This window comes from Mycolicibacterium arabiense, assembly GCF_010731815.2.
Lineage (GTDB): Bacteria > Actinomycetota > Actinomycetes > Mycobacteriales > Mycobacteriaceae > Mycobacterium > Mycobacterium arabiense.
The window spans coordinates 2,184,626-2,241,965 of record NZ_AP022593.1 but is presented as its reverse complement, the minus strand read 5'-3'; the positions used below and the strand labels follow the sequence as shown (position 1 = coordinate 2,241,965).

Sequence of the window (57,340 nt, the reverse complement as noted above, 5' to 3'; positions counted from 1 at the left end):
CACCGGCGCAAGCCTGCCTGGACGGCGGTCGTGACGGCCCTGTTCGGCTGCAGCGCCGTGGTTCTCGCGGCGCTGGCGACGTTGCTGCTGACCGTCGACGTCGTAGGTGCCTCGCCCGCGGGCGTCGGGATCGCCGCCGGCATCGCGGCGCTCATGGGCATGCAGGCCGCGACCGCCCGCGCACTCGCCGTCACCGACATGACGACGGTGGTGGTCACGTCGACCATCACGGCCTACGCCGGGGAGACGCTGTTCGCCGGGGGCACGGCGTGGCTGACGCACCGGCGGCTGTGGGCGATCGTCGCGATCTTCGCCGGTGCGCTGGCCGGGGCCTTGCTGATGCGGACCCACGTCTGCATCCCGGTGTACCTGGCCGCTGCCGTCACCGCGGTGGTCGCCGTGCTCGGGCACCGGGCGTGGGGCAGCGTCGACTAGCTGCGATTCGACGCGTGCCCGTCACACCGTCGTGGATGGGGCCTCGATTAGCAGCGTGTGGAAGTAACCGGCCCCGATCGCCGTGTAGTGATTGCCGTTGGCGGGCACGGGGATGTTCAGTTGGCCTTCCCTGTTCCTCCCGACGCCGATGGCCGTGCCGTCCGACCGCAGCAGGACGACGTGCCCCTGTGCCGCCGCCACGGCGGTGTAAACGACCCCGTCGGGCAACGCGGGCATCATGTCGATGCCGTCGAGGTCCGACAGGACCGCCTGACCGTCCGATCTGAGGAAGACCGTCCCATCCGCACCCGAGGCGACTTGGGTGTAGCGCACCCCGTCCGGCAGGACGGGCACCTTGATCAACGGGTCGGTGGAGACGGCCTGGCCATCGGAGCGCAGGAACACCGAGTGGTAGTCGCCGGCGGAGACGCCGGTGTAGACGACTCCGGCCGGTGGGGCGGGGATCGTCAACTGGCCGTCGAGGTTCGTCCCCGCCCCGACCACGGTTCCATCGGCCCGCAACGCCAGGACGTGTCCGCCGCCCGCCGAGATCTGCGTGTACGTGCCGGGCGGGATGTTCAATTGGCCGTACTCATTGTCGCCGGTGGCGAAGACCTGACCGTCCGACCGGAGGAGGACGACGGTGTCGTATCCGGCGGCCACCGCCGTGTAGGTCATCCCCGTGGGGAGCGGCGGGATCGTGAACGGTGTCTGCCGGACACCCGCGACGAGTACCGATCCGTCGGACCGCAGCAGCACGCTGTACCCGTCGCCTCCGGCAACCGCCGTGTACTGCATGCCCACCGGCAGCGCGGGGATGACGAGTTGCTTGGAGAAGTTCAGGCCCACCCCCCGGACGTTGCCGACGGCCCCGACCTCGATCAGTTGGACGAGCGGCGCGTTGACGCCGTCGTCGACGGTCAGCGTCACGGTCACGGTCTCGCCGATGTGTCGACTGGCCCACGCCGCGTCGGTGACCCTGACCCGATATCCGAAGATCAGGTCGCCGATCCTGTCTGGTGTGATTTCCAGGTGAGCGCCGCCCGTCACGGTGGCCGTCACGGGCTTGCCTTCGGGGTCGAAATACAAGGGCTGAATCACCCAGTCAGTCGAGGACAGGTCCTTGACTTCGAGGAACACCGGCGCCGCGTCAACGGTGACGGTGACGGTGCCGACCGACGTCGTGGTGCCGTTGCTGACGGTGTAGGTGAAGGTGTCCGTGCCGTAGAAACCGGCACGTGGTGCGTAGGTCACGCCGCTCGCGGTGAACGTGGCCGTGCCGTTCGTGGGTTGGCTGACACCGGTCACGGCGAGCGTCACCCCGCCGGCGTGACTGTCGTTGGCGAGAACGTCAATCGTCGTGGGCGTGCCCTGAGCCACGATGGCGCTGTCGGTCGACGCGACGGGAGGCGGCACGGCGACGCCGCGCAGCGACACGGTGGCCGGGGCGATCGCGGTCGTGGTGCCGTCGCCAACGGTGTAGGTGAAGGTATCGGCGCCGGTGTAGTTGGCGTCCGGCGTGTAGACGACCGTGGCGGTGGTGGCGTCGACTCGGACGACGGGGCCCAGCGTGCCGTGGCCGGGCGGGGTGATGATCGTGAAGGTCAGCGTATCGCCGTCGGCGTCCGTCCCGGTGAGCGTGATCGTCGTGGCGGTGCCCTCGCGGACCGTGACGGTCTGAGCGCCGCCCGCCACCGGCGCGTCGTTGACGCCGGCGATGCCTACGGTCACGGTGGCGGTGTTGCTGGTGGCTCCGGCGCGGTCGGCGACGGTGTAGGTGAAGGTGTCGGGAGTGGCTTCGTCGCCGTCGTTGACGTAGGTGATCCTGCCGGTGACGCGGTCGACGGTGACGGTGCCGTGCGCCGGTCCCGCCACGACGGTCACCGAGCTGGGGTCGAGGGTGTCGTCGACGTCGGTGTCGTTGGCCAGTACGTCGATGACGACGGTGCCGTTCTCGGCGACGGTGGTGGTGTCGTCGGTGGCGAGCGGCGGGTCGTTGACGCCGGTGACGGTGATGGTGAGCGTGCCCGATGTGGTGCGGCCGGTGCCGTCGGAGACGGTGTAGGTGAGGGTCTCGATGCCGGCGAAGTCACGGGCCGGGGCGTAGGTGACGAGGCCGCCGGGGCCGAAGGTCGCGACGCCGTGCGAGGGCGTCGTGACCCCGGTGAGGGTGAGGGCGTCGCCGTTCGGGTCGTCGTCGTTGGCGAGCACGTCGACGATCCCGGGCGTCTCCTCGGCGACGGTGAGGGTGTCGGGACGGGTGACGGGTGCCTGTCCGACGCCGTTCACCGCGAGGGTCACGGTGGCGGTGCTCGACGTGGGGCTGAAGGACAGCGGGATGCCGAACAGGGTGCGCCGAGCGGCGGCGTCGCTGACGGTGTAGGTGAACGTGTCTGTGCCGCCGGTCAGGGCGAAGGCGTCGTCGGGGTCGTACCGGAAGGTGCCGGTCGCCTGGTCGACGGTCACGGTGCCGTGGGCCGGTCCGCCGAGGGTGCCGCGGGCGGGCACGGTGTACGTGAGCCGGTCGCCGTCGGCGTCCGTGCCGGACAACGGAATCGGGACGCTCACCGATCCGGTCGAGGGCAGGGTGAGGGTGACGGATTGATTGGTTGCGATGGGCGTGGAGTTGAAGAACGTGCGCTGGATCTCGCGGCGGACGAAGGCCAGCACGGCCCACAGCAGCGTGGGCTGAGCGGGTGCTGCGGGCGCACCGCCCAAGAAGGGGGTCAGGACGGCGTTGAGGACGGTGCCGACGAAGGCGGCGGGTGCGGCCAGCAGCGTTCCGATCGGGCCGAGGCTCGGTGCCGGTGCGAAGGCGGTCGTCGTCACCGTCGACGCGGCGCTTACCGGCGCGACGGTGACCCGGGGGGTAGCTGTGACGTCGGCGCGTGGGGTGGGCTGCGCGGTGTCGACGCGCACCGTTTGGGCGGTCTGAGTGACTGGAGCGGGCGCGGGCCGAATCGCCGTGGGCGCGGCGGCGGCGACCTCCGACCCAGTCGACGAGGCGTCGTCGAGTGACGTCGGTGAATCGGCGAGCGGCGCCGGTGTCGTCGGCGCGGTCTCCTGGGGCGAGACGGGTGTCGGGGATCCACTGGTAGCGGGCGATTCCTCGATGACGATGTCTTCGACGGCAGGGGGCTCGCCGGCGCCGGGCCCTGGGCCCTCATTGGTGGACCCGTCGTCATCCGCGCGGTTGGTGCCGGTGTTGGTTTGTGCGCTGACCGTCCCCGGCGCCGGGGTGCTGGTTCCCTCACCTCGGCCGGGCGCCGCGGACGGGTCATCCGACGGGGTGCGCGACGTGGTCGTCGACGTCGGCCCGGTGGTCGTGCCCTCGCCCGCGGACTGGGCATCGTCACCGGTCGGTGCGCCCGGTGCGTCGGGGGAGGATGGCCGGGCGGCTGGGCCGTCCGAGGATGCGGAGGCAGCGCCGTCGTCGGCCAGCGCGGTGGCTGGAAACGCAACCGCCGTGCCGATGCCAAGCGCTACGGCGAGTGCTCCGACCCGCCCGACGTGGTGACTGAACCCCATGATGACCATCCCCGGTCCGACGCATGCTTCATCACGCGGAAAGTTCGGGTTTGACTCTCGCGTCAGCGCCTAGAGCCGTCGTGAATAGGGCGCTAGGCAAAGAAATACCATCGATTATTGCCGCGAGCAAGCAGGACGCACATCGCACTATCCGTGCGCTGAGCGAACTCTCAGCCGCGTAGTGGCGTCGACCTTGTTTAGTGAGCCAATGCAATAGACGGCGGTGTTCCCAAATACGTGGTGCACCGGCGGCGGGTCCGGTCGCTAGACGATGCGGATCAGCTTCTTGTTGACGAATTCGTCGATGCCGAACCGGCCGAGTTCGCGCCCGAAGCCCGACCGCTTGACGCCGCCGAACGGCAGCTCGGCACCCTCGGCGCCCACGGCGTTGACGAACACCATGCCTGCGTCGATGCGATCGGCGACTCGGCGGGCCTGCTCGTCATCGGTGGTGAACACGTAGGAACCCAGTCCGAACGGGGTGTCGTTGGCGAGTTCGACGGCCTCGTCCTCGTTGGCGACCTTGTACACCGTGGCGACGGGCCCGAAAAGCTCCTCGCGGTAGGTCGGCGAGTCGGGTGAGACGCCCGTCAGCACGCCCGGCGGGAAGAACGCGCCCTTGCGCTGACCGTCGGTGATCAGGTTCGCACCGTCGTCGACGGCGCGCTTGACCTGATCGTCGAGCCGCTCGGCGGCGGCGACCGAGGACAGCGGGGCCAGACCGTCGGCCTTCTCGAGCACCTTCTTGGTGAACTTGTCGACGAACTCGTCGTACACGTTTTCGGCGACGATGATTCGCTTGGCCGCGTTGCATGCCTGGCCGGTGTTCTCGAAGCGACCGTCGATCGCCGCCTCGACGGTCGAATCCAGGTCGTCGGTGCTCAGCAAGATGAACGGGTCGGAGCCGCCGAGTTCCAGCACGACCTTCTTGAGGTTGCGGCCCGCGATCTCGGCGACCGCTGCCCCCGCGCGCTCGGAGCCGGTGAGCGAAACACCCTGCACCCGTGGGTCGGCGATCGCCTCGGCGATCTGATCGTTGGTGGCGTAGACGTTGACGTAGGCACCCTCGGGGTAGCCGGCGTCGAGGAAGATCTGCTGCAGCGCGGCAGCCGATTCCGGGCACTGCGGGGCATGCTTGAGCACGATCGTGTTGCCCAGCACCAGGTTCGGGCCTGCGAAGCGGGCGACCTGGTAGTACGGGTAGTTCCACGGCATGATGCCCAGCAGCACGCCGACCGAGCTGCGCCGGATCAGTGCCGAACCATCGCCCTCGAGCAGCTCGATGGGCTCGTCGGCAAGGAACTTCTCGGCGTTGTCGGCGTAGTAGGTGTAGATCGCCGCGCTGAACTCGACCTCGCCGACCGACTGGTCGAGCGGCTTGCCCATCTCTCGCTGGATGATCTTGGCGAGGTCGTCCTTGCGTTCCTCGTGCAGCTCGGCGACCCGGCGGATCAGCGCTGCGCGGTCGGCGACGCTGGAGGTCCGCGACCACTCGCGGTGGGCCTTCGCCGCGGCGGAGATTGCCTGCTCGATCTGCTCGTCGGTGGCAGTCGGGTATTCCTTGACCAGCTCGCCCGTCGATGGATCGACGACGGCGTACAGGGACGTGCTCATTCGATGGTGCTCCTTCTGGGAAGCGGCATGTTCTCTTCGATCCTTCACGAAATCAGTCGCGGTCCGCAACGTTCGCGACGAAATCAGTATGCGAGGCGGTGTCCCGCGGCGGACTCACTCGGCGCGGGGCACGACCACCACGGGCACGTCCACCCCGGCCAGGATGCGTGCGGCGGTGGAGCCGAGGAAGATGCGCCGCGGCGCGGCGAAGCGGCTCGAGCCCACGATCAGCAGTGCGCCGTCGGCCCAGTTCAGCTTCTTGAGGGCGGACTCCAGGGTCAGGCCCTCGGCCACCAGCGACTCGATCTCGGGGGAATCCGGCAGGGTGCGGGCCGCGACGGCGAGGTTCTCCTCGGCCGCCTCGATCTGCATCTGGCGGACCTCCTTGACGCTGGCGGCCTCGGCGAGGTTCTCCGCCGAGACCAGCGACAGCATGCGGATGGGCAGGGTGGCGGCACTGGCCAGCGTCAGCGCGAACGGCAGGGGATTGTCGTCCCCGGGCCGGGTCGGGATGGCCGCGGTGATCGCGAGGATGGCGTCGTCCGGGTCCTCGGCGTAGCCGCGGGGCGCCAGCGCCACCGGAATCGGCGACAGGTGCAGCAGTGCCTGGGTGACCGGCCCGATCGTGTGGCCGCCGAAGAATCCGTCGCGGGCGCCGCCGACGACGATCAGGTCGGACGACTTCCGTTGGGCGAACCCGACCAGCGATTCCGCGAACGACTCACCGACGAGCACCGTCGACGTCGCGTTGACGCCATCTTCGGTCAGCGCCGACAGCGCTTGGCCGACCCACTGCTCGCCCTTGTCCACCAACAGCTGCTGATACTCGGCGCGGCCGGGATGCCCGTCGGGGTACTCCTCGCGGACCACCAGTACGACGTCGACGGTCGCGTCGAACGTCCTGGCGAGCACGCTGGCCAGCGCGACGCCGTCGTCGCCCGTCGGAGTGGCCAGGTAGCCGACCGTCAAGTGCATGTTCTCTCCTTTGGGCGCTTGGCCGAGATCTCCCGGCGTATCAGAAGGTGTCCGGGACCTTGGCCTCTGTGGAGGCGTTGAGCGTCTCGCCGCGGAAGAAGCGCTTGGTCCCGAACGCCCAGCACGCCAACATCAATGGGACGCCCAGGGCCAGCATGCCGACGCCGAGCACGAAGACGCCGCCGATGGGGCCGAACGCGGTGTAGCCGTAGTCGGGCTGGATCATGTCGATGGCGCTCTTGACGAAGGCCAACGTGAGTGCGATCGCGCCCAACAGCGGGAAGAGACCCCGCATGAAGAAGTTGCGAGCGCTTTGGAACAGCGTCTTGCGGAAGTACCACACACACGCGTAGGCGGTGATGCCGTAGTAGAACGCGACCGCGAGGCCGAGCGAGGAGATCGAATCGGCCAGCGCGTTCTGGCTGACGAGTGACAGCACCAGGTAGAAGGTGAGCGCCGAGATGCCCATGACGATCGTGCCGAACGCTGGCGTCATGTACTTGGGGTGCACGTTCGAGAACCGCTTGGGGATGGCCTCGTAGACGGCCATGGACAGGCTGCCGCGGGCGGTCGGAAGGATCGTCGTCTGCGTCGAGGACAGTGCCGAGATGGACACCGTCAGCAGTAGCAGCGAGGCGACGATGCTCCCTGCCACCGGTTCGCCGAGGATGGTGAGGGTGTCGCTGACGTTGTCCTCGTTGGTCAATCCGATGCCGGTGTCTCCGAAGCCGGCGAACGACTGCACGGCATAGGCCACCAGCACGTAGGTGAACACCAGGATCAGCGTGGTGATGACGGCCGCTCGCCCCGGTGTCTTCTCCGGATCCTTCGTCTCCTCGCCGACGGCGAGGCAGGAGTCCCATCCCCAGTAGATGAAGATGCACAGGATGACGGCGGCGGCGATGGAGGACATGTCCAGTCCGCCCGGCCACAGCCAGCTCCACTGCGGATCGATCGCCTGCTCCCCGGCCGTGCCGCTGAAGACTCGAATGAGCGCGATGACACTCACGGAGATGAGGACGCCGAACTGCACGGCGATCATGACGTACTGGATGCGTTCGGACACCACGATGCCGCGCGCACTGACCAGCGTCATCGCGATGATGAAGAACGACCCCAGCAGGACCTTCGCGGTGAGCGACTCGGCCAACTCGTCCTGGCCGAGGAACCGGTAGAGGTAGATGGCGGCGACCTCGGCGACGTTCGCGAGGACGATGATCGCCGATACGGCCAGGCCCCAACCGCCGATCCAGCCGATCCACGGCCCGAATGCCTTTGTCCCCCAGGTGAACGTGGTCCCGCAGTCCGGCGTGTCCTGCGACAGTTCGCGATAGGCGAAGGCCGTCAGCAGCATGGGGATGAAGGCGAGCACGAACATCGCGGGAGCCTTCTCGCCGACCGCCAGCACCACGAAGCCCAGGGTGGCGGCGAGGCTGTAGGCGGGGGCGACCGACGCGAGTCCGATGGTGACGTTGCCCAGCAGGCCGAGTGCGCCGGCTTGCAGGCCCTTGTCCAGAACGGCGGGCGCGGCCCCCGGCTGTTCAGCGATTGCCATGGTGGCTGAATATACGGTTCCGCTGATTACGACGTGTCGATACCACGAATCGGTTCCGTTACGGATGCCGTTACGACTGATTCCGTCGGACTGCTGGGGTTGACGGCCTGTTCCGAACCGGGGCACGTCGATAGGCTCGTGGGGTGACCACACGGGTCGACGAGTTCGAGCGGCTGCGACCGCATCTGCTCGCCGTCGCCTACCGGTTGACCGGCACGTTCGCCGACGCCGAGGACGCGGTGCAGGACGCCTGGCTGCGGTGGAACGGCCTGGGTGCCAAGCGCGATGGCATCACCGACCCCAGGGCGTGGCTGACCACCGTGGTGAGCCGTATCGGCCTCGACCGGTTGCGGTCTGCGGCGCACCGCCGGGAGACCTACGTGGGGGAGTGGCTGCCCGAGCCGGTCGTCACGCCGTTGCAGGGCGCCGATCCGCTGGCCGCGGTCGTGGCGGGCGAGGACGCCCGGTTCGCCGCGATGGTCGTCCTCGAGCGGCTGACGCCCGACCAGCGCGTGGCGTTCGTGCTGCACGACGGCTTCGCCGTGCCGTTCGCGGAGATCGCCGACGTCCTGGGCGTCAGCGAGGCGTCGGCGCGTCAGTTGGCGTCGCGGGCCCGCCGCACGGTGGCAGGCGCGCCCCCGCCCCCGCGCGACCCGAACCACGACGAGGTGGTCGGCAAGCTGATGGCCGCGATGGCCAGCGGTGACCTGTCGGCCGTCGTCGCCCTGCTGCACCCGGAGGTCACGTTCACCGGCGACTCGAATCGCAAGGCGCCGACGGCCCCTCGCGTCATCCACGGCCCGGAGAAGGTGGCGCGGTTCTTCTTCGGTCTGGCAGCCAGGTACGGGCCGAACATGTTCTCCGGCGGCAGCTTTGCGCTCGTCAACGGCGAGTTGGGCTTCTACAGCGAGCGCACCCAAACCGACGGCGACTGGCCGGAGCTGGCGCCGCGCATCCAGGCGCTCACGGTGCGAGACGGCCTGGTGTACGCCATCTGGGACGTCGCCAACCCGGACAAGTTCACCGCGTCGCCGTTGGCCGGAGTCGAGTCGCCGAACTAGGTGGCCCAGGGCACCCGGCAGGCGTCGCCCGAGCTGAAGCCCTGCTCGGTGATGCCGAGGGCGGCGTTCATCCTGGCGCGCATGTTCTCGACGCCGATTTGGTAGGTCAGCTCCATGACGCCCTTGTCGCCGAACCGGTTTCGCAGATCGGCGACTTGTTCGTCGGTGACGGTGTGGGGGTCGATGGTGATCGCGTCGGCGTAGGCGATCGCGGCGCGTTCGTCGTCGGAGAAGTGTGGCGAGGTGGCGTAGGAGTCGATCTGCTGGAGCCGGTCGAGGTCGAGGCCGTCCATGCGCATCAGCATCGATCCGAAGTCGACGCACCAGGAGCAGCCGACGGTCCGCGCGGTCCAGTAGACGGCGAGCTGGCGAACGCTGGCGGGTAGGTCGCCCGACGCCCGCTCGAGCATGCCCTCGTGCACGGCGCCGGCGAGCATCAGCCCGGGATGGTGGGCGTACACGGCGAACGGTTCGGGCACCTTACCGAAGCGACGCCTGGTGTAGCGCCACATCAGCCGGGTCATCAGCGATGCCTTGGTGGGGGACAGGGGTTCGAGTCGCGTGGTCATACTCCTCAGACGACGCAGCCCCCCGATGTGTGACACGGGGTCGCCTTCTCCGGGGGCACCTTCTCGCGGGGGAACCTTCTCCGGCGAGCGTGCGTGTCTGCGGGCGACACGCCGCTAAAGAAGCGGAGTTCGCGCACGCTCGCGGGGAACGAGTAGTTCTACCGATCCCGTCTGGTCGGGGGAACGGCAAGGTCGGGGCATGGCTTCTCAAGAGATGCGCTCGCGCGGCGAGCTGGCGAATGTCTTGTCCGTGAGCGCGGCGGTGGCGATCGCCTTCGCCTACGCGTGCGCATTCACGATTCTGGGCGACAGCGCGTACGCCTCGAAGTTCGAGAATGGCGTGCTCCCCGACGGTGTCGACGTGGCCAACGGCCGGGTAGCGGCCGTGGGGAGTCTGGGGTGCGCGACGCTGGCGTGGTGCCTCATCGCATGCGCCCTCGCGAGTCGCGTGACGAAGACCGCCGGTGCCGTGGCCGTGCTCGGAGTGTTGGCCGCCGTGCCCTACGCGGCAATGGAACTCGTCGCCTGGCAGCTCGTGTTCTGACTACCGCGAGCGTGCATGAACTCGGGTCGAAACCCGGCGTGTCGCCCGCAGACACGCACGCTCGCGGGAAGAGGTAACCCCCACAAAAGGGTGACAGGGGGTCTAGCGCGCGAACATCAGTGCGCGCTTGACCTCCTGGATCGCCTTGGTGACCTCGATGCCGCGGGGGCAGGACTCCGTGCAGTTGAACGTGGTGCGGCAGCGCCACACGCCGTCCTTCTCGTTCAGGATGTCGAGACGCTCGGCGGCGGCCTCGTCACGGCTGTCGAAGATGAACCGGTGGGCGTTGACGATCGCGGCCGGGCCGAAGTACGAGCCCTCGGTCCAGTAGACCGGGCAGCTGGTGGTGCAGCAGGCGCAGAGGATGCACTTGGTGGTGTCGTCGTAGCGAGCCCGGTCGGTCTGGCTCTGGATGCGTTCGCGCGTCGGCTCGTTGCCGCTGGTGATCAGGAACGGCTTCACGGCGCGGTAGGCGTCGAAGAAGGGCTCCATGTCGACGATGAGGTCCTTCTCGACCGGCAGGCCGCGAATCGGCTCGATGGTGATGGTGAGCTGCTTGTCGGGGTTCTTCGGCAGCAGGTCGCGCATCAGCACCTTGCACGCCAGCCGGTTGACGCCGTTGATCCGCATCGCGTCCGACCCGCACACGCCGTGCGCGCAGGACCGGCGGAAGCTCAGCGTGCCGTCGAGGTACCACTTCGCGTAGTGCAGCAGGTTGAGCAGCCGGTCGGTGGGCAGGCACGGCACGCGGAAGCTCTGGAAGCCTGCGCCGTCGGGATCGTCTGGGTTGAAACGCGCGATCTTCAACGTGACCATCACCGCGCCCTCGGGCACGGGCGGCTCCTGCTGGTCGACCTTGTCGATGACGGGTGCGCTCATCGGTCAGTACTTCCGTTCCATGGGCTCATAGCGCGTCTGGACCACGGGCTTGTAGTCCAGGCGGATGTCGGACAGCAGGTCGGTGGCCTTGGCCGAGCCCCCGGTCGCCTCGCTCTTGTCGTCGATCACCTTGTACGCCATGGTGTGGCGCATGTAGTTGGTGTCGTCGCGGTTCGGGTAGTCCTCGCGGGCGTGACCGCCACGGGACTCCTTGCGGTTCAGTGCGCCTGCGACGGTGACCTCGGCCAGCTCCAGCAAGAAGCCCAGCTCGATGGCCTCGAGCAGGTCGCTGTTGTAGCGCTTGCCCTTGTCCTGCACCGTGATTCGCGCGTACCGCTCCTTGAGGGAGTGGATGTCGGTCATCGCCTGCTTGAGCGTCTCCTCGGTGCGGAACACCGCGGCGTTGTTGTCCATCGACTGCTGCAGGGCGCCGCGAATGTCGGCGACGCGCTCGTTGCCGTGCTCGGAGAGGATGTCGCCCACCCAGCTCGTCACCATTCCCGCGGGCTGCTCGGGCATGTCGACGAAGTCGTGGTTCATCGCGTAGTCCGCGGCGGCGAGTCCGGCGCGGCGGCCGAACACGTTGATGTCGAGCAGCGAGTTGGTGCCGAGGCGGTTCGAGCCGTGCACCGACACGCATGCGCACTCGCCTGCGGCGTACAGGCCTGGCACGACGGAGTTGTTGTCGCGCAACACCTGTCCGTGCACGGTGGTCGGGATGCCGCCCATCACGTAGTGGCACGTCGGGTACACCGGCACCAGTTCGGTCACCGGGTCGACGCCGAGGTAGGTGCGGGCGAACTCGGTGATGTCGGGCAGTTTCGCCTCGAGGACGTCGGCGCCGAGGTGCCGAACGTCGATGTAGACGTAGTCCTTGTTCGGTCCGGCGCCACGTCCCTCGAGCACCTCGAGGACCATGGACCGGGCGACGATGTCGCGCGGCGCGAGGTCGACGATCGTCGGCGCGTACCGCTCCATGAACCGTTCGCCGTCGGCGTTGAGCAGGCGTCCGCCCTCGCCGCGCACGGCTTCGGAGATCAGGATGCCGAGGCCGGCCAGGCCCGTCGGGTGGAACTGGTGGAACTCCATGTCCTCCAGCGGAAGTCCCTTGCGGAACACGATGCCGAGACCGTCGCCGGTCAGCGTGTGGGCGTTGGACGTGGTCTTGTACATCCGGCCCGACCCGCCGGTGGCGAACACGATCGCCTTGGCGTGGAAGACGTGGACGTCACCGGTGGCCAACTCGTAGGCCACGACGCCGGTGGCGACGGGGCCGCCGGGCGTGTCCGACAGCACCAGGTCGAGTGCGTAGAACTCGTTGAAGAACTCCACGTCGTGCTTGACGCAGTTTTGGTACAGGGTCTGCAGGATCATGTGGCCGGTGCGGTCGGCGGCGTAACAGGCGCGGCGGACGGGCGCCTTGCCGTGATCGCGGGTGTGACCGCCGAAGCGACGCTGGTCGATGCGGCCCTCGGGGGTGCGGTTGAACGGCATCCCCATCTTCTCGAGGTCGTAGACGGCGTCGATGGCCTCACGGCACATGATCTCGACGGCGTCCTGGTCGGCGAGGTAGTCGCCGCCCTTGACGGTGTCGAAGGTGTGCCACTCCCAGTTGTCGTCCTCGACGTTGGCCAGCGCGGCGCACATGCCGCCCTGCGCGGCGCCGGTGTGGCTGCGCGTCGGGTACAGCTTGGTGAGCACTGCCGTGCGGGCGCGGGGGCCTGCCTCGACGGCGGCCCGCATGCCCGCGCCGCCGGCACCCACGATCACGACGTCGTAGCGGTGTTCAGTAATCACTTCGAGATCACCTGACTTCTTCCAAAGATCGATATTGCCCGTTCCGCGCGCCCTGTCACGAGATGTTCGGGTCGAACGTCAGCAGCACGTAAGTACCCAGCACCAGCGTGAACACGATCGACAGCAGCAGCACGGTGTTCAGCCAGAACTTCGTCGAGTCCTTGCGGGTGTAGTCGGCGATGATCGTCCGCATGCCGTTGCCGCCGTGCAGCTGAGCCAGCCAGAGCAGCGCCAGGTCCCAGGTCTGCCAGAACGGTGACGCCCAGCGCTGCGCGATGAAGTTGAAGTCGAGGCGGTACACGCCGTTCTCGACCATCAACATGATGTAGAGGTGGCCGAGCGCCAGGAACACCAGCACCAGCCCGGAGAAGCGCATGAACAGCCACGCGTACTTCTCGAAGTTCGGCATCGCGCTGCGACGGCGCGGGGCGCGCGGGTTGTCGAGCCCGGCGGGCCGGTCGAAGGCCCGCTGCATCACGGGTGCAGGGCCGCCACGCTCGCTGAGGTGGTCGTAGGGGTTCTCCACTGCGGGGCTCATAGGAAACGCTCCACCATGTGCATGCCAATCACTCCAAGGGAGCCGACGAGGGCGGCGATGAAGACTCCGGCGACGACCCACAGCATCTGACGCTGGTAACGCGGACCGTCCTTCCAGAAGTCGATGAGGATGATCCGGATGCCGTTGAGGGCGTGGTAGAGCACGGCCGCCACCAAGCCCATCTCCATGAGGCCGATGACCGGGGTCTTGTAGGTCTCCATGACCTGGTTGAGCGCCTCGGGGCTGACGCGCAGCAGCGCCATGTCGAGCACGTGCACGAAGAGGAAGAAGAAGATCGTCGCGCCGGAGATGCGGTGGAGAACCCACGACCACATGCCCGGGTCGCCGCGGTAGAGAGTGCGGCGGCGCGGTGGGGACGATCGCGGGGCCGGTATGGCCGAATCCGCGGCTGTTGCTGTACTCATTTTCCGACCTCCAACGCCATCGGTGGACGTCCGGGCGAAAGGTCCGTGCGATTGTTGCTCAATCGGCGGCGAACCTGCCCAAACCTCGGGTGGGACTCTAATCCCAATAGTCCTCTCCAAAGAACTAGCGTGTGGGCAGGGGTAGCCCTCTCAACGGCGAAGTTAGGGTGTCCTAGCTAGTGATTCGAGCCACCGACCCATGTTTTCGGAATGCATTCAGAGCGCGACCGGCGGAGCTGACGTGACCACTGAAATCGACTGGAATCTGTTGCGCGACAAGGCAATGGACGTCTCCGGGCATGCCTATGCGCCCTACTCCCGGTTTCCGGTCGGTGCGGCCGCACTGACCAGCGATGCGCGGATCGTCGCCGGTTGCAATGTGGAGAATGTCTCATATGGCCTGGGTCTCTGTGCCGAGTGCGCTGTGGTCTCGGCCCTACATTCCGGCGGCGGCGGACGCCTGATCGCGCTGGTGTGCGTGGACGCCTCCGGGCACCTCCTGATGCCGTGTGGACGCTGTCGCCAATTGCTTCTGGAGCACGGCGGCGCCGACATGCTGATCGCCCACCCGGACGGCCCGCGGCCGCTGCGCGACCTGCTGCCCGACGCGTTCGGCCCCGACGACATCGAACGCGTGCACGCGGGAGGGCAAACGCAGTGACCCAGTTCACTTCCGAAGGGGCTCGGGGTACGTCCGACAAGGCGCAAGCCCACCTCGACGCACCCACCGTCATCCGGACCAAGCGCGACGGACGCGAGCTGTCGGACGCGGCCATCGACTGGGTGATCGACGGGTACACCCACGGTCGCGTGCACGACGAGCAGATGTCGGCGTTGTTGATGGCCATCTTCTTGCGCGGAATGGCGCCGGGCGAGATCGCGCGGTGGACGGCCGCCATGATCGGCTCCGGCGAGAGGTTCGACTTCACCGATCTGCGGCGCGACGGGCGGCCGTTGGCGTTGGTGGACAAGCACTCCACCGGCGGGGTCGGGGACAAGATCACCATCCCGCTGGTGCCCGTCGTGATGGCGTGCGGCGCCGCGGTGCCGCAGGCCGCCGGGCGCGGACTAGGGCACACCGGTGGGACGCTCGACAAGCTCGAGTCGATAGCCGGCTTCACCGCCGAGATCTCCAAAAGCCAGATTCGCGAACAACTTCAGGGCATCGGCGCGGCTGTGTTCGCCGCGGGTGATCTCGCGCCCGCCGACCGCAAGATCTACGCGCTGCGCGACGTCACCGCCACGACCGAGTCGTTGCCGCTGATCGCGAGTTCGGTGATGAGCAAGAAGATCGCCGAGGGCGCCCGTGCGCTGGTGCTCGACTCGAAGGTCGGACGCGGTGCGTTCCTCAAGACCGAGGACGAGTCGCGCGAATTGGCCCGCACGATGGTCGACCTCGGCACGGCGCACGGGGTCCCGACGCGCGCACTGCTCACCGACATGAACCGGCCGCTCGGCCGCGCCGTGGGCAACGCCGTGGAGGTCGCCGAGTCGCTCGACGTGCTGGCAGGCGGGGGCCCCGAGGACGTCGTGGAGCTGACCCTGGCGCTGGCGCGGGAGATGCTCGATGCCGCGGGGGTCGGTGGCACCGATCCGGCGCAGACGCTGGCCGACGGCACGGCCATGGACTGCTTCCGCGCGCTCGTCGCCGCGCAGGGCGGGGACCTGTCGCACCCGTTGCCGGTCGGCGCCCGTTCCGAGACCATCACGGCGGCCCGCGGTGGCACGATGGGTGACATCGACGCGATGGCGGTGGGACTGGCGGTGTGGCGGCTCGGTGCGGGTCGCTCGGCCCCCGGTGAGCAGGTGCAGTTCGGAGCGGGCGTCGTGATGCACCGCCGACCGGGCGAGCCGGTCGCGGCGGGCGAGGCGCTGTTCACCCTCTACACCGACACCGAGGAACGGTTCGCCGGAGCGATGGCCGAACTCGACGGCGGATGGCAGGTGCTCTCGGCGGACGATCCGAAGCCCGAGATCGGCCCACTCATCATCGATCGGATCACCTAGGAGCTGCGATGACGACGCCGTTGACACTGGAGAACATCCAGCAGGCACCCAAGGCGCTGCTGCACGACCACCTCGACGGTGGATTGCGGCCCGCGACCGTGGTGGAGTTGGCCGCCGAGTGCGGGTACGACGACCTGCCCGAGACCGACGTCGACGAACTCGCCACGTGGTTCCGTACCCGGGCACACAGCGGGTCGCTGGTCCGCTACCTCGAGCCCTTCGCGCACACCGTCGGCGTCATGCAGACCCCCGAAGCGTTGCACCGGGTCGCCAAGGAGTGCGCCGAGGACCTGGCCGCCGACGCCGTCGTCTACGCCGAGGTGCGGTTCGCCCCCGAGCTGCACATCGAGGGCGGGCTCTCGCTCGACGCGGTCGTCGACGCGGTGCTCGCCGGGTTCGCCGACGGCGAGAAGGCCGCAGCTGCGGAGGGCCGGCCCATCACGGTGCGCTGTCTGGTGACCGCGATGCGGCACGCCGCCCGGTCGCGCGAGATCGCGGAGCTGGCGATCAGGTTCCGCGACAAGGGCGTCGTGGGCTTCGACATCGCGGGCGCCGAGGCCGGTTACCCGCCCAGTCGCCACCTCGACGCATTCGAGTACATGCGAGGCAACAACGCGCGCTTCACGATTCACGCCGGCGAGGCATTCGGTCTGCCGTCGATCCACGAGGCCATCGCGTTCTGCGGGGCCGATCGGCTCGGGCACGGTGTCCGCATCGTCGACGACATCGAGCGCATGCCGGACGGAGCGATTCGCCTCGGCCGACTCGCGTCGCTCCTGCGGGACAAGCGCATTCCGTTGGAGATGTGCCCGAGCAGCAACGTGCAGACCGGCGCCGCGCCGAGCATCGAGGGTCACCCGTTCGATCTCCTGGCGCGGCTGCGCTTCCGCGTCACCGTCAACACCGACAACCGGCTGATGAGCGACACCACGATGAGTCACGAAATGCGGCTGCTGGTAGACGCTTTCGGCTACGGGTGGACCGATCTGCAGCGGTTCACGATCAACGCGATGAAGTCGGCGTTCATCCCGTTCGACGAACGTCTGTCGATCATCGACGACGTGATCAAGCCGCGCTACGCGGTACTCGTCGGCTAGCCGAGCACGTCGCGGAGGCGGTCGGCGAACGCGTCGGGCACTGCCATGAAGCCGCCGTGGTCGCCGGGGAACTTGGCGAGTTCGGCGCCGAGCAGGTCGGCGGTGGCACGCGACGTCGCGTCGGTCAGCAGCGTGCTCGATTCGACGCCCAGTCCGATCACGATCCGCGCGGGTGCCGCGCGCAGGGCCTCGACGTCGGGGCGGTACCGCGTCGTCGACGCGAGGTCGTGTTCGAAGAACCGGTCGGACTCGGCGGCCTGATCACCCGTGGGTTCCGGGGCGCCCTGATCACCGGGCCCGTAGCCCTCGGGCAGGTCGAAGCCTGCGTTGACCATGAAGTGCACCCAGGCGGCCTGGAATCCGTCCCGGTGGTAGGTCGCGATGATCGCGTCGGTGGCCGCCCGTTGCTCGGCGGCGTCGGAGAGAAGTTCGGTCAGCGGCGGTTCGTGGGCGACCAGGGTGCGCACCTTGTCGGGGTGCCTGGCGACGAGTGCCAGACCGGTGACAGCGCCGCCGCTGGAGCCGAACACGTCGGCGGGTCCGGTGCCGACCGCGTCGATGATCGCGGCGACGTCGTCGGCCCGGATGTCTGGCGTCGACGGGCTGGTCGGATCGTCGAGCCGGCTCCCGGCGTACCCGCGCGGGTCGTAGGTGACGACGGTGTAGTCGGCGGCGAGTGCGTCCGCAACGGTGGCGAACTCGGAGGCGGCCATCGGTGATCCGATGACGAGCAGCAGGGGCCCGGAGCCACGCACCTCGTAGTGCAGGCGTGCGCCGGGAACGTCGAGCGAGTGGGTGACGACTCCGTCAGTGATGGTCATGCCGGTGCAGACCCGCTGCCGCGGCAGAACTCATCGCGTCACTCGGTGCGCAGTCGCGACTCGACGAACGTCTCCAGTTGCTCCCACTGCGCGACGGCCTTGGCGTACGGCGCGGGGGGCGCGGTCACCGTCTCCGGATCCAGCGCGTGCGCCACGAAGCGGCCCAGTGGCTGGTCGGGGTCGAGGGCGGCGTCGACAGTGGTGTCCTCGGCGTAGTCGCTGACGTCGCGCAGCAGTTCGACGGCGAGGTCGAGCTGGTCGCGGTCGATGGCGTCGGGTCCGTCGGCGATGTCGTCGGCGAGACCGCTGAGGACGTAGACGTTCTCCTCGGTGACCTCGATCTCGAGCGAGCCGTCGGTCGCGGCGGTCCGGACGTCGTCGTAGGTCGACAGCTCCGACAGGTCACTCTCGTGTTCGTCGGCGAGGTACCGAGCCAGCGCGCGCTCGGAGCCGAAGACGCTGATGCGTCCGTTGCGACCGAGGAAGACCGGGTTCTCACCGAGGTAGCAGCGCAGCGTGTAGTAGGTTCCACCGCGGCTGATGATGCGGATCGGGTCAATGCCGACCTGGACCCAGAAGTTCTCGTCGGTGCCGAGGACCTGATCCTCGGCGTGCGCGGCGAGCGCGTCCTCCTCGTCGTCGGTGTCGACGACGCCGTCGATCACCGGCTCCTCGACTTCGGGCTCGTCGGGTTCGGGCGCAGGCTCGGCCAGTTCTGCCGCGGCCTTCTCAGAGGCCGCCGAGTCGACGTCGGGAACGGTGACGATTTCGTCGATCGAGTCGAGCACGGATTCCCAGTTGCGGCCGATGACGCCTTCGATCTCGGCCCAGCGCTTGCGGCCTGCGCGTCCTGCGAAGACGTCGATGCCGCCGCCGAGCGAACCGAGCACCGGGTTGCCGTTGAAGAACTTGGCGACCGCGGTCAGGTCACAGACCGATCCGAGGGACTGCACGATCGACAGCGACCGCAGAAGCGATGCCACCGAGGCCTCGGTGGGCTTCTCGGCCGCGACCTCGGGAACGTCGACGAGGTCGTAGACGTGCTCCTCGTCGGGGTCGCAGCGGTGGGCCGTCGCCTCGACCAGAGCCGGCCACGCGGGGTGGTCGGCGAGGTCATTGTCCTTGCTCGACCGGACGAACGCCACCAGGTCGGCAACCGACTCGAAGGCGTAGAGATCGTCGTCCTTGCCGAGGAAGCCCTGCCATTCGTCGTCTGCGTCCCGCCAAGACGGGGCCCACAGGGTGTACAGGTCGCCTTTGGTCAGTCCGAGCCGGACCGGCACGATTTCCGCAGCCATGCGGCACAGCGTAACGACGTTGCTCGTGGAACTGACACGGTCCTCGTTCGGAGGGGTCGCGTCGGTGAGGTTCGGGCTATTTGCTCGAGTCCGGTCGGTTCACCGAGGCCTGCCATGCGGCCACGCTGAGCATGATGAGGTACGCGCCTGCGCCAAAACGGTAATTCGTGCCGAGGACCATGCGACGCTCCAATGCTTGCGGTGTGTGTCCAGGTTCCCCGTCGATGGTCCTCAGCAAACCTGAGAGTTCCACTCAATTCACCTCATAGAAAGCTAAGTCTTGCTTAGATGCCGCGATGTCGTTCGGGCGTCGAACGGCCATGTCGGTTTCAGCGACACCGTCCATGTCGTCGATCGTCATGCCGTCGGCCGCCAGAAACCCTGAAATCCCTGGCCCGCGTTGGTCGTACGCACGGGGGAGAGTTGCACCGGGTCGCCCGCCTCCACCATCAGGCCCTCGCCCACGATCATCGCGACGTGCCCGTCCCACACGGCGAGGTCGCCCGGGCGTAGTGATTGGCCGTCGACCGGGGCACCGATGTCCTGCTCCTGAGCCAGGCGCGGGATGTCCAACCCCGCTTCGCGGTATGCCCACTGGGTCAGCCCACTGCAGTCGAGGCCGACGCCGGGTGTGGTGCCGCCCCAGTCGTAGGGGACTCCGAGCTGGGTCAGGGCGTGTCGTACGGCGCTGGCCGCCACTTCGTTGGGCGCCGTCGCACTGCCGCCGCCCGGGAGGTTGATCGCCGTCTCGCTGCCGAACTGCTCGGGACGGGTGGTCGTCACGGGTCGGCCTGGGGAACTGCTGGGGCTGCCGCCGGTGGTCGAGCCGGCGGGCGCAGCCGCCATGGACCGAAGTCCCGACGCGGCGGCTGACAGCGGTGCGGCGGCGGACCACCCGGCTGGGCTGGTCGGTGTGGCGGTGGGCGGGGTGGTGGACGCGGTGGGCGGGGTGACTGCGGCCTGGTGGGTGGCCAGGTCGGTGGTCAGGCCGTCCACCACCGTCGCTGCCTCGTCGAGTGCGTTCTGCGCCTCCGCGGCGAGCGCCTCCGCCACCCCGGGCTCGTCGAGGTGTGGCTCGAGTTCCGCCGCCCTCGCCTCGAATGCGTCGATGATCGCGTCCAGCCGTGCCCTGGCGCGGGCGACGGCGTCGGCTGCCGCACCGACCGTAGCTCCGAGGCGTTCGGCGCGACCGGCCAATGCCTCGATCGCCTCGACCGTGTGGCGAGTGAAGTCGTCCGCGGCGACGGCCGCCTCGCCGGTCCAGTTGGTCCGCGCGGTGTCGCTGCTGAGCGCCGCGGCGACGTCGGCCAGGGCGCTCGGGAGGCCGGTGAGTCCGCCGGCCACGTCGGTCGAGCCGGTGCCGAGCGTCGCTCGTAGGTCGTGGAGTGGCGCGGCCAGCGCCGCTGTGACTGAACCCGGCACCGATCAGATCCCGACGGAACCGACGGCCTGGCCGACTCGGAGGTCCGCCTCGTCGAAGGCGTCGGCCGTGGTGGTTCCTGCGTCCGACGCGGCGACGACGCGCGCGGTGAGCCCCTCGGCGGTGTGGGCCTGGGAGGTCAGTGCGTCGGCGACCGCGGCGAGGAACGCGGTGCCGACGGACCCGAACGCGTCGGGTGGCGGGGCGACTTTCGCGAGCGCGGCGGCGAGCGCTTCGAGGTCGGTCGCGTGCCTGGCGTGGGACGTGGCGAGGGCGCGGATCGCGGGGATGTCGGCGTGCACGTAGTTACGACGCCGGTCGAAGCGGTTCGGTTCCATTAGGGTTCCGCCCATGGACGTCCGGGTCGTCGATCATCCTCTCGCCGCTGCGCGATTGACCAAGCTGCGCGATGAGCGCACCGACAACGCCGGGTTCCGCGCCGCGCTGCGCGACCTGACGTTGATGCTGGTGTACGAGGCGACCCGAGATTTGGAGTCGGAAGCGGTGCCGGTGCGCACGCCGCTCGCGGACACGACCGGGTCGCGGTTGGCCTCGCCGCCGCTGCTGGTGCCGGTGCTGCGGGCGGGGCTGGGCATGGTGGATCAGGCGCACGCCCTGATCCCCGAGGCGCACGTCGGTTTCGTGGGGGTGGCGCGGGACGAGACCACGGCGCAGCCGACGCCGTACCTAGAGTCGCTGCCGGAGGATCTAAGTAGGCAGCCGGTGATGGTGCTCGATCCGATGCTGGCGACCGGCGGGTCGATGGCCTACACGCTGGGGCTACTCAAGGCTCGTCGGGCGGTGGACATCACGGCGGTGTGCGTGGTGTGCGCGCCGGAGGGCATAGCTGCCCTGGATCGGGTGGTGCCGGACCTGAAGCTGTACACCGCAGCGGTGGACGACGGCCTCAACGACGTTGCCTACATCATGCCGGGGTTGGGCGACGCCGGAGATCGGCAGTTCGGTCCGCGCTGATTTACGTTCTTGCGGTTGATGATTCGGGTACCTGGCGGCTGATCGTCGGGGCTCGCCCATCGAAATGTCATCCCTCGTGCGACAACTCGAGTGTGGTTGGTGCCGCCGCTGATGCCGCGCTTCAGCGCACTACACCCTGGGTACGACGAAAACACTGCCATGCCAACGGGTTGTCCACAGAGCCACTTTCATCCACACCCTGGCCACGACCGCTTTTCGCCGGACCAACTTGTCGTACCGCAGTAGTAGATTCGAATGTATGTTTGATCGATTCGCCACCGCCTTCGACGCTTCTGGCACCGTCGGGGATTGGGCGCGGGTCGAGGCGGCAGCGACGGCGCGGCGGCTGGCGGCGATGGTCGTGCTACTGGATCGGGCCTACGCCGCCGACGGGTCGGCTGACCGTGAGCAGTGGTACTTGGACAACTGGGGAGCAGTGGCCGCCGAGATTGGGGCAGAGCAGAACATCACTCAGGGTGCTGCGTCGCATCAGTTGTTGATTGCCACTGCGCTGCGCGATCGGCTGCCTCGAGTGGCGGCACTGTTTGCGCAGGGGTTGGTGTCCTACCGCGTCGTGTCGGCGATCACGATGCGGACGGCGCTAGTGCGTGACCGTGATGCGCAGAAGGCGGTCGACAAGGCCTTCGCCGAGGTGCTCGCGGACTGGGCGCCGATGTCGGAGGAGAAGCTCAACACGGCGATCGATGCGATCGTCGCCGAGCACGACCCGCACGGGGTGTATCGCACGAAGCTCTCGGCCAAGGGCCGCAACATCCAATTCGACTACGACGGCTCCGGCACGGCCACGATGTTCGGCACGCTGTTCGCCACCCACGGCAAGGCCCTCGAGAAGCGCTTGAACGTCCTGGCCCACACCGTGTGCCCGGGCGATCCGCGGACCGTCGAGCAGCGACGCGCCGACGCGGTCCACTCCATCACCCACGCACTCGACTACCTGCCATGCCTGTGCGGCAACGACGACTGCCCAGGACCCAAGACGCCTCCCACCGGCAACGCCGTTGTCTACGTGGTAGTCAACGAGGACACCCTCGACGAGTCCGATGCCGCGAAGGCTCAGGACGCCGCGCTCGACGGCGAACCCGATCCGCTGTTCGACAAGCCACTGTCAGAGATCACGACGTGGGATGAGTTGGGCGGCAACACCGGAGCGGACTGCAGCGATGACTTCCACGTGGATGCCGAGGGCGAAACTCCAGACGCGGCGTTGAACGACGAGACTCCGATAGCCGAACCGGATGCGAACCACACGAACCGCGACCAGCCCGCCACCCGCCCCGGCACCATCATCGGCGGCCCATTCCTCCCCGGGTCCCTCGCCCGCCGCTTTGCACTCACCGCCAAGGTCCGCAAGGTCTGCCACCCCGGCGACAGCCCACCCGAACCCCGCTACACCCCATCGCGGCGGCTCGCGGAATTCGTCCGGTGCCGAGACCTGACGTGCCGCTTCCCAGGGTGCAGCGAACCAGCCACACACGCAGACATCGACCACACCATCGCCTGGCCGGTCGGACCCACCTGCGCGTCGAATCTCAAATGCCTATGCCGCCGACACCACCTCTTGAAAACCTTCTGGGGCGGACCCACCGGCTGGCGAGACCGACAACTCCCTGACGGCACCATCATCTGGACCTCACCTAGCGGCCGGACCTACGTCACCGAGCCGGGTAGCAAGCTGCTGTTTCCCAGCCTCTGCGCGCCCACCGCACCGGTCACCATCACCGACGAGGCCAAAACCAAAGCACCACAACCTAACCCGGGCCTCACCATGCCCCGCCGCCAACGCACCCGCGCCCAAGGCCGCGCGCAACGCATCACCGACGATCGTCGACTCAACGAAGAAGAGGCCCGGTTACGAGGAGGTGGCCCGCCTTGGTAGCTGCCCCGCGGTCGAGGCCAACCCGCCACCGACGATCACCAGCGAGAGACCTCGTCGGTGAGTCGCTCGAGCAGTCGTGCTGCGTCGGTCCGAGCGGCGCCAACGTCATCCGCGCGTGCGAGCCGAACCTCGATGTAGCACTTCAGTTTCGGCTCGGTCCCCGAGGGTCGGGCGACGACCCGGACCGACGTCGCATCGTTGCCGCCCGAGAGGATCACCGCATCGGTCTTCTGCTGCCCGCGCCGCGTCGACAGGTCCTCGACGGACAACGCGAAACCCGCGACCCCACTCGGCGGCGACTCCCGCAGGCCGGCCATTGCCGAGCGCGCCGCATCGACGTGGGGGAAGCGGCGCGACACGGCTCCCGTCGCGTGCACGCCATGCTGGCCGAACAGGGTGTCCAATGCCTCCGGCACGGTGCGGCCCTCCCGACGGAGCGTCGCCGCCAGATCGCACACCAGCACCGCAGCGCTGATGCCGTCCTTGTCGCGCACCGCCGACGGGTCGACGCAGTGCCCGATGGCCTCCTCGTACGCGTACACAAGGGTCTTGCCGGGCCGGTCGGCATCGGCACGCGACAACCACTTGAAGCCCGTCAGCGTCTCCACGTGTTCGGCCCCGTATCCCGCGGCGATCGACGCCAGCATCCGCGACGACACCACCGTGCTCGCGACCACGCTGCGAGCCGCCTCGTCCGAGTCAAGACGCGACAACACGTAATCGCCCAGCAGCCAACCCGTCTCGTCACCGGACAGCATGCGCCACCCATCGGTCGTGGGAATGCCGACGGCGCAGCGATCCGCGTCCGGGTCCAGCGCGATCGCGACGTCGGCATCTACGTCGGCGGCCAAGGCGAGCAGCAGGTCGGCGGCGCCCGGCTCCTCCGGGTTGGGAAAGGCGACGGTGGGGAAGTCCGGGTCGGGTGCGAACTGCTCGTCGACCACGTGCACGTCGGTGATCCCTGCCTCGCGCAGCACCTGCAGCGCCACCTCGCCTCCGACACCGTGCATCGCCGTCAGCGCCACGCGGACGTCACCCGTGTCGCGCCGCACCGTCGCCGCGCGGTGCACGTACTCGTGGATCAACTCGCTACCGACGGGGGAGACCTCGACGCGTTCGGGCTCGTCGGGCGCGATCGCCATGGCGGCCTCGACCTCGCGGTCGGTCGGGCTGATGATCTGCATGCCACCGTCGCCGAACACCTTGTAGCCGTTGTCCGCAGGCGGGTTGTGCGATGCGGTGATCTGCACCCCCGCCACGGCATTGTGATCGCGCACCGCGAACGCCACCACCGGCGTCGGAACCGGGTCGGCCAGCAGCATCACCGAGAAAGCCTCGGCTGCAAGCACTTCGGCCGTCGCGATGGCGAAGTCGTCCGAGTGATGACGCGCATCCCGGCCCACCACGACCAGCGACCCGCCCAGGCATCGATCCTTCAGCACCTTCGCCAACGCCCACGTGGCTCGCGTCACGGTCCCGACGTTCATGCCGCCGGGGCCCTCGCGCATCGGCCCCCGCAGGCCCGCGGTGCCGAATGCCAGTGGCTGCTCACTCATGGGTTCATTGTGCGGGGTCGCCGTCGGCGAGCTTGCGCAGCACGGGCGCCACCAGCATCAACAGATCGAACTCCAGATCGGTCAACGTGTCCCGCATCGCCGAGTGCAGCCATTCGTCGCGTTCGGCGCGGTCGGCCTCCAGCAGTGCCATGCCGTCGGGCGTGATCTCGATCAGTTGGCGCCTGCGGTCCTCGGCATCGGTCCGCCGCGCCACCAGCCCGCGCCCCTCGAGGTGATTGATGCCGTCGGTCAGCGACTGCACCCGCACGTGCATGCGCGTGGCCAGTTCGGCAGGCGTGGTGACGCTGGCCCGGCTCACCTCACCGAGGATCTGCTGCTGACTCAGGGTCAGCCCATTGTCGGATCGGTGCCTGCGCAGCTGACGGGTCAACGCCATGATCGACTCGCGCAGCTCGGTGGCGTTGGCCTTCCCGTGGGATGAAGTCTTCCCGGGGAGTGAACCAGTGGATTGCATTACCAAGTTATACCTTGGCATCGCCGTGATGAACACCAGCTTGAGATCTTGAAATGCCAAGTGCATACTTGTCTTCGTGATGCGATGGGCGTTGTTGGTGGTGGCCTCGGTGGCGGTGACCGTGCCGCTCACGCTGCTCGGCGTACCGTCCGCGGCGCTCTTCGCCGCACTCCTCGTCGGCATCGCCCTGGCACTGACGTCGCTCGCACCCTCGGGCGTACCGCGCAAGGCCGGCATCGCGGCCCAAGGTGTCCTCGGCGTCTACATCGGGACGATGGTGCACCGCGACGCGCTCGACGCCCTGGGCTCCAATTGGGGCATCGTGGTCGGACTCGCCCTCGCCACCCTGGGCCTGAGCCTCGCGGCAGGCGCGCTGCTCGGCCTGCACCGCGACGTCACCCCGCTCACCGGCGCCCTCGCCCTGGTCGCAGGCGGCGCGTCGGGTCTGGTCGCGATCGCACGGGAACTGGGCGGTGACGACCGGGTGGTCGCCGTCGTGCAGTACCTGCGGGTCGCGCTCATCACGGCGTCGATGCCCATCGTGGTCACGCTCGTCTACCACGCCGAGAAGACCGGCCAAACGCGCGTTCCGGTCGAAAGCACTACGCTGCCCTGGTATCTCAGGGTCGGCATGCTCGTCGTGATCGTCCTCGTCGGCGCCACGGTCGGCCGGTTGATCCGGCTCCCCGGCGCGGGACTACTCGGGCCGATGGCCATCACGATCGCCCTGGAGTTGACCGGCACGTCGTTCGGGCTGGCCGTACCGCTGGCCCTGGTGCAGATCGGCTACGCCGTGATCGGGTGGCAGGCCGGCGTGGCGTTCACCAGAGAGTCCGTCCGCTCCATCGGTCGCGCACTGCCCGCGGCACTCGCGCTCATCGTCTTCCTCAACGTGGCCTGCGCGGGCCTCGGCGTGCTGCTCGCCCGGTTCACTGGCATCAGCCCGCTGGAGGGCTATCTGTCGACCAGTCCCGGCGGCATCTACGCCGTGCTGGCCACCGCGGTCGAGACCGGCTCCAACGTGACGTTCATCGTCGCCGCGCAGGTGGTCCGGGTGCTGCTCATGCTGTTCGCCGCACCGCTGATGGCACGCGGCTTCGTCAAGTACGCCTACAGGCGGGCCAGCACCTCGCCGAGCAAGGAACCCATCCGCGTCGCCGACTGACGGCCCGCCTCGAGCACCTCGGCGTGCGACAGTGGCTGGCCCGTCATGCCAGCGGCCAGGTTCGTCACCATCGACAGTCCGAGTACCTCGGCGCCCGCAGCGCGCGCCGCGATCGTCTCGTGCACCGTCGACATGCCGACCAGGTCGGCTCCCAGCACCCGCAGCATGCGGATCTCGGCAGGCGTCTCGTAGTGCGGCCCCGGCAGACCCGCATAGACGCCCTCGCTCAACGACGGGTCCACCGTCAGGGCCAGTGCCCGCAACCGCGGCGAGTACGCGTCGACGAGATCGACGAACTCGGCACCCACCAGCGGCGACCGGGCCGTGAGGTTCAGGTGATCGCTGATCAGCACCGGCTGGCCAACGGAGAAGTCCTCGCGCAGCCCGCCTGCCGCGTTCGTCAGCACCACCGTCGCGGCACCGGCCGCGCACGCCGTGCGCACCGGATGCACCACGTGCCGCAGATCGTGCCCCTCGTAGGCGTGGATCCGGCCCAGCAGCACCAGCACCTGCTTGTCGCCGACGCTCAGCGCCAGCACCCGGCCGCCGTGACCGGCCGCCGTCGGCGGGGTGAAGCCCGGCAGATCGGCCATCGGGACGACCGCACGAGGCTCGCCAAGGCCGTCGGCCGCAGGCGCCCATCCAGAGCCCAGCACGACCGCCACGTCGAAGCGATCGATGCCCGTGGCCTGGCGAATGGCAGCGGCGGCCGCATCGGCTGCCTCCCGAGGGGACTGGACATCGTTCGCACCGGTCACAGTGAGGCAGCGTACGTGCGGATGGGGCCTGATACCGCCGCGAGCGCGAGCGCCCGGCACGCGGTGAGATACTGCCTCAATGCCCACTGCCAGCGCGTCGACCACCGTGGAGGACGCCGTCCGGCGCCGCCGCGGCGACCTGATCGAGCTGTCGCACAGCATCCACGCCGAGCCGGAACTCGCGTTCGCCGAGTTCCGCAGCTGTGCGAAGACCCAAACCCTGGTCGCCGAGCGCGGATTCGAGGTCACCAAGGCGGTCGCCGGACTGGACACCGCCTTCCGCGCCGACTTCGGCAGCGGCTCGCTGGTCATCGGAGTGTGTGCCGAGTACGACGCGCTCCCCGAGATCGGCCATGCCTGCGGGCACAACGTCATCGCGGCCTCGGCGGTCGGCACGGCGCTCGCGCTCGCCGACGTCGCCGACGAACTCGACCTCACGGTGGTCCTGTTCGGTACGCCCGCCGAAGAGGCAGGCGGCGGCAAGGTGCTGATGCTCGATGCCGGGGTGTTCGACGACGTCGCCGCGGCCGTGATGCTGCACCCGGGCCCGCTCGACATCGCCCGCGCCCGGTCGCTCGCGCTGTCGCAGGTCGCCGTCACCTACCTCGGTCGCGAGGCGCACGCCGCCGTCGCGCCCTTCCTCGGCCTGAACGCCGCCGATGCGATCACGGTCGCGCAGGTCGCGATCGGCCTGCTGCGCCAGCAGATGGCGCCCGGACAGATGGCCCACGGCATCGTCACCAACGGCGGCCAGGCCACAAACGTCATCCCCGGACACGCCGAGATGGCGTACACGATGCGGGCCAACGACGCCGCGTCGCTGCGCGAACTCGAGGCCCGGATGTCGGACTGCTTCCTGGCCGGGGCCATCGCCACCGGGTGCGAACACCGCGTGGAGCCGACCGAACCCGCCTATCACGAACTCGCACCCGACCAGTGGCTCGCGGAGGTGTTCCGGGACGAGATGGTGCGCGTGGGCCGTTCGCCCGTCGGCGCCGACGTCGAGGCCGCGCTGCCGCTGGGCAGCACCGACATGGGCAACGTCACGCAACTGCTTCCCGGCATCCACCCCATCGTGGGCATCGACGCGGGCGGAGCCTCGGTTCATCAGCCCGGTTTCGCGACGGCGGCCGCGGGCCCCAGTGCCGACGACGCCGTCGTCGAGGGTGCGATCATGTTGGCCCGCACCGTCGTACGCCTGGCCGAGTCGTCGACCGAACGCGAGCGCGTGCTCGCTCGACAGCAGCGGCGGGTCGCCTCGTGAACATGCAGTCCTACACCGATGCCTGGCTGGCCGCGCACGCCGACGACCTGGTTGCGTGGCGCAGGCACATCCACCAGCACCCCGAACTGGGCAGGCAGGAGTTCGCGACGACGCAGTTCGTCGCGTCCCGGCTCGCCGACGCGGGCCTCAACCCCAAGGTGCTGCCCGGCGGCACGGGGCTGACGTGTGACTTCGGTCCCGAACACGGCCCGCGGGTCGCGCTGCGCGCCGACATGGACGCGCTGCCGATGACCGAGCGCACCGGGGCGCCGTACTCGTCGCTGGTGCCTGGCGCTGCACATGCCTGCGGCCACGACGGCCACACGGCGGTGCTGTTGGGAACGGCCCTGGCGCTCGCATCGGTGCCCGAGCTGCCGATCGGCGTGCGGCTGATCTTCCAGCCCGCCGAGGAACTGATGCCCGGCGGCGCCATCGATGCGATCGCCGCGGGAGCGCTCAGCGGGGTGACGCGGATCTTCGCGCTGCACTGCGATCCGCGGTTGGCGGTCGGCAAGATCGCCACCACGCCAGGCCCCATCACCTCGGCGGCCGACCAGATCGAGATCACCCTGCAGTCGCCCGGCGGGCACACCTCGCGCCCACACCTGACCGGCGACCTGGTCTACGCGCTCGGCACGTTGATCACCGGCGTGCCCGGCGTGCTGTCCCGTCGCGTCGACCCGCGGCACAGCACCGTGATGGTGTGGGGCGCGGTGAACGCCGGGGTGGCCGCCAACGCGATCCCGCAGTCCGGCTCGATCGCGGGCACCATCCGCACCGCGAGCCGCGAGGCGTGGGTCGTCATGGAGGACCTCGTCGGCGAGATCGTGTCGTCGCTGCTGGTGCCGCTGCAGGTCGACTACGCCGTGCACTACCGCCGCGGCGTGCCGCCGGTGGTCAACGAGGAGATCTCGACGCGCATCATGACCCACGCGATCGAGGCCATCGGCATCGACGCGCTGGCCGACACCCGGCAGTCGGGCGGCGGCGAGGACTTCTCCTGGTACCTCGAGGAGGTGCCGGGCGCGATGGCCAGGCTCGGCGTGTGGTCGGGCCACGGCCCGCAGCTCGATCTGCACCAGCCGACGTTCGACCTCGACGAGCGGGCGCTGGCCGTCGGCGTGCGCGTGCTGGTCAACATCGTCGAGCAGAGCGCGCTGATCTGACCGCGCCGACCTAGGTACCGGGGCCGACGTTGCTCGACGGCCTGGTGCGCAGATCGTGCACGTACTCCGGCGGTGCGCCCGCGATCTCCGCGGCCTCGGCCATCACGCCGAGGTAGCGGGCCGACGGGATGCCGCCCTCCCACGCGTCGACGACGTAGAGCCACGCCAGCACCGGGTCGGTGTCGGTGTCGGACGTCTCGCGATGCACTCGGCAGCGAATCTTCTTGTGAAACCCCAGCTCGGAGCCCTCCCAGCGGTCGAGGTTCTCCTCGTCCTCCTTGGTCATGTCGTAGAGCACGACGAAGACCTTCGAGTCGGGATCCTCGACCAGGGTCGCCAGCGCACCCTCCCAGCCGATGTCGGCACCGCCGAACGTCAGCCGCCAGCCGTGCAACCAGCCCGTTCCCGCCATCGGCGAATGCGGGGCACGCTGCAGCATCTGCTCCGGATGCATGTTCGATCCGTAGGCGGCGTAGATCGGCACGGCCGTAAGCCTAAGGGGTCGCGGGCGTGCCCGACGCGCAGCCGTGCAGCGGATCGATGGGAGTCCCGTCAGCCGGCGTTCAGCGACGTGCTGGTGCCGGCCTGACCCGGGGTGCCGCCGGGTGTCCCGCCGGCCCCGGCGGCGCCTCCGCCACCGCTGGTGCCACTGCCTCTCGCCGCGCCGTTGCCGCCGTTGCCGCCGTTGCCGCCCGTTCCGCCGGTCGAATCGCCGCCGTTGCCACCGGCGCCTCCGGTGCCGGTGTAACCCGGTTGCTGCGCGCTGACGCCCTCGCCGCCGTTTCCGCCACGTCCGCCATTCGCGCCCAGGCTGGAGCCGCCGTCGCCGCCGCGGCCGCCGAGGCCGTTGCCATCGGCGCCCAAGCCTCGGCCACCGGCGCCGCCTGCGCCGCCGTTGCCGCCCGTGCCCGTGCCGCCGTTGCCGCCGCGGCCGCCGGTCCCGTCGGCGAAGTCGCTGGATCCGAGACCGACGCCGCCCGCGCCGCCGTTGCCGCCCGTACCGCCGTTGCCGCCGTCGCCTCCGTCACCGCCGACGCCGTCCGAACCGCCGTGCGTGAAGCCGCCGACGCCGCCGTCGCCGCCCGTTCCGGCCAGGCCCATGGAACCGGTGCTCCCGTTGCTACCGGTCCCCGCGGCGCCACCGGTGCCGGCAGATCCGCCGGTACCACCGGTGCCGCCCGCGCCGCCGTCGCCGCCGCGGCCGCCGTTGCCGCCGCTGGTGTCGTAGTCGCCGAAGCCGCCGCCGCCGCCGTTGCCGCCGGTGCCTCCGGTGCCTCCAGTGCCGCCCGCGCCACCGTTCCCGTTGGCCCCAGCCGCGCCTGTTGTGCTGCCTTGTCCGCCTGCGCCTCCCGCGGCTCCGTCGCCACCGGTGCCTCCGGCGCCACCCGCCGTCCCGGAGCTGCCGGCGCCGCCGTCTCGGCCCGCCGGAAAGGAATCTTCACCGTTGGAGCCTGCGGTACCGGTGCCGCCCGTGCCGCCGGTCCCGCCCGTGCCGCCGGCGCCGCCGGTGCCTCCGGCCCCCTGGGCGCCCGCGCTGCCCGCCTGGCCGGAGACACCGCCCGAGCCGGGCGTCGTGCCTGCGTTGCCGGCCACGCCCGCGGCACCACCGGTGCCGCCGGTGCCGCCACTTCCTCCGGCGCTGGCGTTACCGCCGAGGCCCCCGGTGCCGAGGGGCGCGGTCGCATCGGCGCCGCGGACGCCATCGGCGCCTCGACCGCCCGTGCCGCCCGTGCCGCCGACGCCCCCGTCACCGGCGTTGCCGCCGCTTCCGTTGAGCCCGTTGGCCCCGACGGTCGATCCGGCACCGCCGAGACCGGCATTCCCGCCGTTGCCTCCGTCGCCACCCCTACCGCCTTGGCCTCCAACGCCTCCGGTGCCGCCCATACCGCCGTCTACGGTCGGTGTGCCGGCCGATCCGGTGTCTCCGGTGTCACCGGTGGTCCCGGTGCCGCCATTGCCGCCCGCACCGCCGTTTCCGCCTCGGCCGCCGGCGCCCTGCCCGGCCCCGCTGCCATCGGCGCCCGCGACTCCACCGGTGCCGCCGCTACCCGCGGCGCCGCCCGCGCCGGCCGCGCCGCTCGCCCCACCAATGCCGCCGGTGCCGCCGTCTCGTCCGTTCCCGCCTGCGCCGCCATCGAGGCCTGCCGCGCCTGCCGCGCCGTCGGCGCCGGTGCCTCCGGTGCCGCCGTCGGCCGCGTCGCCGCCACGGCCGCCGTCGCCGTTCGTCCCCGCTGCGCCCGACACCCCGCCGAACCATCCGCGCGTACCGCCGGCTCCTGCGTTGCCGCCGGCTCCGCCCGCGCCGCCGCTGCCGCCGGTCTGTCCCGTCCCGCCTGCCGCGCCCGGGGTAACGCCGGCCAGCCCGACGCCTCCGGTCGCTCCTGCGCCGCCATCGCCGCCGGCGCCGCCCGCTCCGCCTCGACCGCCGGATCCACCGAATAGACCACCGGCGCCGCCGCGGCCGCCATCGCCACCCTTGCCGCCTGCGTTGCCGGACGAGCCCATCGTCCCGGCCGCGCCCGCGACGCCTGCGCCGCCAGCCCCGCCGTTGCCACCGTTTCCGATCAGCAGTCCGCCGCGGCCGCCGGCGCCGCCCGCGCCACCCAGACCAGCGCTACCGCCGATGCCGCCGTTTCCGATCAGCCCGGCGTTGCCGCCGGAACCCCCGTTGGCGCCCCGACCGCCGTTGCCGAAGAACAGGCCGCCGTTTCCGCCGTTGCAGGCCAGACCCGTGCAGTCGGCCGCGGCATCGGCGCCATTGCCGATGAACAGTCCAACCAGCGCGGCGAACGGATCCGGGCCACCGGAGAACGTCTTGGGCAGCGGCGCGACGCGCGCCGCCGGCACGCCCATCAATCCCAGCAGTGGATTGGGTGTGCGGCTGGCGTCCAGCCGAACGGGCCGGACCTCGTGTGACGCCCGCTCGCTAGGTGGGCACGTCTCCGCAGGCGCGCAGGTGACCGGAGGGTCGGGTTGCGGGGCTGCGAGGGCGATCCCCATCCCACCGCCGGCGGCCATGAAGCCCGCTGCGATCGCCGCGGCCGCAATCGCCCGGCTGGCATGCTCGTTCATCGCCGAGCGGCGATCCGAAGGGCTGGCAAGCCCGGACGTCGCGTTCGAGACCGACCGACGTCCGCCACTGCTCACCGCTGACCACCCCTCCCGCTGTCCGCGGGTCGACGGCGCCAAGGTCCTCGGATGGCCTGCGGCGTCCGCAGACGAGTATGGGGGCCATGCCCGGACTCCGTATGGGGAACACGCCAGTTCTCATATCGTGACACAGGGGTAATCGGGACGTCCGTCGCGACGGAGTCACGTACTGGATTCGACGGGCGGGGCTCCCGAATCGCGTCTGCCCCAGTAGGTTGAGGCCGTGGCTACCCGCATCGTGATCATCGGCGGCGGTCCCGCCGGCTACGAAGCCGCGCTCGTCGCGGCGGGCCGTGGACCCGACGTCGCACAGGTCACCGTCGTTGATTCCGACGGCATCGGCGGCGCGTGCGTGCTCTGGGACTGCGTCCCGTCCAAGACGTTCATCGCCTCGACAGGCGTGCGCACCGAACTGCGCCGCGCCAACGGTCTCGGCTTCGACATCGCGATCGACGACGCCAAGATCTCGCTCGAGCAGATCCACAACCGGGTCAAGACGCTCGCGAGGTCGCAGTCGGCGGACATCGGCTCGAACCTGCTGCGCGAGGGCGTGAACGTGGTGCAGGGCCGCGGTGAGCTGGTCGACGACGTGCCGGGCATGGCGCACCACCGGGTGCGGGTGACGACGAAGGACGGCAAGGTCGGCGTGCTGAAGGCCGACGTCGTGCTGATCGCGACCGGTGCCAGCCCGCGCGTGCTGCGCAATGCCGAACCCGACGGCGAGCGCATCCTGAACTGGCGGCAGCTCTACGACCTCACCGAGCTGCCCGACCACCTGGTGATCGTCGGGTCGGGTGTGACGGGAGCGGAGTTCTGCAGCGCTTATACCGAACTCGGCGTGAAGGTGACCGTGGTCGCCAGCCGCGACCAGATCCTGCCGCACGAGGACTCCGACGCGGCCGCGGTGCTCGAGGAGGCGTTCGCCGAACGCGGTGTGAAGCTCGTCAAGAATGCCCGCGCGGACTCGGTGGTCCGCACCGGGGATGGCGTCCGTGTGACGCTGGCCGACGGTCGCGTCGTCGACGGCAGCCACGCCCTGATGACGGTCGGGTCGGTGCCCAACACCAGCGGGCTGGGTCTCGACCGCGTCGGCATCGAACTCGGCCCCGGCAACTACCTGCCGGTGGACCGCGTGTCCCGGACGACCGCGGCGGGCATCTACGCGGCGGGCGACTGCACGGGCCTGCTGCCGCTGGCGTCGGTCGCGGCCATGCAGGGCCGCATCGCGATGTATCACGCGCTCGGCGAGGGCGTGTCCCCGATCCGCCTGCGGACGGTGGCCGCCGCCGTGTTCACCAGGCCTGAGATCGCGGCGGTCGGCGTGCCGCAGACCAAGATCGACAGCGGCGAGGTGCCCGCCCGCACGCTGATGCTGCCGCTGACGACCAACGCCAGGGCCAAGATGTCGCTGCTGCGGCGCGGCTTCGTCAAGATCTTCTGCCGCCCGGCCACCGGCGTGGTCATCGGCGGCGTGGTGGTGGCCCCGATCGCGTCGGAACTGATCCTGCCCATCGCGTTGGCCGTGCAGAACAACCTGTCGGTGACGGACCTGGCCCAGACGCTGTCGGTCTATCCGTCGCTCTCTGGATCGACCGTCGAGACGGCCCGCCGGTTGATGGCGCACGACGATCTGGACTGATCGCGGCTACGCTCGGACGTAGCAACGCTACCGACGAGTAACTACCTGAGGAGTGCCGGCGTGAGTTCCCCGATCCCCGGTCCGGGCAATGGGCAGACCCTGCTCGGCCCCGATCAGCGCGCGAGTGCCTGGGAGCGGCTAGGCAGCGAGCAGTTCGACGTGGTGGTCATCGGCGGCGGCGTCGTCGGGGCCGGTGCCGCGCTGGACGCGGCCACCCGCGGGCTGAAGGTCGCGCTCGTCGAGGCCCGTGACTTCGCCTCCGGCACGTCGAGCCGCTCGTCGAAGATGTTCCACGGCGGGCTGCGCTACCTCGAGCAGCTCGAGTTCGGTCTGGTCCGCGAGGCGCTGCACGAGCGTGAGCTGTCCCTGACGACGCTGGCGCCGCACCTGGTCAAGCCGCTGCCGTTCCTCTTCCCCCTGACCAAGCGCCTGTGGGAGCGGCCGTACGTGGCCGCGGGCATCTTCCTGTACGACCAGCTCGGTGGCGCCAAGTCGGTGCCGCCGCAGAAGCACCTGCTGCGGGCGGGTGCGCTGCGACTGGCGCCCGGGCTCAAGCGCAGCGCGCTCATCGGCGGCATCCGCTACTACGACACCGTGGTCGACGACGCGCGGCACACGATGACCGTCGCACGCACGGCCGCGCACTACGGCGCCGTGGTCCGCAACTCCACCCAGGTCGTCTCGTTGCTGCGGGAGGGCGACCGGGTCACCGGCGTCAAGATCCGCGACTCCGAGGACGGCCGGGTCGCCGACGTCCACGGACACGTCGTCGTGAACGCGACCGGCGTGTGGACCGACGAGATCCAGGCGCTGTCCAGGCAGCGCGGCCGGTTCCGGGTGCGTGCCTCGAAGGGCGTGCACATCGTGGTGCCGCGCGACCGCATCGTCAGCGAGGTGGCGATCATCCTGCGCACCGAGAAGTCGGTGCTGTTCGTGATCCCGTGGGGCACGCACTGGATCATCGGCACCACCGACACCGACTGGAACCTCGACCTCGCGCACCCCGCCGCGACCAAGGCCGACATCGACTACATCCTCGGCACGGTCAACACCGTGCTGGCGACGCCGCTGAACCACGACGACATCGACGGCGTCTACGCCGGGCTGCGGCCCCTGCTGGCCGGTGAGAGCGAGGAGACGTCGAAGTTGTCCCGCGAGCACGCCGTCGCCGTGCCCTCGCCGGGTCTGGTCGCGATCGCGGGCGGCAAGTACACCACCTACCGGGTCATGGGGGAGGACGCGATCGACGCCGCGGCCGAGTTCGTGCCGACGCGGGTGGCGCCGTCGATCACCGAGAAGGTGCCGCTGATGGGTGCCGACGGGTACTTCGCGCTGGTCAATCAGACCGAACACGTCGGCAAGCACTACGGCCTGCATCCCTACCGGGTGCGGCACCTGCTGGACCGGTACGGCTCGCTGCTCGGCGAGGTGCTCGACATGGCCGACGGCAGGCCGGATCTGTTGGCGCCGATCACCGAGGCGCCGGTGTACCTCAAGGTCGAGGCCTGGTACGCGGCGATGGCGGAGGGCGCACTGCACCTCGAGGACATCATGGCCCGCAGGATGCGCATCTCGATCGAGTACCCGCACCGCGGGGTCGATTGCGCACGCGAGGTCGCCGAAGTCGTTGCGCCCGTGCTGGGTTGGAGTTCCGAGGACATCGACCGCGAGGTCGAGACCTACCGGGCCCGCGTCGAGGCCGAGGTGCGGTCACAAACACAGCCCGACGACGAGTCCGCCGACGCGCTGCGGGCCGCGGCGCCCGAGGCGCGCGCCGAGATCCTGGAACCCGTGCCGCTGTCGTGAGCCGGGGCCGTATCAAGGCGCCCCTGCCCGTGCGCGACGGCCTGGGCCCGGCCCGGGTGCGCGTGCAGGGCGGGTCACTGGTCGAGGAGTTCGAGCGGCGGTTCGCCTCCGGCGCCAAAGTCCTTGCCGGTGAGGTGTTCTCGGCCAGCGGCGAGCCGCTCGACGGCACCACTGTGCTACCCGCCGGGGCGCACGTCTACCTCTACCGCGAGCTACCCGACGAGGTCGAGGTGCCCTTCGAGATGCCGATCCTCCACCGGGACGACGACGTCGTCGTCGTGGACAAGCCGCACTTCCTGGCCACGATGCCGCGGGGTGCACACGTCGCGCAGACCGCGTTGGTCAGGCTGCGGCGGTCGCTGGGTCTGCCAGAGTTAAGCCCTGCGCACCGGCTCGACCGGCTGACCGCGGGAGTGCTGCTGTTCACGGCCCGGAGGGAAGTCCGCGGGGCCTACCAGACCATGTTCGCCCGGGGTGAGGTCGGCAAGACCTACCTGGCACGCGCCGGCGTGGACGACTCGCTGACCTTCCCGCTGACGTTGCGCAATCGGATCATGAAGGAGCGCAGCCGGTTACAGGCCTTTGAGGCGCCGGGGGAGCCCAACGCCGAGACGCTGGTCGAGCACCTCGGTGACGGCCGCTACCGGTTGACGCCACGCACCGGGCGCACGCATCAGCTGCGGGTGCACATGGCGTCGCTGGGCCTGCCGATCGTCAACGACCCGCTCTATCCCGACGTGGTCGAGGTGCCGGGCGACGACTTCACCCGGCCGCTGCAGCTCGTGGCCCGCGAGCTGACGTTCGACGATCCGATCACGGGGGAGCGCCGACGGTTCGTTTCGGCACGAACGCTCTGATTCGGGCGTTCCGCACTGCGCGCGCCGCTGAAGGGCGCACCATGAGTTCATGATCGCGAAGCTGGTACTGGCGGGCACGATCGCCGCCGCAACGCTGGGGTTCGTCCAGGCGCCGACGGCCGACGCCGTGTGCGGGTCCATCGGGGGCAGGCACGTCGACGTCAGCGGCTGCTCGGACCCGCTCTACGAACTGAACGACGCGTTGCAGCCGCCGCCACCACCGCCTCCGCCACCACCGCCGCCCGGGGCGGCGCCACCGCCTCCGCCGCCACCACCGCCGGTGTACGTGCCACCGGCGCCGAACGTGAACGTGTGCGCCAGCGTCGGACGGCGGGTCAGCGTCAGCGGTTGCATCTGATCTACTGAGCCCATGGATCGTTCGTCGTTCGACCGGCTCTTCGACATGTCCGACCGCACCGTCCTCGTCACCGGCGGCACCAGGGGGATTGGCCTCGCACTGGCCGAGGGATTCCTCTTGGCAGGCGCACGGGTCGTCGTGTCCAGCCGAAAGGCCGACGCCTGCGCTGAGGCGGCCGGGTTCCTGCGCGGGCTCGGCGGCGAGGCGGTCGGCATCCCCGCCCACGCCGGGGAGGTCGATAGTCTCGCGGCGCTGGTCGACGGCGCGGTCGCGGAGTTCGGCGGTCTCGACGTCGTGGTGAACAACGCAGCCAACGCGTTGGCGCAACCCTTGGGCGAGATGACCGTCGAGGCGTGGGCCAAGTCCAACGACGTGAACGTGCGGGGGCCGGTGTTCCTCGCCCAGGCCGCACTGCCGCACCTGCAGCAGAGCGCCAATGCCGCGGTGCTGAACGTGGTGTCGGTAGGGGCGTTCAACTTCGCGCCGAGTCTGTCGATCTACGCGGCGGGCAAGGCGGCGATGATGTCGTTCACCCGGTCGATGGCGGCGGAGTGGGCGGGCCATGGGATTCGGGTCAACGCGATTGCGCCCGGGCCGGTCGACACGGACATGATGCGCAAGAATCCGCAGCAGGCGATCGACCACATGGTGGGTGGCACGTTGATGAAGCGGTTGGCCTCGCCCGACGAGATGGTCGGTGCCGCACTGCTTCTCTGTTCGGATGCGGGCAGCTACATGACGGGGACCGTCGTCATCGTCGACGGCGGCGGGACGCCGCGATAGGCGTTTGGTCGCGCACGAGTTCGGTACGGATGACGTCGACGAAGCGGTCGACGTCGGCTTCGGTGGTGTCCCAAGAGCACATCCAGCGCACCTCGCCGCGCGCCCGATCCCAGTCGTAAAAGCGCGCCTGCTCCCGAATGCGGTCGGCCGCCGCGGTGTAGAGCGTCGCGAAGATTGCGTTCGCTTGCGTGGGTTGGGTGAACGTCAGTCCGCGAATCGAGCCGTCGGCGACGCCCGACTCGAGCGCACCTCGCAGCCGGGTGGCCATGGCGTTCGCGTTGGCGGCGCTGCGGAGACCGAGGTCGTCGTCGAACAGTGCGAGCAGTTGAGCCGACACGAAGCGCATCTTGCTGGCCAGCTGCATCGTCAGCTTGCGCAGGTAGACCAGACCGACGGTGCGCGCGGGGTCCAGTACGACCACCGCCTCCGCGCCGAGGCCGCCGATCTTGGTGCCGCCGAAGCTGAGGACGTCGACGCCTGCGTCGGTGGTGAACGCGCGGAACGGAACGCCAAGTGCGGCAGCGGCATTCCACAGCCGGGCACCGTCCATGTGCAGCGCCATGCCGTGCTCGTGGGCGAAGTCGGCGATCGCACGCACCTCGTCGGGCGTGTACAGCGTGCCCAGTTCGGTGGTCTGGGTGATGCTCACCGCGAGCGGCTGTGCCCGGTGCTCGTTGCCCCACCCGAACGCCTCGGTGGCGATCGCCGCAGGGTCCAGCTTGCCGTCGGTCGTCGGGATGGTGAGCAACTTGATGCCCGTCATCCGCTCGGGCGCGCCGGCCTCGTCGGTGTTGACGTGTGCCGTGGTCGCGGTGATCACGGCGCCCCAGCGGGGCAGCATGCTGGTCAGCCCAACGACGTTCGCCCCGGTGCCGTTGAAGACCGGGAACGTCTCGGTCCGTTCGCCGAAGTGCTGCTGCATGACCTCGCGCAGCCGCGCCGTGTACGCGTCGCCGCCGTAGGCGGTCTGGTGACCGCCGTTGGCCGCGGAGATCGCGTCGAGCACCTCGGGGTGGACGCCCGCGTAGTTGTCGCTGGCGAAACCACGCCAGTCGGGGTCGTGGAGCACGTCGGTCAACCCTTCTTGCGATTGGCGAACGCGGCGGCGGCCTCGCGCAGTTCGCCGCTGGTCGACGCCAGGATCTGGCTGCGATTCTCCACCTGCAGCGCGGCCTCCAGGCTCGACGCCTCGAGGTTCGCCCACAGCACCTGCTTGGTGGACTCCACGCCGAATCTACCGAAGCCGCAGAGCGTCTCGGCGATGGCGAGCGCGTCGTCGAGCACCGCGCCGTCGGAGATGCGCGAGACGAGACCGAGGCCCAAGGCCTCCGGCGCGTCCACCGTGCGGGCGGTGAGGATGAGGTCGAACGCCTGTCCGGCGCCGACGATGCGCGGCAACGTGTAGCTCACACCGATGTCGCAGCCGCCGAGACCGAGTTTGATGAACTGGGTGCAGAACCTGGCGTCGGCCGACGCGATGCGGATGTCGGACGCCAGGGCCAGGGCGAAGCCACCGCCATACGCAGGGCCGTTGACCGCGGCGATCACCGGCTGGCGCAGGTGGGCGAGTTTCGTAGTGAGTTCGGCGATCCGTTCCTGCCACCGCATGCTCGACCGCGGGAACTCCAGCCCGTCCTTGGCCTCCTCGGGGAATGGTTCGGTGAGGTCGAGGCCGGAGCAGAATCCGCGCCCGGCGCCGGTCAGGACGACGACGCGACATTCGTTGTCCGCCTTGACGTCGTCGAGGGTCCGGTGCAGGTCCTCGACGAGCCCGTAGCTCAGCGCGTTGAGTTTGTCGGGCCGGTCGAGGGTGATGAGGACGACGTCGGGACGGGGGCGGGTCACGTGCAGGTTCGCCATGAGGCGACCCTATTCGCGACTCAGACCGTCGCGCTGCGCCACCCCGTGATGCCGACGACGATCAGGCGCAGCTGCTTGACGGCGGTGCGCCGGATCTCTTCGAGGGCAGCGCTGTCGTTCGCGTCGTCGATGGTCTCGGCGATGGAGATCATGGCGTTGACGAACAGCGTCGCGAGGATGTTGAGGTCCTCGCTGCTCCAGGTGTTCAGGCCGGGGAAGCGCGCGAGGTCGATCGCCAGCTCGGAGGTGATCAGCCGGATCTCGGTGCGGATGGCGTAGCGCAGCACCGTGACGCCGCTGTTGCGTTCGCGGCCGATGAACCGCCAGTGCTCCCTGCGCTCGTTGACGCCCGCGATGAGGATGTCCACCGACGACTCGATGACCCGGTTGGGGTCCAGCTTGCCTGCACGTGCGCCACGCAGCATGTCGCGCAGGGCACGGAACGACTCGTCGATCAGGACGAGACCGAGAGCCTCCATCGATTCGAAGTGACGGTAGAACGCCGCGGGCACGATGCCCGCCTCCCTGGTGACCTCGCGCAGGCTCAGACCGCTGAAGCTGCGGGATTCGAGGAGCCGGAGCGCTGCCGCGACGATGGCCCGGCGGGTGGCTTCCTTGCGCTCCTCGCGCGACGTCCCGTCCCGCGACGAACGGGACGATTGTGACTTTGGAGTACGACTGTTCACTGTTTGTGAACCGTACCACAAGCAGCGGAAACCCCTTGACGATCAGCACCGACGGGGCGCACGGTATACACATGTTCACTCAACCATCGAAGCTGCGCCTCCGCGATCGAGTGCTGCGCTCGTCGCTGGTAGACCTCTTGACCGGACCCCACGGCGTCGACCGTTTCACCGAGCTGGTCGAACCGACGTGGACCCTCGGCGACGCCCGCGCCAAGGTCGTCGCCGTTCGCCGGGACACCCCGCGCAGCGTCACGCTGACGCTGGAACCGAATCACGTGTTCACTGGCGGGCAGCCCCTGCGGGCCGGTCAGCACGTGAACCTCACCGTCGAGGTCGACGGTCGACGACAGATGCGCTGCTACTCACCGGCCAACGCCGAGAACACCCGCCTCGTCGAGTTGACGGTGGGCCTGCACGACGGCGGAACCGTGTCCGAGCACCTCTACCGCAACGCGCGCCCCGGCATGGTCGTCGGGCTGGAAGCGGGCGGCGGGGACTTCGTGCTGCCCGCCGTCCGGCCGAAGCGGATCCTCTTCGTCTCTGGCGGCAGCGGCATCACGCCGGTGCTGTCGATGCTGCGCACGCTGGTCGCCGAGGGCCACCACGAGCAGGAGGGGACGGAGATCGCCTTCCTGCACTACGCCCGCAGCGCCGAGGAGGCTTGCTACCGCGACGAGCTGGCCGAGCTGCCCGCATCAGTACGGGTCCTGCACGGCTACACCCGCACCGCCGATGCCGGCGACGTGACGGGCCGATTCGGGGCCGACCACCTGGCGGCGGCGATGCCCGATGCCGACGCCGTGTACGTCTGCGGACCGCCCGCGCTGGTGGACGCCGTCCGCGAACTCCGTCCGGACGCGCTGTGGGAGAGCTTCGTGCCCCCGGTCTTCGAGGTGCCGACCGAGGCCTCTGGCGGGCGCGTGACGTTCGCCGACAGTGCCGTCGAGGTCACCGACGACGGACGGTCGCTGCTCGAGCAGGCCGAGGCCGCCGGGCTGAAGCCTCAGAGCGGATGCCGAATGGGCATCTGCCACACCTGCACCCGTCGCAAGACCAGCGGCGCGGTGAAGAACCTGATCACCGGTGCCGTGTCGACCTCGGTCGAGGAAGACGTGCAGATCTGCGTCACCGCACCCGTCGGCGACGTCGACGTCGCGCTCTAGACCATTCCATCCACACGTACGAGAGAGGACCAGCCATGACTGCCATGCTCGAACGCACCACCGATACCACCGATACCACTGGCACCACCGAGAAGGCGACGACGACCACCCCCCGCGGCGGCGTCAGCAAGACCGTCAACGGCGAGACCATCAGCCTCACGCCCGAGCAGGTCGAGGCGTTCGGCAAGGAACTCGACGCGATCCGCGAGCGGGTCGTCGCCGACCTCGGCGAGCGCGACCTCGCCTACATCCGCAACGTCATCAAGGCCCAGCGTGGCCTCGAGGCCGGGGGCCGAGCCCTGCTGTGGGCAGGCGTGCTGCCGCCTGCGTGGCTGGCGGGCACCGCGATGCTCGCCATCTCGAAGATCCTCGACAACATGGAGATCGGCCACAACGTCATGCACGGCCAGTACGACTGGACGGGCGACCCGGCGCTGGCGAGCCGCAACTTCGAGTGGGACTCAGCCTGCCCGAGCGACCAGTGGCGGCACTCGCACAACTACATGCACCACACCTACACCAACATCGTCGGCATGGACCGCGACGTGGGCTACGGCATCCTCCGCATGAGCGAGGACCAGAAGTGGGTGCCCTACTACCGCGGCAACCCGATCTATGCGTTCCTGCTGATGGTGTTCTTCCAGTACGGCGTGGCCCTGCACGAACTGGAGACCGAGCGCATCCGCTCCGGCGAGATCTCGATCGTCGACAAGCGCGAGATCGCGGCGGGCATCTGGAACAAGGTCAAGCGCCAGACCATGAAGGACTACGTGGCGTTCCCGCTGCTGTCCGGCCCGTTCGCGCCGTTCACGTTCGCGGGCAACGCAACTGCCAACCTGATCCGCAACGTGTGGTCCTACGCCATCATCTTCTGCGGACACTTCCCGGAGGGCGTGCAGGAGTTCTCGATCGAGGAGACCAAGAGCGAGTCGCGCGGGCAGTGGTACTTCCGGCAGCTGCTCGGCTCGGCGAACCTGACCGGCGGCAAGCTGTTCCACATCATGAGCGGCAACCTGTCGTTCCAGATCGAACACCACCTGTTCCCGGACATCCCGGCGCACCGACACGCCGAGCTGGCTCCCGAGGTCCAGGAGATCTGCGAGCGGTACGGCCTGCCCTACAACAAGGGCCCGCTGCCCAAGCAGTTCGCCACCGTCGTGAACAAGATCTTCAAGCTGGCGCGCAAGCCCTTCTGAGACTGACCGTCAGGTCTGACAGACCGGACACCAGAACGAGATCCGCTCACTGCCGGTGACCTCGGCCCGATCCGACAGGACCGTCGTCCCGCAGCGTCGACACGGGCGCCCGACCCGGCCGTAGATCCACAGGTCACGGCCGGGTCGGGTGTCTCCGGTCGTGGTGCGGTTCACGCGGGAGCGGTTCAGCCACAGCATGTCTCGCGCCCGCTGCACGACGCGCAACGGGTCCTTCAGGTCGCCGACCGGGGTGGTCGGCAGCCGTCCCATCACGAAGCACAGCTCGTTGGCGTAGACGTTGCCGACGCCTGCCATCACCCGCTGGTCGAGCAGTGCCTCGGCGAGCGGCCGTTCCGGATCTGCGGCCAGGTTGGTCGCGGCCACCCGGGGTTCCCAGTCCGGACCGAGGAGGTCGGGGCCGAGGTGGTCGACGGTCGCCATGTCGTCGGCGCGATTGAGGATCTCCAGCACGCCGAGGTCGACGCCCGCCGCGCGGGAGTCGGCCGTCTCCAGCAGGATTCGCACCTTGTACTCGGGCACCCGGCGGATCTGGCCGCCGATCAGCCACGCGCCATCCATCTTGAGGTGCGAGTGGATGCTCGCGTCACCGGCCCGGATGAACAAGTGCTTGCCACGGCTGAGCACTTCGTCCACCACGCAGCCGGTGAGGTCGACGGTCGCGAACTTCGGCACCCGCACGTCGCACCGGGTGAGCGTCTTGCCCTCCAGCGCCTCGCGTAGCTTGGCCGCGGCGCGGAAGACGGTGTCGCCCTCGGGCATCAGGAGCCGCCCAGGTTCGCGTGCACGGTCTCCATCGCGTGTGCCGCCTCGCCGGCGATGCGCCCGACGAGTTCGGTCGCGCCGGTCACGTCGGTGACGAGGTCGACGGCTTCGCCCGCCCACACCGGCAGGTAGTCGGGGTCGCCCCGCTCGACGCCGTCGCGGTACTCGGCCTTGGCGCTGGAGTCGAAGCGCAGCGCATCCTCATGGCCATGCCACGCGTCGGTGAACCTGTTGCGCAGCGTGCGCGCGGTGAAGCGGTGCGGCCACGGCGAGTCGACGACGATGTCGAGGACGCGGTCGCGGGTCGTGCCCGCAGCCGATGCCCCGGTGATCGCGGTGCGTTCGCCGTCGCCCAGCAGCGCCTCGGGAGTCGCCTCGAATCGAGTGCCGATCATCGCGCCCGCAGCGCCGAGCATCAGGGCCGCCGCCAGTCCGCGGCCGTCGGCGACGCCACCCGCGGCGACGACCGGCGTGGTTCCTGCGGCGTCCACCACGGCGGGGACGAACGGCAGCGTGGCGCGGCCCTCGCCGTGCCCGCCTGCCTCGGCGCCCTGGGCCACGACGACGTCCGCGCCGACCTCGAGCGCGTGCAGCGCGTCGGGCAGCGTGGTCACCTGGACGAACAGTGGAATCCCGGCGGCGCGCACGGCGTCGGCGTGGGGCGTGGGGTCCCCGAACGACAGCATGATCGCCGCAGGCCGCTGGTCGATGACCCACTGCAGCACGTCGTCGTCGATGGCCCACGCCAACAGTCCGACACCCCAGGGCTTCTCGGTTCCGGCCCGAGCCAGGGCGCACTCGCGGCGAAGCCAGTCGAGGTCGCCGCTACCGACCATGCCCAAGCCGCCGCCATTGGCCACCGCCGCGGCCAGCCGGCCACCTGCGACACCGCCCATCGGGGCCGAGACGATCGGGTGGTCGATGCCCAGCAGTGACGTCAGCGTGGTGTGCAGCCCCATGCCTGCACTGTAGGCAGTCAGGCCGGGATGGAACTCAGCCCCTGCTCGGCCTGCTGGTGGCGGTGCTGGCGCTCGACGACGGCGAAGTAGAACGCGTACGCGAACGCGCAGCTGGTGAACAGGCTCGACACGAAGAACAGCCACGGCCGTCGGATGCCCCGGCGGTGGCCGTCCCAGATGGTGAACAGCGGCAGCAGGATGACGTTGATGATGGTGTAGTCCTGGCTCGCCGACGCCGCGGCCGGGTTCGCGTAACCCAGGACGATGAACTGCTGCCAACTCCCGGGGCCCCAGATGGGATTCCCGCCCTCGACCGCGTACTGGGCGACGAACTGGTGGTTGAAGTAGTAGCCGAGTGCGATCGAGGCCACCCCGACGACGTACAGCACGATCTCCATCGCAGAGAACGCCGGGCCGCCCGCGGGCTTGGCGAAGACCAGGGGATTGGCCCGGACGATCCAGGCGATGACGGCGAGGCCGAGAACGAAGTGGACGATGAGGGAGACCATGCGGCCAGTATCGGGCAGACCGGCCGGTGTTTTGTCACTTTTGACACTTGAGGTTCGGGCGCGCGCCCGCGTGTCACATGCCCTTGATCCGAACCGACTCCTCGGCCTGCTGCCCCATCAGCGTGGTGAACGCCTCGAGCACGGTTTCTCCACGCTCGTTCGTGCAGACGTTCCTGGTGACCACGATGTCGGCGCCGAATCGTTCGTCCACGGAGTGGATCTCCAGGCGCGCCCACAACTTGTCGCCGGGATGTATCGGCCGGTGGTAAACGAAGCGTTGATCGACCTGGACGATGTTCATCGTCTCGATGCCGACGTCGACGTTGCGGAAGAAGTCCTTCTGCACGAGCAGTGCGAACACCGACGTGAACGTCAGGGGCGCCAGGATTCCGTCGTGGCCGAGTTCTGCTGCCGGCTTCTCGTCGAAGCTAGCGGGGTCCTCGCACTTCACCGCCGCCGCGTATTCACGGATCTTCTCGCGTCCGACGACGAAGTGGTCGGGGTAGTGGTGGACCATCCCGCGGATGTCGGTCTTCAGCGCCATCGGTAACCCCCGCCGGCTTCGCCGGGCGTGCGCTCTGAGTTGAGAGCCCTCATGCCTTCATGCAAGCAAAGCGTCCGCCTCGACGCATCCCGAGCGCGGTGATCTTCCTCGCACTGGTCCGAAATACGAAAGGTGGCGTCTCGTCAGCGAAGCCGGAGCCCCCGCGGAGTCCGCGCGAACCCGGCGGCGACCAAGGCGTCGCCGACCAATGCCAGCGCTGGGTCCGCCGTCGTGTCGAGTACCGGCGTGCCGTTGACCTTCTCGACCAGCAGGGCCTGCAAACGTCCCGATCCGACCAGTTCGACCAGGGCGACCGCGGCGGCCCGATGCGTCTCGGGGTCCTCGGAGTACGACAGCAGGGTCCGGCCGCCGCGCTCCAGGAACCACGCGAGTTCGCCGTCGACCAGCACGACGAGGGCACCCGCCTTGCGTCCCGGTCGGTGCGTTCCCTCCGACGGCCACGGCAGAGTGGCGCCGTACGGGTTGGCCGGGTCGGCCGCGGCCAGCACCACCGACTCGTAGGCACGGGTTCCGGAGTCGACGTCGTCGAGATAGGTGCGCAACCGGTCGACGGTCGACGCGACGGCGAACTGCGCGCCGCCGAGGGACTCGACGAAGTAACCGCGCTGGCACCGGCCGGCCTCTTCGAACGCGCTGAGCACCTTGTAGAGCATCGCGAAACCGCCCGGCAGTCCCTCTGCGGCGCCCTTGGTCAGCACGCCGTACCGGTTCAGCAGGAGGTCCGCCGAGAAGTGCGTGCGGATGGTCGAATCCGGCTCCGGCATCGGCAGCGCCGACCAGCGGCCCGCCACCGTCGGATCCGACGTCCGCGTCTGGGCATGCGCCACGCTGTAGCGGCTCAGTCGCGGCCGCTGCGGACGTTGCCGGTGCGCACCGCCGGCCCTGCGGCGCGTGCCGCCCAGCATCGCGCGCACCGGACCGAACGTGTCGCCGGTGACCCAGCCTGCCCACACCAGTTCCCAGAGAGCCTGTTTCACGGTGTCGTCGGCCGCGCCTAGTTGACGGAAGAAGTACGCGCCACCGTTCTCCAGCGTGGCCATGATCTCGCGGTGGGTGTCGGTGAAGTCGATCTCGGCGGGCTGCGCGAGCGTCAGCGGTGCCGAGTCCGCGGTGTGGAATGCGATCCAACCGTCCGAGCCCGCGATGGGTCCGGCACCCGACCAGGTCACCTCGCCCGCTGCGAGTAGTTCGTCGAGCATGGCGGGCTGGTAGTCGCGGACGCGTTGGCCGAAGACCAGCGGCTCCACCGCCGAGGCGGGCACGGGAACGCCGGAGAGTTGGTCGATGACGCCGGCCAGCCCGTCGACGCCGGAGTTGCGGGTCGACCCGACGTGCTGCCAGGCCGGGAGGAACCGTGCGAACGCTGCGGTGCTGACGGGCTCGACCTGCGCGCGTAGCGCGGCGAGCGAGCGTCGGCGCAGGATCTTGAGAACGTCCGAGTCGCACCACTGTTCGCCCGGCGCCTGGTCCGATGTCGCCGCCGGGGCGGCTCCGAAAGTGAACTCTCCCTTGACCAGCTTGCCGTCGACCGCCATCCGGCCCAGCACGTCGGAGGTGACGCGCAGTCCGAGGCCGAACCGGGTCGCGGCGTCCTGCGTCGTGAACGGTCCGCTGGTGCGGGCATAGCGGCCCAGCAGTTCGCCCAGCGGGTCCGCGACCGATTCGGTGAAACTCGCGGGCACCCCGACGGGTACGGCGATGCCGACGCCGTCGCGCAGCAACCCGACGTCCTCGATGGCGACCCACCACGTCTGTCCTGCGAACGACACCGTGAGTGCGCGGCGCGCCGTGTGCAGCCCCTCGAGCCAGCCTCCGACGTCGTCGGCCGTCGATCGTGCCACGATCTCGGCCTCGGTCAGCGGACCGAGAAGGCGCAGCAGGTCGGCGACGGCTTCGGCGTCGCGCGCCGCGCGGTCCTCGGTCAGATGCTGCAGTTGTTTGATCGTCGACTCGATGACGGCGGGGTCGAGCAGTTCGCGTAGTTCGACGCGACCCAGCAGCTCGGCCAGCAGCACGCTGTCGAGTGACAGTGCGGCAGCGCGGCGTTCGGCCAACGGGCTGTCGCCCTCGTACATGAAGGCCCCGACGTAGCCGAACAGCAGCGATGCCGCGAACGGCGACGGGGTGGAGGTCTCGACCTCGAGGATCCGGATCTGGCGCGAGCTGATCCGGTTCATCAGGTCGATCAGCGTCGGAACGTCGTACACGTCCTGCAGGCACTCGCGGACCGTCTCGAGCACGATCGGGAAGTCGGGGTACTTGCGGGCCACGTCGAGCAGCTGGGCGGCGCGCTGGCGCTGGTGCCACAGCGGTGACCGCTTGCCGGGATGGCGACGCGGCAGCAGCAGTGCCCGCGCGGCGCACTCGCGGAACCGGGAGGCGAACAGCGCAGACCCGCCGACCTCCGTGGTGACGATTGGTTCGATCTCGTCGGCGTCGAAGACGAACAGCTCGGCGCCGGGAGCGGTGTCCTCGGTGTCGGGCAGCCGCACGATGATGCCGTCGTCGGACGCGGTGGGCTTCTCGTCGATCCCGTACCGTTCCCGCAGCCGCCGTCCGACGGCCAGGGCGAGTGGACCGTGCACGCGAAGTCCGTAGGGGGAGTGCAGGATCACCCGCCAGTCACCGAGTTCGTCGCGGAACCGCTCGACGAGGAACGTGGTGTCGGTCGGCACCGTCCCGGTGGCGTCGCGCTGCTCGGTCAGCAGCTGGTACAGGTTGTCGGTGGCGAAGTCGTTGAAACCCATGGTCTGACAACGCTCGTCGAACTTCGGCCGCTTGAGGCCGGCGAGTTGGCCGGTGAACGCACCGATGGCCGCACCCAATTCGGCCGGCCTGCCGACGCCGTCGCCGCGCCAGTAGGGCAGCCGCGCAGGCTGGCCGGGAGCCGGGATGACGAGCACGCGGTCGTGGGTGATCTCGGTGATTCGCCAGCTGGTGGCGCCGAGGGAGATGACGTCGCCCGGCCGCGATTCGTAGACCATCTCCTCGTCGAGTTCGCCGACGCGCGAAGGCTTCTCGGTGTCGGCGTTGGTCGCCAGGTAGACGGTGAACAAACCCCGGTCGGGGATGGCTCCGCCCGAGGTGACCGCGAGGCGTTGAGCCCCTGGCCGAGCGGTCAACGTACCCGCATCGCGGTCGTAGACGAGCCGAGGTCGCAGCTCGGCGAACTCGGTCGACGGGTACTTGCCGCTCAGCAGGTCGAGCGTGGCCTCGAAGGCGCTGCGCGGCAACGTCGCAAACGGTGCGCTGCGGCGGACGACCTCGAACCACCGGTCGGCGTCGATTGGCTCCAACGACGCGGCTGCGATGGTGTGCTGGGCGAGGATGTCGAGCGGGTTGGCGGGCACCCGCATGGTCTCGATTTCGCCGGTGAGCATGCGCTGCACGGTGACCGCACAATCGATCAGATCGGTGCGGTGCTTGGGGAACAGCACGCCGCGGGACACCTCGCCGACCTGGTGGCCCGCGCGTCCCACGCGCTGCAGGCCGCTGGCCACCGACGGTGGTGCCTCGACCTGGATGACGAGATCGACCGAGCCCATGTCGATCCCGAGTTCCAGGCTCGACGTGGCGACGACGGCACGCAGCCGGCCCGACTTGAGATCGTCCTCGACGATCGCGCGCTGCTCCTTGCTGACCGACCCGTGGTGGGCCTTGGCCAGCAAGGGCTCCGCGCCCGAGGCCTGGCCGCTGGCCATCACGTGGGCGGGCGCGCCGCCGGCGACCTTCGGGTTCTTCTCCTCGGGGAGTTCGGTACCGGTGCGTTCGGCGTAGATCTCGTTGATGCGCGACGTCAGCCGCTCGGCGAGCCGGCGGGAGTTGGTGAACACGATCGAGCTTCGGTGCGACTCGATGAGGTCGACGATGCGCTCCTCGACGTCCGGCCAGATCGTGTTGTTCACGAGGTCCGCCATGTCGGGCACCGGCACCTGGACGGCGAGGTCCCAGGACTTGCCGGAGGCCGGGGCGACGATGGACGTGGGTGCCGCTCCCGACAGGAAGCGCGCGACGTCCTCGGGTGGCCGGACGGTGGCGGACAGCCCGATGCGCTGGGCGGGCGCATCGAGCAGCTGGTCGAGCCGTTCGAGCGACAGTGCGAGGTGCGCTCCGCGCTTGGTGCCTGCCACGGCGTGCACCTCGTCGACGATCACGGTGGTGACGTCGGTCAGCGACTCTCTGGCCGCGGAGGTCAGCATGAGGAACAGCGATTCGGGCGTCGTGATCAGGATGTCGGGCGGCTTGTTGATCAGCTCGCGACGGCGGGCCGGCGACGTGTCGCCGGAGCGGACGCCGACGGAGATGTTCGGCACGGGTGAGCCGAGTCGCTCGGCGACGCGGGTGATGCCGATCAGCGGTGTGGACAGGTTGCGTTCGACGTCGACGGCCAGCGCCTTGAGCGGCGAGACGTACAGGACCCGGGTGCCCGGCTTGGGTTCGCCGGCAGGGGTCGGCTCCGCGGAGGCGAGCCGGTCGATCGCCCACAGGAACGCGGCCAACGTCTTGCCCGAACCCGTCGGGGCGATGACCAGGGTGTTGTCACCACCGGCGATCGCGGCCCAGGCCTGCGCCTGCGCGGACGTGGGTTCGACGAACGTGCCCGCGAACCAGTCCCGGGTCAGCGCGCTGAACGGCGCGAGCGGGTCGGTGGTCGTGGCCATCTGACCATGTTGCCTCGCGGCACCGACAAGCCGGGCATCCGCCCAGCTCAGCGACGCTCGGGCGCGACGGCGTCGGCGAGTTCCGGCGGGATGTTGGGCACCCTGGCGATGGCGTCGAGCAGCGCGTGGGCGCAGGAGTCGGCGACCCATTCCCCGTCGATCGTGGGGTCGAGCACCCGCTGCCTGCACAGCTCGAAGGTGTAGGCCAGCCACCCGTAGACGATGACGCGCAGGTCGCGCTCGAGCTTGGGATCCAACGCGTCGCCGATGGCCTCGGTGATGCGTGCGGAGATGCGATTGGCCTGGCGGTCGTTGTCGAGGTCGTCGATACCGCGCAGCACCGGGTCGGACCGGCCCATTCCCACGTAGGCGGCCCATGCGCCGTGCGGGTGGTCGTCGTCGTAGTGGACGTAGGCCAGCACGCCGGCCCGCAACTGGTCGAACAGGCTCTGCCCGGGCTGCGGCGGGGTGTTGGTGGCCTCGAACAGGCGCTCGCCCTCGGCGCGTACGACCGCGGCGAAGAACGCGCGCTTGTCCGGGAAGTAGTGGTACATCAGCGCCCGGGAGACGCCTGCCCGCTCGGCGATCTCGTCGATGCGCACTTCGTCGTAGGGCCGCTGCCCGAACACCTCGGCCCCGAGCGCGAGGAGTTCGTTGCGACGGTCACCCGGGGAGAGTCGCCTGCGCCCCGGTGCTGCCACGCGCCCCATCCTATTGATGAACGTGCGCGGAACGGTCAGGGGCATCTAGTGCGGTACGAACTGCAGGCCGACGTGCCCCTCGGAAAGTTCCCAGAGACGGACGGCGTCGGCCGCATCGCTGGCGGGTTCATAGACGTCCTGTTCGGCGGGAGCACCCGACACGTGCTGGAATCCGCTGGGTCCATAGAACTTGCCGCCCTCGGATTGGGGATGGGTGGCTGCATACAGCGCGGGCAACAACCCCTGGTCGACGGTTTGGGCCAGGATGCCCATGCGTGCCAGCGACCGGATGACGCGCACCGAGAGGGTGTCGGTGGCGCGGCCCATGTGCGGTTGGGCGGCGAGGAGGTTCGTGGCGGTGACCCCGGGGTGGGAGACGTTACTGGTGATTCCCCAGCCGGCGACCTGGCTTCGGCGGTTCAGTTCCAGACCGAACATCAGGTTGGCGATCTTGGATTGGCTGTAGGCCTTGCCGGAAGAGTAGGACTTCTCGAAGTTCGGATCCTCCCAGTTGATGGCGTTCGAGCGTGCCGCGACGCTGGATTGGGTGGTGACGCGGGCGTTGCCGGCGGACAGCATCGGTAGCAGTCGTGCGGTCAGTGCGAAGTGCCCGAGATGGTTTGTGCCCCACTGCAGTTCGAAGCCATCGCTGGTCGTTCGGCGGGTGGGTGGGTTCATCAACCCGGCGTTGTTGATCAGGACGTGGATCGGTCGGTCCTCGGCGACGAGCCCGCCGGCAGCGTCGGCGACGGACTGCAGTGACGACAAGTCCATCTGCCTGGTGCTGATCCGAGCGCCGGGATGGGCGGCACGGATGGATTCGACCGCGTGCTGGCCCTTGGCCGGGTTGCGCACCGGCAGGATGACTTCGGCGCCGGCAGCTGCCAACCGTCCCGCCAGCCCGAGGCCGATGCCGTCGCTACCGCCGGTGACGACGGCCAACTTGCCCGTGAGATCCGGTACTGCCACTTCGGCCTTGCGCGCCATGGTCTTCTCCTCAGATTCTGCTGAAACGCCTGTGATTTCAAGCGTGCCAGGATCATCGGAAGGCATTCAGGGGCCGGTTATCCACGGATCGACGATCCCCCCGTGGCAGTGCTCGGATTGTCGTCACCACGGGTAGATGGCGCCGGTGTCGCCGAGGAACTGGGCCGTCGGCCCGTCATCGCCGATCATCGCCATCCGCACGGCCACCTTGGCTCCATCAGCCGGGTCGCCCGCCCCTGGAGTCGGTAGTCCGCCGTTGAGTTCGGTCGCTCGGTACCCCGGGCAGACGGCGTTCACCTTGACGCCTTCGTCGCGCAACTCGTTCGCGTACAACACGGTCAACGCGTTGAGCGCAGCCTTCGAGGATTGGTAGGCGGCTTGGTTCATCTTCGTCAGTTCGACGTCGGGGTCGGCCATCAGGCTGATCGAGCCCATGCCGCTCGACACGTTCACTATCCGCGGGGAGGCGGATCTGCGCAGCAACGGCAGGAACGCGTTGGTGACGGTGACGACTCCAAAGACGTTAGTCTCGTAGGTCCGTCGGAGGTTCCCGGTGGTCATCGCCGACGCCGGCTCGAGCCCGCTGGTGATGGCGGCGTTGTTGACGAGGACGTCGAGCCGGCCATTCGCTTCCTCGACGTGTTCGGCTGCCGTGGCCACCGACGCGGCGTCGGTGACGTCGAGTCGAACGAATTCGACGTCGAGGTTCTGCTTCCCGAGGAGGTCGGCGGCCGCTCGACCGCGGCGTACGTCGCGGGCCCCGAGATACACGTGCGCTCCCTGCCGTGCGAGTTGGTTGACGATGTGGTTGCCGATCCCCTTGTTCCCGCCGGTGACGAGGACGATCTTCGACGTCGTGTGCATACGACCCACGATCGTCTGGGCACCGTCTGACTGCCACACACGAGTTGTGTCTGCCAGCGTTCGCGATGCGGCGGCATACTGGGGTAATGGACCAACGGCCGCTGGCGCGTTTCCTGCGCAGTCGGCGGGCCCTGCTCGGGCCGACCGACGTCGGTCTGACCGATGCCGGGCCGCGCCGGACCCGCGGTTTGAGGCGGGAGGAAATCGCAGCGTTGGCGCACATCTCGGCGTCGTACTACGCCCGCCTGGAGCAGGCCCGCGGCCCCCGCCCATCGGCAGCGGTGATCAGCAGTCTCAGCAATGCGCTGATGCTGAGCGACGATGAACGAACGCTGCTGTTCACCCTGTCGGGACGCTCACCCGAGCGCGACGACAGAACGCTGCGAAGCGACGTCACGCCCAGTGTTCTCGATCTGATCGACCGCATGCCCGGTACTGCCGCCATCATCCTGAATGCGAAGTTCGACGTGCTCGCGTTGAACCCGCTGGCGAGCGCGCTCTTCGAGGCGTTCTCGGCGCAGGCGAACACCGAGCGCAACCTGGCGAGAGCCTATTTCCTGGCACCCGACCCGTCCCGTCGCCACTACGGCGTCAGCGCGACCGAGGACTTCGCGGAGTTCGCGGTCAGTCAGCTTCGTGCGGCCGCCGAGCGCTACCCCGGTGACCGAGGGTTGGCTGGGCTCGTCACCGAATTGCGTTCGCGGAGCGTCGAGTTCGAGCGGCTATGGCATGAAGTCGACAACGTGCTACCGCGACACCAGAAGAAGTCGTTGAACCACTCCGTGGTCGGGTGGATCGAGTTGCACTGCAACGTCCTGTCCATTCCGGACCGGGATCAGTCGGTCGTGCTCTTCACCGCCGACCCTGGTACGACGTCGCATCGCGCGCTGTGTTCGTTGGCGCTCAACGATTCCGAGGACTTGGAAACGGCCACGTACCGCTGACGTTCAGTGGCGGGTAGCTCGTTGTGTCCGGTGCCGCCGCGCTTGGCGATGTCGCTCAACACTTCTGCCGCGGCCAGTTCGTCATGTGCAGCGAGGCGATCGAACCCGTCGACTGCGGGATACGCGTAGCGGCCGAGGGTTGCGATGCACAGGGCGCCGACGACGAGGATGCCCATCAAGACCGGGATGACCGGGTCATACGACCCGAACTCGTCGTAACCCAGCCCGAGGAGCAGCGGTCCCAGCGCGCTGCCGAGGATGAATACGGCCTGAACGGGTCCGAAGATGCTGCCGAAGTTGCGGGTGCCGAGATGGCGAGTGATCAAGAGCGCAAGGAGGTCGCCCTCGATGCCGAACGCAATGCCTATGAAGGCGACCGCGACCGCCGCGGTGGGGAACGGCGGGTGCAAGAAGAACATGCCGAGGATGGGCGCCAGAATCACGATCGGCCCGACGATGGAGCCATGCACGCGGTCGATGACGAAGCCGCCGCTGACTCGGCCGACCAGAGAAGCCAAACCGAAGATCACGAGCAATGCGCCAGCCTGGTCGGCGCTCAGGCCACGGTCGGTCATCATCGGCACGAGGTGGACTTGGAGGCCGTAGACCACGACGCCAACCATGCTGAGTCCGATGGCGATACCCCAGAACTGACGAGTGCGGAGCGCCTCCCGGATCGTCGCACCTGGTAGTTCGAGACTGACGTCGCGGTCCCCGACGTGGGCCTCGTTCACCAGCCGCCCACGAACGTGTCGTTCGGCCCGACCGCGTACGAACACCGTGATCACGGTGACCGAGACCGACGCTGCCATCACACCCATGAAGACGTAGGCGAGCCGCCAGCCCACGCCGTCGATGAGCGCACCCGCCAGAAGAGGACCGAGCGCCGCTCCGAGTCCGATGATGCCCGTGACGATGCCTACGGCGAGGGCACGGTTGTTGTCGAACCAGCTCACGACGACTCGGGTGGCGGGCACGGTGGTCCCTGCGCCGAAGAATCCTACGAAGAAGCAGGGTATGAAGTAGGCGGCCTCGACGGGCGGTGCCAAGCCGATCGCCGCGAGGGACGCCGAGAAGAGCACGAACGCCGGCACGAGAATGAAGCGCGCGGCATAGCGATCGACGAGCCGCGAGACGATGATCAGTCCGACGACCATTCCGACGGCCGCCACCGAGAACGAACCGGTGACCGTCGTGCGCCCGAAGCCGGTGTCTTGCGCAATCGGCGCAACGAACACGCCGATGGTGGCGAGATACATCTGCGGCCCGACGGCGGCGGCCGTACCCGCGCCGAAGACCACACCCCATGGGCTTCGGGTCCTGGCAGGCCCGTCCGCTTGCACTCGGGTACGTGGCATGTGTTGCGCTCCTTGCTATTCGGAAGATCCGGCTCGCTGACGAGGGTGGCGGTGACGCCCATCTTCGGGGGCGGGCACGGGTCTATCCAGGGCCTTTCGATCACAGGCTGAACAGACCACCGCTGAATCCGTAGAGGGGGATTGGCAGACCGTGACTACTTCGGCTCACAACCGGTAGAAACGACGGAGTGCTTCGAACGGAAGGGGAGCAGCGTGATCGACCGAACCGGGCTCGCGGGATTCCTCCGCAACAGGCGTGAGGCGTTGCAGCCCGAAGACGTCGGCCTGCCACGCGGTCAGCGGCGACGGACCAGCGGTCTGCGACGCGAGGAAGTCGCATCGCTCTGCAACATGTCCAGCGACTACTACTCCAGGCTGGAACGCGAGCGTGGCCCCCAGCCGTCACAACAGATGCTGGCGTCGATCGCCCAGGGGTTGCATTTGTCGGTCGACGAGCGCGATCACCTGTTTCGCCTTGCGGGGCACAACCCACCGGCACGGGGGACGTCGAGCGAACACATCAGTCCGGGCATGTTGCGCATCCTCGATCGACTCGAAGATACTCCCGCGGAGATCGTCACGGAACTCGGCGAGACCCTGCGGCAGACTGCGATGGGGGTCGCACTCAACGGCGACACCACCCGATACACCGGACCCTCCCGCAGTAGCGGCTACCGATGGTTCACCGATCCGGCGGCGCGGGCGAGGTATGCACCCGAGGAGCATTCGTTCATGTCTCGGATGTACGCCTCGGGTTTGCGCGAGTTCGTAACGCTCCGCGGGCCGAATTCGCGAGCCGCCCAGCTCGCCGACCTGCTTCTCGAGAGCAACGAGGAGTTCCGTCGCCTGTGGGAGGACCACGAGATCGGTGTACGGCCGCACGACGTCAAGCACTTCGTTCACCCCGAGGTGGGCGCACTGGAGTTGAACTGCCAACGGCTCATCGACCCTGCCCAGGGTCACTCCCTGATGGTGTACACGGCAACTCCTGGCAGTGATAGCTACGAGAAGCTCGAGGTCTTGAGAGTCATTGGGGCGCAAGCGCTGTGATGAGTGGCGAGGTCCCGAGTCACCCCTGCACGGTCGGTCGGATCGACATTTCGCCGATCTCGACCTCCCATGGTTGGTCGACGGCGAACTCGACCGCCCGTGCGACGGCGTCGGGGTCGAGTGCGAAGGCCTCCATGCCACGGCCGATCTCGTCACGTATGGCGGGGTCGGTGATGGAGTCGCCGAACTCGGTGCGCACGTAGCCCGGCGAGATCGCCGTGGTCTTCAGCGTCCCGTCGGTGGACTCCTGACGCAGCCCCTCCAGGATGGTTCGGACGGCGTTCTTCGTGGCGGCGTACACCGCCATCGTGGGCACGATCTTCAGTCCGGCGGTGGAGACGATGGTGACGAAGTGACCGCGGCCTCGAGCCTCGAAGACGGGCAGCGCGGCGTCGATGCCGTGTAGGACGCCGCGCAGATTGACGTCGATCATCGCGTCCCAGTCCGTTCGGCGGCGAGCCGACATTGGCGAGATCGGGCCGATCCCAGCGTTGCTGACCAACACGTCGAGTCGGCCGTACGTTGCGACGGCGGTCTCGACCAGGCGTTCCAGGTCCTCGGCACGGGTGACGTCCACCGTGACCCTGGTCGCCCGACCTCCTGCCGCTTCGATCTCCGACGCCAGGGCGTCGAGGCGGTCGG

At 69.2% G+C, this 57,340-nt stretch carries 51 protein-coding genes (2 of these 51 cut by a window edge); 20 read left to right on the top strand and 31 right to left on the bottom strand.

Going from position 1 to position 57,340, the window contains the following annotated elements:
- A protein-coding gene (locus G6N61_RS12470) for a YoaK family protein (protein ID WP_235887508.1) crosses the window boundary here: on the top strand, positions 1-435 show its 3' portion. The gene continues 231 nt to the left of window position 1, outside the view; the window shows 435 of its 666 coding nt (coding positions 232-666); its start codon lies beyond the left edge, outside the window; it ends in the stop codon at positions 433-435.
- A gap of 21 nt (positions 436-456) precedes the next feature.
- Here the strand turns inward: G6N61_RS12470 and G6N61_RS12465 are convergent, their stop codons facing one another.
- The 4 genes from G6N61_RS12465 to G6N61_RS12450 form a co-directional block, all read right to left on the bottom strand.
- Positions 457-3,963 (bottom strand): Ig-like domain-containing protein, encoded by a 3,507-nt coding sequence (locus tag G6N61_RS12465; protein WP_163918810.1) that lies wholly within the window; start codon positions 3,961-3,963, stop codon positions 457-459.
- Between the two features lie 264 nt (positions 3,964-4,227).
- Positions 4,228-5,577: an NAD-dependent succinate-semialdehyde dehydrogenase gene (locus G6N61_RS12460; RefSeq protein ID WP_163918809.1), complete on the bottom strand. Its 1,350-nt coding sequence runs from the start codon at positions 5,575-5,577 to the stop codon at positions 4,228-4,230.
- Between the two features lie 114 nt (positions 5,578-5,691).
- Complete coding sequence (locus tag G6N61_RS12455; RefSeq protein ID WP_163918808.1) at positions 5,692-6,552, bottom strand: universal stress protein; 861 nt, start codon at positions 6,550-6,552, stop codon at positions 5,692-5,694.
- Positions 6,553-6,592: 40 nt separating this feature from the next.
- Complete coding sequence (locus G6N61_RS12450; protein ID WP_163918807.1) at positions 6,593-8,107, bottom strand: APC family permease; 1,515 nt, start codon at positions 8,105-8,107, stop codon at positions 6,593-6,595.
- A 143-nt stretch (positions 8,108-8,250) separates the two neighbouring features.
- Here G6N61_RS12450 and G6N61_RS12445 point away from each other — a divergent pair, with 143 nt between their 5' ends.
- Positions 8,251-9,168 carry a sigma-70 family RNA polymerase sigma factor gene (locus tag G6N61_RS12445; protein WP_163918806.1) on the top strand — a complete coding sequence of 306 codons (918 nt, stop codon included), beginning with the start codon at positions 8,251-8,253 and terminating at the stop codon, positions 9,166-9,168.
- On the opposite strand, the gene G6N61_RS12440 is transcribed toward G6N61_RS12445, so the two are convergent.
- A complete protein-coding gene (locus G6N61_RS12440; protein ID WP_163918805.1) occupies positions 9,165-9,737 on the bottom strand; it encodes a carboxymuconolactone decarboxylase family protein in 573 nt (190 codons plus the stop codon). The genes G6N61_RS12445 and G6N61_RS12440 overlap by 4 nt on opposite strands.
- A 199-nt stretch (positions 9,738-9,936) precedes the next feature.
- Here G6N61_RS12440 and G6N61_RS12435 point away from each other — a divergent pair, with 199 nt between their 5' ends.
- Positions 9,937-10,281 (top strand): hypothetical protein, encoded by a 345-nt coding sequence (locus G6N61_RS12435; protein ID WP_163918804.1) that lies wholly within the window; start codon positions 9,937-9,939, stop codon positions 10,279-10,281.
- Between the two features lie 102 nt (positions 10,282-10,383).
- On the opposite strand, the gene G6N61_RS12430 is transcribed toward G6N61_RS12435, so the two are convergent.
- The 4 genes from G6N61_RS12430 to sdhC are packed head-to-tail and all read right to left on the bottom strand — an operon-like array spanning position 10,384 to position 13,920.
- Positions 10,384-11,160, bottom strand: coding sequence for a succinate dehydrogenase iron-sulfur subunit (locus G6N61_RS12430; RefSeq protein WP_163918803.1), 777 nt, complete (start codon positions 11,158-11,160; stop codon positions 10,384-10,386).
- Positions 11,161-11,163: 3 nt separating this feature from the next.
- Complete coding sequence (sdhA, locus tag G6N61_RS12425; RefSeq protein ID WP_163918802.1) at positions 11,164-12,957, bottom strand: succinate dehydrogenase flavoprotein subunit; 1,794 nt, start codon at positions 12,955-12,957, stop codon at positions 11,164-11,166.
- A 55-nt stretch (positions 12,958-13,012) separates the two neighbouring features.
- Positions 13,013-13,495, bottom strand: a complete 483-nt coding sequence (locus G6N61_RS12420; RefSeq protein WP_163918801.1) for a succinate dehydrogenase hydrophobic membrane anchor subunit — start codon at positions 13,493-13,495, stop codon at positions 13,013-13,015.
- On the bottom strand, positions 13,492-13,920 hold the full coding sequence (gene sdhC / locus G6N61_RS12415; protein WP_163918800.1) for a succinate dehydrogenase, cytochrome b556 subunit: 429 nt from the start codon (positions 13,918-13,920) through the stop codon (positions 13,492-13,494). The genes G6N61_RS12420 and sdhC overlap by 4 nt, the downstream gene beginning before the upstream one ends.
- 241 nt (positions 13,921-14,161) lie before the next feature.
- Here sdhC and G6N61_RS12410 point away from each other — a divergent pair, with 241 nt between their 5' ends.
- Genes G6N61_RS12410 through G6N61_RS12400 form a run of 3 tightly spaced genes read left to right on the top strand, consistent with a single transcriptional unit; the run spans position 14,162 to position 17,024 of the window.
- Positions 14,162-14,581 (top strand): cytidine deaminase, encoded by a 420-nt coding sequence (locus G6N61_RS12410; protein ID WP_163918799.1) that lies wholly within the window; start codon positions 14,162-14,164, stop codon positions 14,579-14,581.
- Positions 14,578-15,927 carry a thymidine phosphorylase gene (locus tag G6N61_RS12405; RefSeq protein ID WP_163918798.1) on the top strand — a complete coding sequence of 450 codons (1,350 nt, stop codon included), beginning with the start codon at positions 14,578-14,580 and terminating at the stop codon, positions 15,925-15,927. Before G6N61_RS12410 ends, G6N61_RS12405 begins: the two co-directional genes overlap by 4 nt.
- Positions 15,928-15,935: 8 nt before the next feature.
- A complete protein-coding gene (locus G6N61_RS12400; RefSeq protein ID WP_163918797.1) occupies positions 15,936-17,024 on the top strand; it encodes an adenosine deaminase in 1,089 nt (362 codons plus the stop codon).
- Here the strand turns inward: G6N61_RS12400 and G6N61_RS12395 are convergent.
- The 4 genes from G6N61_RS12395 to G6N61_RS12380 form a co-directional block, all read right to left on the bottom strand.
- The gene (locus G6N61_RS12395) at positions 17,021-17,845 is read right to left on the bottom strand and encodes an alpha/beta fold hydrolase (RefSeq protein WP_163918796.1); all 825 of its coding nucleotides are present in this window, start codon (positions 17,843-17,845) and stop codon (positions 17,021-17,023) included. The genes G6N61_RS12400 and G6N61_RS12395 overlap by 4 nt on opposite strands.
- A 38-nt stretch (positions 17,846-17,883) precedes the next feature.
- Entirely contained in the window at positions 17,884-19,143 is a 1,260-nt protein-coding gene (gene satS / locus G6N61_RS12390) for a protein export chaperone SatS (RefSeq protein WP_163918795.1), read from the bottom strand.
- Between the two features lie 357 nt (positions 19,144-19,500).
- Positions 19,501-20,565 carry a C40 family peptidase gene (locus G6N61_RS12385; protein ID WP_163918794.1) on the bottom strand — a complete coding sequence of 355 codons (1,065 nt, stop codon included), beginning with the start codon at positions 20,563-20,565 and terminating at the stop codon, positions 19,501-19,503.
- Positions 20,566-20,568: 3 nt separating this feature from the next.
- Positions 20,569-20,901 carry a type VII secretion target gene (locus tag G6N61_RS12380; RefSeq protein WP_163918793.1) on the bottom strand — a complete coding sequence of 111 codons (333 nt, stop codon included), beginning with the start codon at positions 20,899-20,901 and terminating at the stop codon, positions 20,569-20,571.
- Positions 20,902-20,914: 13 nt separating this feature from the next.
- On the opposite strand from G6N61_RS12380, the gene upp reads away from it, so the two are divergent.
- Positions 20,915-21,538, top strand: coding sequence for a uracil phosphoribosyltransferase (upp, locus tag G6N61_RS12375; protein WP_163918792.1), 624 nt, complete (start codon positions 20,915-20,917; stop codon positions 21,536-21,538).
- Between the two features lie 259 nt (positions 21,539-21,797).
- Positions 21,798-23,435: an HNH endonuclease signature motif containing protein gene (locus G6N61_RS30825; RefSeq protein ID WP_235887507.1), complete on the top strand. Its 1,638-nt coding sequence runs from the start codon at positions 21,798-21,800 to the stop codon at positions 23,433-23,435.
- Between the two features lie 35 nt (positions 23,436-23,470).
- Here G6N61_RS30825 and G6N61_RS12365 read toward each other — a convergent pair whose 3' ends face one another.
- Positions 23,471-24,991, bottom strand: coding sequence for a phospho-sugar mutase (locus tag G6N61_RS12365; protein ID WP_163918791.1), 1,521 nt, complete (start codon positions 24,989-24,991; stop codon positions 23,471-23,473).
- 4 nt (positions 24,992-24,995) lie between these two features.
- On the bottom strand, positions 24,996-25,466 hold the full coding sequence (locus G6N61_RS12360; protein WP_163918790.1) for a MarR family winged helix-turn-helix transcriptional regulator: 471 nt from the start codon (positions 25,464-25,466) through the stop codon (positions 24,996-24,998).
- Positions 25,467-25,545: 79 nt separating this feature from the next.
- Between G6N61_RS12360 and G6N61_RS12355 the strand changes: the two genes are divergently transcribed.
- Positions 25,546-26,631 carry an AbrB family protein gene (locus tag G6N61_RS12355; protein WP_163924780.1) on the top strand — a complete coding sequence of 362 codons (1,086 nt, stop codon included), beginning with the start codon at positions 25,546-25,548 and terminating at the stop codon, positions 26,629-26,631.
- Here G6N61_RS12355 and G6N61_RS12350 read toward each other — a convergent pair.
- Positions 26,577-27,389 (bottom strand): purine-nucleoside phosphorylase, encoded by an 813-nt coding sequence (locus tag G6N61_RS12350; protein ID WP_163918789.1) that lies wholly within the window; start codon positions 27,387-27,389, stop codon positions 26,577-26,579. The genes G6N61_RS12355 and G6N61_RS12350 overlap by 55 nt on opposite strands.
- A 79-nt stretch (positions 27,390-27,468) precedes the next feature.
- Between G6N61_RS12350 and G6N61_RS12345 the strand changes: the two genes are divergently transcribed.
- Positions 27,469-28,653 (top strand): M20 family metallopeptidase, encoded by a 1,185-nt coding sequence (locus tag G6N61_RS12345; protein WP_163918788.1) that lies wholly within the window; start codon positions 27,469-27,471, stop codon positions 28,651-28,653.
- Positions 28,654-28,655: 2 nt separating this feature from the next.
- A complete protein-coding gene (locus tag G6N61_RS12340) occupies positions 28,656-29,819 on the top strand; it encodes an amidohydrolase (RefSeq protein ID WP_163924779.1) in 1,164 nt (387 codons plus the stop codon).
- Positions 29,820-29,829: 10 nt separating this feature from the next.
- Here G6N61_RS12340 and G6N61_RS12335 read toward each other — a convergent pair whose 3' ends face one another.
- Positions 29,830-30,303 (bottom strand): gamma-glutamylcyclotransferase family protein, encoded by a 474-nt coding sequence (locus tag G6N61_RS12335; RefSeq protein WP_163918787.1) that lies wholly within the window; start codon positions 30,301-30,303, stop codon positions 29,830-29,832.
- Between the two features lie 68 nt (positions 30,304-30,371).
- Positions 30,372-32,966 (bottom strand): PGRS repeat-containing protein, encoded by a 2,595-nt coding sequence (locus tag G6N61_RS12330; RefSeq protein ID WP_163918786.1) that lies wholly within the window; start codon positions 32,964-32,966, stop codon positions 30,372-30,374.
- 226 nt (positions 32,967-33,192) lie between these two features.
- Here G6N61_RS12330 and G6N61_RS12325 point away from each other — a divergent pair, with 226 nt between their 5' ends.
- The 5 genes from G6N61_RS12325 to G6N61_RS12305 are packed head-to-tail and all read left to right on the top strand — an operon-like array spanning position 33,193 to position 38,412.
- Positions 33,193-34,608, top strand: coding sequence for an NAD(P)H-quinone dehydrogenase (locus tag G6N61_RS12325; RefSeq protein ID WP_163918785.1), 1,416 nt, complete (start codon positions 33,193-33,195; stop codon positions 34,606-34,608).
- A gap of 60 nt (positions 34,609-34,668) precedes the next feature.
- Positions 34,669-36,414, top strand: coding sequence for a glycerol-3-phosphate dehydrogenase/oxidase (locus G6N61_RS12320; protein ID WP_163918784.1), 1,746 nt, complete (start codon positions 34,669-34,671; stop codon positions 36,412-36,414).
- On the top strand, positions 36,411-37,271 hold the full coding sequence (locus tag G6N61_RS12315; protein ID WP_235887506.1) for a pseudouridine synthase: 861 nt from the start codon (positions 36,411-36,413) through the stop codon (positions 37,269-37,271). Before G6N61_RS12320 ends, G6N61_RS12315 begins: the two co-directional genes overlap by 4 nt.
- Before the next feature lie 49 nt (positions 37,272-37,320).
- Positions 37,321-37,629, top strand: a complete 309-nt coding sequence (locus tag G6N61_RS12310; RefSeq protein ID WP_179973613.1) for an RNA-binding protein — start codon at positions 37,321-37,323, stop codon at positions 37,627-37,629.
- A 12-nt stretch (positions 37,630-37,641) separates the two neighbouring features.
- Complete coding sequence (locus G6N61_RS12305) at positions 37,642-38,412, top strand: SDR family NAD(P)-dependent oxidoreductase (protein WP_163918783.1); 771 nt, start codon at positions 37,642-37,644, stop codon at positions 38,410-38,412.
- Here G6N61_RS12305 and G6N61_RS12300 read toward each other — a convergent pair.
- From G6N61_RS12300 to G6N61_RS12290, 3 genes are read right to left on the bottom strand one after another with little or no spacing between them, the layout of a single operon-like run.
- On the bottom strand, positions 38,381-39,490 hold the full coding sequence (locus tag G6N61_RS12300; RefSeq protein WP_163918782.1) for a threonine aldolase family protein: 1,110 nt from the start codon (positions 39,488-39,490) through the stop codon (positions 38,381-38,383). The two genes, G6N61_RS12305 and G6N61_RS12300, sit on opposite strands and share 32 nt — an antisense overlap.
- Positions 39,487-40,272 carry an enoyl-CoA hydratase/isomerase family protein gene (locus tag G6N61_RS12295; RefSeq protein ID WP_163918781.1) on the bottom strand — a complete coding sequence of 262 codons (786 nt, stop codon included), beginning with the start codon at positions 40,270-40,272 and terminating at the stop codon, positions 39,487-39,489. Before G6N61_RS12295 ends, G6N61_RS12300 begins: the two co-directional genes overlap by 4 nt.
- A gap of 20 nt (positions 40,273-40,292) precedes the next feature.
- A complete protein-coding gene (locus G6N61_RS12290; protein WP_163918780.1) occupies positions 40,293-40,958 on the bottom strand; it encodes a TetR family transcriptional regulator in 666 nt (221 codons plus the stop codon).
- A gap of 71 nt (positions 40,959-41,029) precedes the next feature.
- On the opposite strand from G6N61_RS12290, the gene G6N61_RS12285 reads away from it, so the two are divergent.
- Both G6N61_RS12285 and G6N61_RS12280 read left to right on the top strand, forming a co-directional pair.
- A complete protein-coding gene (locus G6N61_RS12285; RefSeq protein ID WP_163918779.1) occupies positions 41,030-42,121 on the top strand; it encodes a ferredoxin reductase in 1,092 nt (363 codons plus the stop codon).
- 35 nt (positions 42,122-42,156) lie between these two features.
- Positions 42,157-43,317 (top strand): fatty acid desaturase family protein, encoded by a 1,161-nt coding sequence (locus G6N61_RS12280; protein ID WP_163918778.1) that lies wholly within the window; start codon positions 42,157-42,159, stop codon positions 43,315-43,317.
- Positions 43,318-43,326: 9 nt separating this feature from the next.
- Here the strand turns inward: G6N61_RS12280 and nei2 are convergent, their stop codons facing one another.
- The 8 genes from nei2 to G6N61_RS12240 all read right to left on the bottom strand — a co-directional run bounded on the left by nei2 (position 43,327) and on the right by G6N61_RS12240 (position 53,346).
- The gene (gene nei2, locus G6N61_RS12275) at positions 43,327-44,097 is read right to left on the bottom strand and encodes an endonuclease VIII Nei2 (RefSeq protein WP_163918777.1); all 771 of its coding nucleotides are present in this window, start codon (positions 44,095-44,097) and stop codon (positions 43,327-43,329) included.
- A complete protein-coding gene (locus tag G6N61_RS12270) occupies positions 44,097-45,059 on the bottom strand; it encodes an NAD(P)H-dependent flavin oxidoreductase (RefSeq protein WP_163918776.1) in 963 nt (320 codons plus the stop codon). The genes nei2 and G6N61_RS12270 overlap by 1 nt, the downstream gene beginning before the upstream one ends.
- A gap of 17 nt (positions 45,060-45,076) precedes the next feature.
- Positions 45,077-45,568, bottom strand: a complete 492-nt coding sequence (locus tag G6N61_RS12265; RefSeq protein ID WP_163918775.1) for a DUF2834 domain-containing protein — start codon at positions 45,566-45,568, stop codon at positions 45,077-45,079.
- A 73-nt stretch (positions 45,569-45,641) separates the two neighbouring features.
- The gene (hadC, locus tag G6N61_RS12260; protein ID WP_163918774.1) at positions 45,642-46,112 is read right to left on the bottom strand and encodes a (3R)-hydroxyacyl-ACP dehydratase subunit HadC; all 471 of its coding nucleotides are present in this window, start codon (positions 46,110-46,112) and stop codon (positions 45,642-45,644) included.
- A gap of 143 nt (positions 46,113-46,255) precedes the next feature.
- Complete coding sequence (locus G6N61_RS12255) at positions 46,256-50,794, bottom strand: ATP-dependent helicase (RefSeq protein ID WP_163918773.1); 4,539 nt, start codon at positions 50,792-50,794, stop codon at positions 46,256-46,258.
- A gap of 47 nt (positions 50,795-50,841) precedes the next feature.
- A complete protein-coding gene (locus tag G6N61_RS12250) occupies positions 50,842-51,504 on the bottom strand; it encodes a TetR/AcrR family transcriptional regulator (protein ID WP_163918772.1) in 663 nt (220 codons plus the stop codon).
- A gap of 36 nt (positions 51,505-51,540) precedes the next feature.
- Complete coding sequence (locus G6N61_RS12245) at positions 51,541-52,482, bottom strand: SDR family oxidoreductase (RefSeq protein WP_163918771.1); 942 nt, start codon at positions 52,480-52,482, stop codon at positions 51,541-51,543.
- A 123-nt stretch (positions 52,483-52,605) separates the two neighbouring features.
- Entirely contained in the window at positions 52,606-53,346 is a 741-nt protein-coding gene (locus tag G6N61_RS12240; protein WP_163918770.1) for an SDR family oxidoreductase, read from the bottom strand.
- Between the two features lie 86 nt (positions 53,347-53,432).
- Between G6N61_RS12240 and G6N61_RS12235 the strand changes: the two genes are divergently transcribed.
- Positions 53,433-54,290 carry a helix-turn-helix transcriptional regulator gene (locus G6N61_RS12235; protein WP_163918769.1) on the top strand — a complete coding sequence of 286 codons (858 nt, stop codon included), beginning with the start codon at positions 53,433-53,435 and terminating at the stop codon, positions 54,288-54,290.
- Here G6N61_RS12235 and G6N61_RS12230 read toward each other — a convergent pair.
- Positions 54,182-55,648 (bottom strand): MFS transporter, encoded by a 1,467-nt coding sequence (locus tag G6N61_RS12230; protein ID WP_198339338.1) that lies wholly within the window; start codon positions 55,646-55,648, stop codon positions 54,182-54,184. The genes G6N61_RS12235 and G6N61_RS12230 overlap by 109 nt on opposite strands.
- A gap of 213 nt (positions 55,649-55,861) precedes the next feature.
- Here G6N61_RS12230 and G6N61_RS12225 point away from each other — a divergent pair, with 213 nt between their 5' ends.
- Complete coding sequence (locus tag G6N61_RS12225; RefSeq protein ID WP_163918768.1) at positions 55,862-56,698, top strand: helix-turn-helix transcriptional regulator; 837 nt, start codon at positions 55,862-55,864, stop codon at positions 56,696-56,698.
- A gap of 19 nt (positions 56,699-56,717) precedes the next feature.
- Here the strand turns inward: G6N61_RS12225 and G6N61_RS12220 are convergent, their stop codons facing one another.
- Positions 56,718-57,340 carry the 3' portion of an SDR family oxidoreductase gene (locus G6N61_RS12220; protein WP_163918767.1) on the bottom strand. Its footprint extends 118 nt past the window's final position, so the window shows 623 of its 741 coding nt (coding positions 119-741); its start codon lies beyond the right edge, outside the window — the gene reads right to left on this strand; the stop codon is at positions 56,718-56,720.

Bases quoted from the DNA above. Each gene is read 5' to 3' on its own strand.
- G6N61_RS12420 (WP_163918801.1), bottom strand. From the start codon at position 13,495: ATGAGCCCCGCAGTGGAGAACCCCTACGACCACCTCAGCGAGCGTGGC.
- upp (WP_163918792.1), top strand. From the start codon at position 20,915: ATGGACGTCCGGGTCGTCGATCATCCTCTCGCCGCTGCGCGATTGACC.
- hadC (WP_163918774.1), bottom strand. From the start codon at position 46,112: ATGGCGCTGAAGACCGACATCCGCGGGATGGTCCACCACTACCCCGAC.
- G6N61_RS12430 (WP_163918803.1), bottom strand. From the start codon at position 11,160: ATGAGCGCACCCGTCATCGACAAGGTCGACCAGCAGGAGCCGCCCGTG.
- G6N61_RS30825 (WP_235887507.1), top strand. From the start codon at position 21,798: ATGTTTGATCGATTCGCCACCGCCTTCGACGCTTCTGGCACCGTCGGG.
- G6N61_RS12305 (WP_163918783.1), top strand. From the start codon at position 37,642: ATGGATCGTTCGTCGTTCGACCGGCTCTTCGACATGTCCGACCGCACC.
- nei2 (WP_163918777.1), bottom strand. From the start codon at position 44,097: ATGCCCGAGGGCGACACCGTCTTCCGCGCCGCGGCCAAGCTACGCGAG.
- G6N61_RS12280 (WP_163918778.1), top strand. From the start codon at position 42,157: ATGACTGCCATGCTCGAACGCACCACCGATACCACCGATACCACTGGC.
- G6N61_RS12395 (WP_163918796.1), bottom strand. From the start codon at position 17,845: ATGACCATCACTGACGGAGTCGTCACCCACTCGCTCGACGTTCCCGGC.
- G6N61_RS12450 (WP_163918807.1), bottom strand. From the start codon at position 8,107: ATGGCAATCGCTGAACAGCCGGGGGCCGCGCCCGCCGTTCTGGACAAG.
- G6N61_RS12340 (WP_163924779.1), top strand. From the start codon at position 28,656: ATGCAGTCCTACACCGATGCCTGGCTGGCCGCGCACGCCGACGACCTG.
- G6N61_RS12355 (WP_163924780.1), top strand. From the start codon at position 25,546: ATGCGATGGGCGTTGTTGGTGGTGGCCTCGGTGGCGGTGACCGTGCCG.
- G6N61_RS12380 (WP_163918793.1), bottom strand. From the start codon at position 20,901: ATGGAACCGAACCGCTTCGACCGGCGTCGTAACTACGTGCACGCCGAC.
- G6N61_RS12255 (WP_163918773.1), bottom strand. From the start codon at position 50,794: ATGGCCACGACCACCGACCCGCTCGCGCCGTTCAGCGCGCTGACCCGG.
- G6N61_RS12360 (WP_163918790.1), bottom strand. From the start codon at position 25,466: ATGCAATCCACTGGTTCACTCCCCGGGAAGACTTCATCCCACGGGAAG.
- G6N61_RS12365 (WP_163918791.1), bottom strand. From the start codon at position 24,991: ATGAGTGAGCAGCCACTGGCATTCGGCACCGCGGGCCTGCGGGGGCCG.
- G6N61_RS12245 (WP_163918771.1), bottom strand. From the start codon at position 52,482: ATGGCGCGCAAGGCCGAAGTGGCAGTACCGGATCTCACGGGCAAGTTG.
- G6N61_RS12295 (WP_163918781.1), bottom strand. From the start codon at position 40,272: ATGGCGAACCTGCACGTGACCCGCCCCCGTCCCGACGTCGTCCTCATC.
- G6N61_RS12465 (WP_163918810.1), bottom strand. From the start codon at position 3,963: ATGGGGTTCAGTCACCACGTCGGGCGGGTCGGAGCACTCGCCGTAGCG.
- G6N61_RS12435 (WP_163918804.1), top strand. From the start codon at position 9,937: ATGGCTTCTCAAGAGATGCGCTCGCGCGGCGAGCTGGCGAATGTCTTG.
- G6N61_RS12240 (WP_163918770.1), bottom strand. From the start codon at position 53,346: ATGCACACGACGTCGAAGATCGTCCTCGTCACCGGCGGGAACAAGGGG.
- G6N61_RS12455 (WP_163918808.1), bottom strand. From the start codon at position 6,552: ATGCACTTGACGGTCGGCTACCTGGCCACTCCGACGGGCGACGACGGC.
- G6N61_RS12285 (WP_163918779.1), top strand. From the start codon at position 41,030: ATGTTCACTCAACCATCGAAGCTGCGCCTCCGCGATCGAGTGCTGCGC.
- G6N61_RS12345 (WP_163918788.1), top strand. From the start codon at position 27,469: ATGCCCACTGCCAGCGCGTCGACCACCGTGGAGGACGCCGTCCGGCGC.
- G6N61_RS12460 (WP_163918809.1), bottom strand. From the start codon at position 5,577: ATGAGCACGTCCCTGTACGCCGTCGTCGATCCATCGACGGGCGAGCTG.
- sdhC (WP_163918800.1), bottom strand. From the start codon at position 13,920: ATGAGTACAGCAACAGCCGCGGATTCGGCCATACCGGCCCCGCGATCG.
- satS (WP_163918795.1), bottom strand. From the start codon at position 19,143: ATGGCTGCGGAAATCGTGCCGGTCCGGCTCGGACTGACCAAAGGCGAC.
- G6N61_RS12440 (WP_163918805.1), bottom strand. From the start codon at position 9,737: ATGACCACGCGACTCGAACCCCTGTCCCCCACCAAGGCATCGCTGATG.
- G6N61_RS12265 (WP_163918775.1), bottom strand. From the start codon at position 45,568: ATGGTCTCCCTCATCGTCCACTTCGTTCTCGGCCTCGCCGTCATCGCC.
- G6N61_RS12230 (WP_198339338.1), bottom strand. From the start codon at position 55,648: ATGCCACGTACCCGAGTGCAAGCGGACGGGCCTGCCAGGACCCGAAGC.
- G6N61_RS12310 (WP_179973613.1), top strand. From the start codon at position 37,321: ATGATCGCGAAGCTGGTACTGGCGGGCACGATCGCCGCCGCAACGCTG.
- G6N61_RS12250 (WP_163918772.1), bottom strand. From the start codon at position 51,504: ATGGGGCGCGTGGCAGCACCGGGGCGCAGGCGACTCTCCCCGGGTGAC.
- G6N61_RS12270 (WP_163918776.1), bottom strand. From the start codon at position 45,059: ATGGGGCTGCACACCACGCTGACGTCACTGCTGGGCATCGACCACCCG.
- G6N61_RS12235 (WP_163918769.1), top strand. From the start codon at position 53,433: ATGGACCAACGGCCGCTGGCGCGTTTCCTGCGCAGTCGGCGGGCCCTG.
- G6N61_RS12400 (WP_163918797.1), top strand. From the start codon at position 15,936: ATGACGACGCCGTTGACACTGGAGAACATCCAGCAGGCACCCAAGGCG.